Below are 55490 nucleotides of genomic sequence, written 5' to 3' on the forward strand. Positions count from 1 at the left end.
CTTCCTGGTGGCCGTCGGCAGGTGCACCGGGCCCGGCACCGGCCGCGGTTCGGCCCGGCCGTCCGGTGGCGGGTCCGGCGGGGCCGGGGGAGCGGTCGTCGTGGCGAGCTGGGCGACGAACACCGTGCGTCCGTCGATCGTCTCCTGGGTCTGGATGGAGAGGCGGATGGGAATCACCCGGCCGTCCCGGTGCAGCGCGGGGACCGGTATCGGACGGCCCAGGATGCGGGACTCGCCGGTGAGCAGCAGCGAGGTGAACGCCGTCACATGGCGCTGGCGCAGGTGCTCGGGCATGAGCACGGTCAGGCGCTGCCCGACGAGTTCGTGCGCCGGCCAGCCCAGCAGGCTCGACGCGGCGCTGTTCACCGCGACGATCCGGTTGCCGTCGTCGGCCGCGATGGTCGGCACCATGGCGGCGTCCACCTCCCGCGCGTCCCAGGGCGCCAGATCCGTCGGGTTGGTGCCCGGGGAGCCGGCGATCTGTGTCCACGCGGTGGGACGCCTGCCGGCCGGCTGGTCGGCGATCTGGTCGAGCAGCCAGTGCCGGAAGGCCCGGATCTGCGGAAGCGCCGGCAGGGTGAGCAGGCTTCCCTGCTGTGCCGCCGCGTCGGCCACGTCGAGGACCCGGCCCAGGGTCGCCATCCGGGACGCGGCGTCCACCGGGAACGCCACCCGCAGGGAGAGCGTCGGGCTGTCGAGCGTCTCGTGCTCCAGCGCCGCCGCCATGGAGGCGCTGACGAGGTTGCCCATGTCCTGGGCGACGGCCAGGTCCGCCGGGCGCACGCCGGTCCGGGAGGCGGCGGGCGGGAGGAGGGCCAGCTCGCGCAGCAGCCCCTCCCACTGCTGCTGGGCGGCCCGGTACAGGGCGTACGGTACGTCGTTCAGCGTCACGGAGAAGGTCCGGCCGGGCGGCGCCACGGGCTCCCACGCGGGCGCAGGTGCCGCCGGTGCCGCCGGTGTCCCGGGCCACAGCTCGAACCAGACGGTCTTGCGGCCCTCACCGCCGTACACGCCGTGGCGGGTGGCCAGCTCCTCGACCAGGACCAGGCCCCGGCCGGTACAGGCGTAGGGGTGGCCGGGATGCGGCACCAGCCCGAGATCCGGGCGGTGGTCGCCGACCCGCACCTGGACCCGGCCCCCGGCGGCCCAGGCCAGCACCTCGATCTCGGTGCGCGCGTGGAGGACCGCGTTGGTCACCAGCTCGCCCGTCAGCAGCTCGGCGGTGTCCGCCATGTCCGGCGCGACGCCGTCCAGCACGGACCGTACGAACCTCCGGGCCGGTGCGACGTTCTCCGGCACCGGAGACAGGCGCCGGGACGGCACTCCCGGCGGAAGAGGACTGCCCATACCGGCTGGGTGCCCAGAACGCTCGTAACCAAAAGGACGGAGATCGCCAAAAGCCGTGCCCGTTGCCGTCCCGCCCGAGGGCGTCCCCTAGAATCGAACGTATGAACGAGTATCGGCTGTCGACGAGTAGCGGGATGCCCGAATGACCGGCCCGGGTGCGCGCCCGGACGGTCCGGACGATGCTGGAGCCATGGCCGGGAAACGACCCATCATCGTGCACCTGCCGTCCCCGACCGGCGGTCGCCGCGTACGGGTCGACGGCGAGATCCTCGGCCTCGCGCACGGCGTGCGGGACCTGGTGGAGTTCCTGCGCCGGGCGGGGCTGGAGATCGAACCGGAAGAGGTGGCCGACTCGCCGCTGATCGACTGGCGGGGCGTGGGTCCCGACCGCTGGGAAGCGGAGACCCGCACCTGAACCGCGCCTCCGCCCGCGCGGGCGGGGACACGCGGGCGGCCGGTTCCGGGCACACTGGCGGCATGTCCTCCCGCCGCAGAACCTGTCCCGTGTGCCACCGCGACATCGCCGTCGTCGCGGGCCGCTTCGCGCGGCACGACCCGCCCGGCACGCGGGCGAGCGGCGAGCTGGTCTCCTGCGCCGGGTCCCGACAGCCGGCCCAACTGGGCGCGGTACAGCCCGCCCTGGACGGCTACGCCGTACCGGACTTCCCCGGACAGCTGCCTCTGTTCTGAGCGTTGACGGTCCGACAGCGGGCCGGTCCGACAGCAGACTGGTCCGACAGCGGACCGTTAGCGGCCCGACACGGTCCGGCGGCTGGAGGTCCGGCGGGCCGGCTCAGTTCCCGGCTACCGACTTCACCGCGACCGACACCGGCGTCGAACCGCTGATCAGCTCCAGCGTGAGCCCCGCCGTCGCCGGCGTGTCGACCAGCTCCGCGAGGACGGCCGCCACGTCCTCGCGGGGGATCGCGCCGCGCCCCGTGTGCGCCTCCATGCGGACCAGGCCGGTGCCCGCCTCGTCCGTCAGCGAACCCGGGCGCAGGATCGTCCAGTCCAGGGCTTCCTGGCGCGCGATGTACGCGTCGGCCTCACCCTTGGCGCGCAGGTACACGTCGAAGACGTCGTCGCCCTGGTGCGCCGGGTCCGCGCCCATCGAGGACACCACCAGGAAGCGCCGCACGCCCGCGCGTACGGCCGCGTCCGCGAACAACACCGCCGCGCCCTTGTCCACCGTGTCCTTGCGGGCCGCCCCGCTGCCCGGGCCCGCGCCGGCCGCGAAGACGGCCGCGCCCGCGCCCCGCAGACACTCCGCGACCTCCTCCGCCGACGCGGACTCCAGGTCGAGCACGACCGGTTCGGCGCCGGCCGCCCGCAGATCGTCGCCCTGTTCCGCCGTGCGGATGATGCCCGCGACCTCGTCCCCGCGCGCGGCGAGCAGACGCTCCAGCCGCAGCGCGATCCGACCATGACCACCAGCGATGACAATGCGCATGACTCCGACCGTACGCCCGAAGCGCCGTGACCGCCGCACGGGTTGGCCTGCGCGGCCGGACCGTCACCCGCCCCTCACGACAACTCCCCGCGCCCCTGCCGGGGCAGCCCGAGTTCCGCCGCCGCCGTCGAGGAGCCGCAGTACTCGCGCACCGCGCTGGTACGGGCCACCACGCGGCCCCGGTGCACCACGATCCGGCTGTAGCCCAGGGAGAGCGCCCCGGCCAGCCGGTCGCCGCGTACGGCGAGCAACTCGGCGGGAAAGCCCGCCTCGAGCCGTACCTCCGGCAGGCCCAGCACCGCGCGGGCCGACCCGGACACCGCGTCGTAGGCGTCCTCCGGGCGCAGGCCGTGGACGGACGCGAGGAGGTACGCCGCCTCCAGCGGGTCGCCGCGGCCCACGGGGTTCGCGATGTCGCGCAGGGCCCCGCTCCCGGCCGCCACCCGCACCCCGGCCGCGCGCAGCAGCCGTACCGGCGCCGCGCCCCGCCGGTCCGCACCGCCGCAGCCGCCCTGGGGCAGGCACACCACCGTCACGCCCGCCGCCGCGAGCTGGTCGGCGGCGCGCGCGGCGGCCTCGGCGGGCAGGCGCGCGAGACCGGCGCACGGCCCGATCGTCACGCCGGGGCGCAGGCCCCCGGCCATCGCCGCGAACCGGGACAGCCGGGCCGGGTCGGCCGCGTCCGTGTGCAGATCGACCGGAGAGCCGTACTCGGAGGCCAGCTCCAGCACCGCCTCCACGTAGCCGGCCGGATCCGGGTCCAGGTCCGGGCAGCCGCCCACCGCCGAGGCGCCCATCTTCAGCGCGTCCCGCAGCATCGCCAACCCGTCGGCGCCGGCCGCCCCGGTCAGCAGCCGCGGCATCGCCACCGCGGTCAGCTCCGCGAGCCCCCGCAGCGACCGCCGCGCCTGGAGCACCGCGCCGAGGGCGCCGAGCCCCTGGACGTCGCCCACGCGCACGTGCGCGCGCACCGCCGTCGCCCCGTGCCCGAGCTGGAGCAGGGCCGCCTCCGTCGCCCGGCGCTGGACGTCCTCGGGGGCGTACGACACCGGCCCGGGGTGCTCGGCGGACAGCGCGGTGTCACCGTGGGCGTGCGGTTCGGCCGGGGCCGGCAGGAGCAGGTAGCCGCTCAGGTCCACGCGCGTGACTCCCGCCCGGGCCGGACCCGGCGCGAGGCTGCCGGCCGTGCCCACCGCCTCGATGCGCCCCCCGCCCAGCCGCACGTCCACGGTCCGGCCGTCGGTGAGCCGCGCCCCGCAGAGCAGCACGGCGCCCTGATCGGCCGGCCCCGAAGACCCCGAGGGCCCCGAAGGTCCGGACGAGTCCGAAGACCCCGACGAGTGCGACGAGTTCGACGAGTTCGGCGGCGGTTGCGGCTGCGGCTGGCTGTCGGGCATCGCGCTCCAGGGGCGGGGCAGGGGCTCGGGCGGGCCGGCGTGAGGGTTCGGGGCGCGAATCGCCCCGAGATCACGCAGGGCGAGTCGAGCCTAGGGTCGGGAGCACCGGGAGCCGCGCAGGAGCGCAATAGTCGTACCGGCGTGGTCCGCGCCAGGGCAGCCCCGCCGCGCCCCAGCCCGCCGCGCCCCAGTGCCGCGGCGCCCTCGCGCACGGGCCCTTACGCCCGCCCCGCCGCCCTCGCCTGGCCCGCAGGGCCTGCGCCCGCCGCGCCGTGCACGCCGCGCGCGGGCCCCCTGCGCGGGCCCGCCCGGCTTGCGGGACCCGCGTCTGCCGCGCCGTGTTGCGCGCGCCGCGTAGGGGTCGCCTGCGTGGGACCTGCCCCGCGTACGGGCCCCTGCGCGGGTCCCGCCCGACGCATGGCCAGCTCGGCTGGCAGAGGCCGCGCCCCGCCGCACCCCGCCGCACCCCGCCGCGCACGCCGCGTGACGGCCCGCCCCGCGCGTGGCCCCCTACGTGCGCCCCGCCACTCGGGTCACGGACGAATCCTCTCCGCGTGCCTCGCCGGTCTCGCCCCGCTCGCGGGGGACCTGCGCCTGCCGCGCCGCGCACGCCCACGGGCCCGCTGCGGGCTCCGCGCTACGCGCCTCGCGCATGGCCCTCGCACGGGCGCCGCGCCGCTCGGGCTGCGGACCAATGCCCTACGCCCGTCCCGCCGCTCGCGCCGCGCACGGGCGTGCACCTCACCGCTCGGGCCGCAGGCCAACCCCTGCGTGTGCCCCGCCGGTTAGCGTCGCTCGCGAGCCCCTGGGCGCGCCCCGCCGCTCGCGCCGCCCATGGACCCCTACGCCCGTCCCGCCCCGCTCGCCGGACCCTGCGCCCGCCGCGCCGCGCGCGCCACGCATGGCCCCCGCACCCGCCCCGCGCACGGCCCTCCGCGCCTCCCCCCGCCACTCACCCCGGCGCGCGGTGCGGCCGTTCCGGATGGGGCTCGGGGGATTGCCGGGTGGCCTGGGTGGCGGTCCCGGTGGGGGGCGGGATACGGATTTGGGCGAACGGCGGCGGACCGTGTAATGTCTTCATCGCTCGCCCCAATAGCTCAGTCGGCAGAGCGTCTCCATGGTAAGGAGAAGGTCAACGGTTCGATTCCGTTTTGGGGCTCTGGTGTGAGAGGTTCCCGCCGCAAGGCGGGGGCCGATCTCATCAAAGCGGTGTAGCTCAGTCGGTAGAGCAAGCGGCTCATAATCGCTGTGTCACCGGTTCAAGTCCGGTCACCGCTACTGACAGTAGCCGATTGCGGGGTCGGTCCTTCGATCGGCTACTCTTTCTTGCGTTGAACCAGTCCATCCGTTCGTCTTAGGAGCACTCACGTGGCTGCCACCGACGTCCGCCCGAAGATCACGCTGGCCTGCGTGGAGTGCAAGGAGCGGAACTACATCACCAAGAAGAACCGGCGTAACAACCCGGACCGTCTTGAGATGAAGAAGCACTGCCCGCGTTGCAACGCGCACACCGCGCACCGCGAAACGCGATAAAACAGGCTCGTCCGTGAGGCCGTCCCCTTCCGAGGGGGCGGCCTCACGGCGTTTTCCGTGTCAGGGGTCCGCGAGCCTCCCTCGGCTCTCCGCCCCCTTCCCCGCTCGGTTTCCGGTTAATTTGGGCCCACCACAGCAGAGATCAGGAGGTGCCGGGCCATGGCGCTCGACCAGTCCTTCGTAGGACGGACGTACCCGCCCACCACGCCGTACGAGGTGGGCCGGGAGAAGATCCGCGAATTCGCCGAGGCGGTGGGCGAGACCAACCCGGTGTACACGGATCCCGAGGCCGCCAAGGCATTCGGTCACTCCGACGTGATCGCCCCGCCGACGTTCGTGTTCTCCATCACGTTCCGGGCCGCCGAGCAGGTCATCCACGACCCGCAGCTGGGGCTGGACTACAGCCGCGTCGTGCACGGCGACCAGAAGTTCGCCTACGCCCGCCCGGTGCGCGCCGGCGACCGGCTCACGGTCACCTCCACCATCGAGGCGATCAAGTCCCTCGCGGGCAACGACATCCTGGACATCCGCGGCGAGGTGCACGACGAGGCCGGCGAGCGCGTCGTGACCGCCTGGACCAAGCTGGTGGCCCGCGCGGCCGGGGAGGCGTGAGGAACCGATGACGGCGAAGATCGCGTACGACGACGTAGAGGTCGGCACCGAGCTGCCGGCCCAGAGTTTCCCCGTGAAACGCGACACCCTCGTGCGCTACGCGGGTGCCTCCGGGGACTTCAACCCGATCCACTGGAACGAGAAGTTCGCCAAGGAGGTGGGCCTGCCGGACGTCATCGCGCACGGCATGTTCACCATGGCCGAGGCGATCCGCGTGGTCACGGACTGGATCGGCGACCCGGGCGCGGTCGTGGAGTACGGCGTCCGCTTCACCAAGCCCGTCGTCGTCCCGAACGACGAGCAGGGCGCGCTGATCGAGGTCGCCGGCAAGGTCGCGGCCAAGCTGGACGACAACACCGTCCGCGTGGACCTCACGGCGACGAGCGGCGGCCAGAAGGTCCTGGGCATGTCCCGCGCGGTCGTACGGCTCGCCTGACGGCCGGACGGCACGCCGAAGCGGAGGTGTAGTCGTACGGCTCGCCTGAGGGTCGGACGGCATGCCGGAAGCAGAGGTACAGAGGTGAGGGGCGCTCGCAGCGGTCGGGCGCCCCTCACCCGTACCCGGGGCGCGCACTGCCGCCCAGTCCAGCCCGGCGTACGTGCCGCACACCCCGGCGTACGCCCGCCTGCGCCCCCGCTAATCTCCGCCCGGCAACCCGCATTGACCAAGTTAGTGATTGAGTACTAACTTAGCCGCATGCCCAGGATGAGCGCAGAGGAGCGGCGCGAGAGCGTCGTCCGCGCCGCGACCGCCGAGTTCGCGCGCGGCGGATACCACGGCACCACCACGGAGGCGATCGCCCAACGGGTCGGTGTCTCGCAGCCGTACCTCTTCCGGCTCTTCCCGGGCAAGAAGGCGATCTTCCTGGCGGCGGTCGAACGCTGCATGGAGGACACCGTCCGGACCTTCGTGGAGGCCTCGCAGGGGTTGCGGGGTGAAGAGGCGCTGCACGCCATGGCGAACGCGTACACCAAGGTCATCGCGGAACAGCCCGAGCGGCTGATGCTGCAGATGCAGATGTACGTCGCCGTGTCGGCGGCCGAGGAAGAGGGCGACCACGAGTTCGGCGAGAAGGTGCGCGCCGGCTGGATGCGGCTGTGGGACGCCGTCCATCTGCCGCTCGGTGCGAACGCCGAGGAGACGACCGTCTTCATGGCCTACGGGATGCTCATCAACTGCCTGGTGGCCATGGGTTTCCCGCCCGAACACCGGGTGTGGCAGACGATGTACCCGTCGGCCCGGCTGAAGGAACACCCGCCGGTCTGAGGCGGGACGGAGGGGCGCGGCCGCCTTTTTCCGGCCGCGAAAGTTAGTCATCCATTACTAACTTCATTCATCCCTTGGGGGGAAGAGATGTCGGATCGGACAGAGATACCCGGGCCCGGCGGCACCCGCGCACGCGCCGTGTGGGCCCTGGTCATCACCAGCGTGGCCGGGTTCATGGCGGCCCTGGACAACCTCGTCGTCACCACGGCCCTGCCCTCCATCCGCGAGGACCTCGGCGGCGCGCTGGACGACCTGGAGTGGACCGTGAGCGCCTACACGCTCACCTTCGCCGTCCTGCTGATGTTCGGCGCCGCGCTCGGCGACCGCTTCGGGCGCCGCCGGCTGTTCATCGCCGGCCTCGCCGTGTTCACCGGCGCCTCCGCCGCCGCGGCCCTGGCACCCGGCATCGGCTCCCTGGTCGCCGCCCGCGCGGTCCAGGGCGTCGGCGCGGCCGTGATGATGCCGCTCACACTGACCCTGCTGACCGCGGCCGTCCCCGCGGCCCGGCGGGGCACCGTGTACGGCATCTGGGGCGCCGTCAACGGGCTCGCCGTCGCCTCCGGGCCGCTGATCGGCGGCAGTCTCACGGAGCACGTCTCCTGGCACTGGATCTTCTGGCTGAACGTCCCGCTCGGCCTGGCCGCGCTGCCGCTCGCCCGGCTCCGCCTCACCGAGTCCCACGGCACCGGCGCCCGGCTCGACTTCCCCGGCACGCTGCTCGCCAGCGGCGGGCTCTTCGGGATCGTGTACGGCCTGGTCCGGGGGCCCGCCGACGGCTGGACCGACCCCGTGGTGCTGGCCTCGCTGAGCGCGGGCGGCGCGCTCCTCGCGGGCTTCGTCGGCTACAGCGCCCGCGCCGCCGCGCCCATGCTGCCGATGCGGCTGTTCCGCTCCCGCGCCTTCTCCGGCATCAACGCGGCCAGCCTGCTGATGTTCGTCGGGATGTTCGGCTCGATCTTCCTGCTCAGCCAGTACATGCAGGGCGTCCTCGGCTACTCGCCCACCGAGGCGGGGCTCAGGCTGCTGCCGTGGACCGGCATGCCGATGCTCGTCGCACCCGTCGCCGGGTTCCTCTCCGACCGGGTCGGCGGCCGGCCGGTCGTCGCCGCGGGCCTGTTCCTCCAGGCCGTCGGCCTCGGCTACCTGGCCGTAGTCGCCACCAAGGACGCCTCCTACGCCGCCCAGCTGCCCGCCCTGATCGTCAACGGCATCGGCATGGCCCTGTTCTTCGCGCCGGCCGCCAGTCTGGTCATGTCCAGCGTCCGGCCGCAGGAGCAGGGCATCGCCTCCGGGGCGAACAACGCGCTGCGCGAGGTGGGCGGTGCGCTCGGCATCGCCGTCATGTCGTCGATCTTCTCGGCCCAGGGCGGTTACGCGTCCGCGCAGAGCTTCGTGGACGGGCTGCGGCCCGCCCTCGTCACCGGCTCGGCGGTGGTCGCCCTCGCCGCGGTCGCCGCGCTGATGATCCCGGGCCGGGGCGCCGGGCACGGAGGCATCGGCAAGCCCGCCGCGGCGGGCACAGCGCAGACACCGGAACCGGCCCTGGAGCGGGCCGCCCGCTGACCGACCGCCCCGCGCCCCGCGCCCCGCGCCCCGCGCCGCGCGGGGCGTGGGGCGCGGCCCAGTCGACGGGCCCGCCGCGCCGCCGGCACCGTGCACGCGCCAGGACTCCCGGCCGTACCCACCGGGGTTTCGCCGGCGGCCGACACCGCGCACGCGCGCGGGGATGCCGTTGAACGGCGCGCCCCGCGGGGGGCGCGGGCCCACCGGGCCGGGCTGGCGCGCCCTCGACACCGCACGTGCGCCAGGAGTCCCGGCCGTACCCGTGCCGGGGTGTCGCCGTCGACCGGCATCGCGCACACCCGCGAGGACTCCGCTGTACGGCGCGCCCCGCGAGCCCGCAAGACCGCAAGACCGCGACGCGGCCCCAGTAAGCCGGGGCCATCGTTCCACCGGGACCACGCCCGCGCGCGAGGAGCCCCGGCCGCACCCGCGCCAGGGTCCCGTCGCCGGCCGGCATCGCGCACGCGCGCGTGGGCCGCCGGGGCCTAGGCATTCACCCGGAGGAATCTTCGGCGTCGCGCACGCGCGCGTGGGCCGTCGTACAGCGAGCGGGGTCCGCGCGCGTGCCCCCCGCGGCGGTCCCGGTGGGTGATCTGCCCTCCGTGCCCGGGGCTGTCCGTGGTGTCTCGTAGTCTTGGGGCCGTGCAGGTACTCCACGACGCCCCCCTTGCCCCGCTGACCACCTTCCGGCTGGGCGGTCCCGCGACGCGGCTGGTGACCGCCGTGACCGACGCCGAGGTGATCGCCGCGGTCCGCGAGGCCGATGACAGCGGCACCCCGCTGCTGGTCATCGGCGGCGGCTCGAACCTGGTCATCGGCGACAAGGGCTTCGACGGCACCGCCCTGCGCATCGCCACCCGCGGCGTCGAACTGCGCGGCACCACCCTGGAGCTGGCGGCCGGCGAGGTGTGGACCGACGCCGTCGCCCGCACCGTGGAGGCCGGGCTCGCCGGTATCGAGTGCCTGGCCGGCATCCCCGGCTCCGCGGGCGCCACGCCGATCCAGAACGTGGGCGCGTACGGCCAGGAGGTCTCCGCGACGATCACGGAGGTCACCGCCTACGACCGGCGGGCCGGCGAGACCGTCACGCTGACGAACGAGGAGTGCGCCTTCTCGTACCGCCACAGCCGCTTCAAGGCCGACCCCGGCCGGTATGTCGTGCTCCGGGTCCGCTTCGGCCTGGAGGACGCGGACGGTCTGTCCGCGCCGGTCAAGTACGCCGAGGCCGCCCGCGCGCTCGGTGTGGAGCCCGGCGACCGGGTGCCGCTGGCCGCCGCCCGCGAGACCGTGCTGAAGCTGCGCGCCGGCAAGGGCATGGTGCTGGACACCGAGGACCACGACACCTGGTCCGCCGGTTCCTTCTTCACCAACCCGATCCTCACCGACGAGCAGTTCGCCGCCTTCCACGCGCGCGTGCGTGAACGGCTCGGCGACGGCATCGAGCCGCCCGCCTACCCGGCGGGGGAGGGCCGTACGAAGACGTCCGCGGCCTGGCTGATCGACAAGGCCGGCTTCACCAAGGGCTACGGCACCGGCCCCGCCCGGATCTCCACCAAGCACACCCTCGCCCTCACCAACCGGGGCGGCGCCACCACGGAGGACCTGCTCGCGCTCGCCCGCGAGGTGGTCGACGGGGTCCACGCGGCCTTCGGCGTCACCCTGGTCAACGAGCCGGTCACCGTGGGCGTCGACCTCTAGCAGCCCGAGAGGCCCGAGAGGCCCGAGAGGCCCGAGAGGCCCGAGAGGCCCGAGCAGCCCAAGTGGCCCCAGCGGCCGGAGTGGCCCCAGCGGCCCGAGCCAGTCCATCGGCCCCGCAGCCCCAGCAGTCCGACCAGCCCACCGGCCCCCGCAACCCCGCAGTCCGAGCACCGGCCCCCGCAGCGCCGCAGCTCACCCGGCCCCGCACCCCCCAGCGCTCAGTACGCCACCCCCACCCCCTGCCCCACCGCCTCCCGGGCGTCGATCAGGGACAGCATCGCGTGGGCGACGTCCGCGCGGCCGATGAAGCGGCCCTTGGGCGGGAAGCCGCCGACCACCGTGCGGTACCGGCCGGTGAGCGGCTTGTCCTGGAGCCGGGGCGGCCGGACGGACGTCCAGTCCGTGTCGCTGCGGGCCAGCGCGGCCTCCATCGCGCGCAGGTCGGTGTAGACGTCCTTCAGGACCGCCGAGACCAGCGCCCGCATCCCGCGGTCCAGGGCGCCGTCGTGCTCCGGGGCCGGGCCGACCGGGCCGGCGCTGACCACCAGCAGCCGGCGCACGCCCTCCGCCTCCATGGCACCCAGCACCGTCCCGGTCAGCCGGGCCGCCACCCCGGCGTCCGCGCGGCTGCGCGCGCCCAGGCCGGACAGCACCGCGTCCCGGCCGCGCACGGCGGCACGCAGCTCCTGCGAGCCGGCCAGGCCGCTGCGGACGACCTCCAGACGCTCGCCGGCCAGGCCGAGCCGGGCCGGGTCCCGGACGACCGCGGTGACCTCGTGCCCGGCGTCCAGCGCCTGACGGACCAGCTCACGGCCGATCCCTCCGGTGGCACCGAAAACGGTGAGCTTCATGGCGGCTCCCCCTGACTTCCTCTGCTCGCGCTGGTGGGTGAGTACTTACTCACCTTGTCGTCTCCTAGAGTGGGCAACCGCTCACCCACCCGTCAAGACCGACAGGAGCCCAGGAGCCCCATGGAGACGCAACCGGCGCGGGTCCGCCTCCTGGACGCCGCGCACGAGCTGATGCTCACCGTCGGACTCGCCCGCGCCACCACCAAGGAGATCGCCCGCGCGGCCGGCTGCTCCGAAGCGGCCCTCTACAAGTACTTCGACAGCAAGGAGGAGCTGTTCGTACGGGTCCTCACCGAGCGCCTGCCCCGGCTCACCCCGCTGCTCGACCGCCTCGCCGCCGCACCGGGCCAGGGCACCCTGGAGGAGAACCTCACCGAGATCGCCCGCCAAGCGGCCCTCTTCTACGAGCAGAGTTTCCCGATCGCCGCCTCCCTGTACGCCGAGACCCAGCTCAAGCGGCGGCACGACGACACCCTGCGCGCCCTCGGCTCCGGACCGCACCTGCCCATCCAGGGACTGGACGCCTACCTGCGCGCCGAACAGGCCGCCGGCCGGGTCCGGGCCTGCGCCGACACCTACGCCGCCGCCTCACTCCTGCTGGGCGCCTGCGCGCAGCGCGCCTTCGCCTACGACGCCACCGACAGCGGCCTGCGGCCGGCGGTGGACGAGTTCGCCGCCCGGCTCGTGACGACCCTGCTGGGCGGCATCGGCGCCCCGGAGTCCGCCGGCTGACCTCAGGCCGCCGGCCGGGTCAGCCAGTCGTCCACGCTCGCCAGCAGCCGCGCCTTGACCTCCGGCGGCGCCGCCGAGCCCCGCACCGACTGCCGGGCCAGCTCCGCGAGTTCGGCGTCGGTGAAGCCGTGGGAGTGGCGGGCGATCTCATACTGGGCGGCCAGCCGGGAGCCGAACAGCAGCGGGTCGTCGGCGCCGAGCGCCAGCGGGACGCCCGCCTCGAAGAGGGTGCGCAGCGGCACGTCCTCCGGTTTCTCGTACACACCGAGCGCCACGTTCGAGGCCGGGCACACCTCGCAGGTCACGCCCCGGTCGGCCAGCCGCTTCAGCAGCCGCGGGTCCTCGGCGGCCCGCACCCCGTGCCCGATCCGGGTGGCGTGCAGGTCGTCCAGGCAGTCCCGGACCGATGCCGGGCCGGCCAGCTCGCCACCGTGCGGCGCCGACAGCAGACCGCCCTCGCTCGCGATGTGGAAGGCCCGGTCGAAGTCCCGCGCCAGGCCCCGCCGCTCGTCGTTGGAGAGCCCGAACCCGACCACGCCCCGGTCCGCGTACCGCACCGCCAGCCGGGCCAGCGTGCGCGCGTCCAGCGGGTGCTTCATCCGGTTCGCGGCGACCACGACGCGCATGCCGAGCCCGGTCTCCCGGGACGTCGTCTCGACCGCGTCCAGGATGACTTCCAGGGCCGGGATCAGACCGCCGAGCCGGGGCGCGTACGACGTCGGGTCCACCTGGATCTCCAGCCAGCCCGAGCCGTCCCGCAGATCCTCCTGCGCGGCCTCCCGGACCAGGCGCTGGATGTCCTCCGGTGCGCGCAGGCAGGAACGCGCCGCGTCGTACAGCCGCTGGAAGCGGAACCAGCCCCGTTCGTCGGTGGCCCGCAACTGCGGTGGTTCCCCGCTGACCAGGGCTTCCGTCAGGGTGTCGGGCAGGCGTACGCCGTGCTTGTCGGCCAGTTCCAGGACGGTCGCCGGGCGCATCGACCCCGTGAAGTGCAGGTGGAGATGGGCCTTCGGCAGCTCAGAGAGATCACGTACACGCTCCATTCCCAGATCCTGCCGTACGTCACGGGCGTCCCGGTAGCCGTTTCCCCCTTCGAGGTCTTGCCCGCACACAGAAGCGGGCCGCCTCCCCGGAGGGAGACGGCCCGCGCGCGTGCGGTCCGGGACTAGTCCCGCGCCTCCGCCAGCAGCTTCTGGATCCGGCTCACGCCCTCGGCGAGGTCCTCGTCCCCGAGCGCGTAGGACAGCCGCAGATAGCCCGGCGTGCCGAACGCCTCGCCCGGGACGACCGCGACCTCGGCCTCCTCCAGGATCAGCGCGGCCAGCTCGACCGTGTCCTGCGGGCGCTTGCCGCGGATCTCCTTGCCGAGCAGCGCCTTGACCGACGGGTAGGCGTAGAACGCGCCCTCGGGCTCCGGGCACAGGACGCCGTCGATCTCGTTGAGCATCCGCACGATCGTCCGGCGGCGCCGGTCGAACGCCTCGCGCATCTCCGCCACGGCCTCCAGACCACCGGAGACGGCGGCCAGGGCGGCGGCCTGGGCGACGTTGGAGACGTTCGAGGTGGCGTGCGACTGGAGGTTGGTCGCGGCCTTGACGACGTCCTTCGGGCCGATGACCCAGCCCACGCGCCAGCCGGTCATGGCGTACGTCTTGGCCACGCCGTTGACCACGATGCACTTGTCGCGCAGCTCGGGCAGCAGGGCCGGCAGGGACACCGCGGCGGCGTCGCCGTAGACCAGGTGCTCGTAGATCTCGTCGGTGAGCACCCACAGGCCGTGCTCGACGGCCCAGCGGCCGATGGCCTCGGTCTCGGCCTCGGAGTACACCGCGCCGGTCGGGTTGGACGGGGAGACGAAGAGGACGACCTTCGTGCGCTCCGTGCGCGCCGCCTCCAACTGCTCCACCGAGACGCGGTAGCCGGTCGACTCGTCCGCGACGACCTCCACCGGGACACCGCCGGCCAGCCGGATCGACTCCGGGTACGTCGTCCAGTACGGCGCCGGGACGATGACCTCGTCGCCCGGGTCGAGGATCGCGGCGAACGCCTCGTAGATGGCCTGCTTGCCGCCGTTGGTGACCAGGATCTGCGAGACGTCGGGCTCCCAGCCGGAGTCGCGCAGCGTCTTCGCGGCGATCGCGGCCTTCAGCTCGGGCAGGCCGCCGGCCGGCGTGTAGCGGTGGTACTTGGGGTTCTTGCAGGCCTCGACGGCCGCCTCGACGATGTAGTCCGGGGTCGGGAAGTCGGGCTCACCGGCGCCGAAGCCGATCACCGGACGCCCGGCGGCCTTCAGGGCCTTGGCCTTGGCATCCACGGCGAGGGTGGCGGACTCGGAGATCGCGCCGACTCGGGCGGAGACCCGGCGCTCGGTGGGAGGGATTGCAGCGCTCATGCCGCCCATCGTTCCAGACCGGAAACGCCCCCGGCACACGGGTTTCACAGACTGAACAGCGGAGGGTCGAGGCGTGAACACGGGTCCGGTTCCGGCCCGTGGCCTGGACGATCTTCGGTCACCCGGTCCCAGCGGCCGCTTTCTGTTCGACGCCGGGCCGCGGAACACGTACACTCTCACCTCGTTGGCCTTCGGCAGCCGTCGCCATGCCGGTGCACACCGGGCACCGGGCTGGATGCGGTACGTTGGGGGACACGCAAAGGGTCGTAGCTCAATTGGTAGAGCACCGGTCTCCAAAACCGGCGGTTGGGGGTTCAAGTCCCTCCGGCCCTGCTACACACACCGCCAGGATGTGTGCGCTTGTACGTACAGCAATGCACCGCCGTGCGGCTCAGAAACCGGGCGCGGCACGGCCACGACCCGGGATCAGGTGAGGACTATGACGGACGCCGTGGGCTCCATCGACACGCCTGATGCCCAGGACGAGGTGCCGGAGTCCAAGAAGAGGGCCCGCAAGGGCGGCAAGCGCGCCAAGAAGGGCCCGCTCAAGCGCCTGGCCACCTTCTACCGCCAGATCATCGCGGAACTCCGCAAGGTCGTCTGGCCGACGCGCAATCAGCTGACCTCGTACACCACCGTGGTGATCTTCTTCGTCGTCATCATGATTGCCCTGGTGACCGTGATTGACTATGGGCTCAACCACGCGGCCAAGTACGTCTTCGGCTGAGCCAAGAGCGAAGGGCGCCGTGGCACCGGCGCCCGTTTTCGCATGTTCCACCCCTATGTATCCAGGAAGAAGCAGCCATCGTGTCTGACCCGAACCTGAACGACGACGCCACCGAGCCCCGCGGGCTGGCTGCCGAGACGGCGGATGACGAGCTCGACATCGTCGAGGGCGCGGACGAGCAGGACGAGTTCGAGGCTGCCGAGGCCGAGGCGGGTGAGCCGGCCGAGGAGGCCGCCCTGCACGCCGAGGCCGCCGAGACCGCCGAGGACGGGGACGACGAGGCAGGCGAGGCCGACGACGAGGTGTCCGGGGACGCCGACGACGCGGAGGCCGCCGACGCCGAGGAGGCCGAGGAGGAGCCGGCCGCTCCGGTCGACCCGGTCGAGGCCCTGCGCGAGGAACTGCGCACCCTGCCCGGCGAGTGGTACGTCATCCACACCTACGCCGGTTACGAGAACCGCGTGAAGACCAACCTGGAGCAGCGCGCCGTCTCGCTGAACGTCGAGGACTACATCTTCCAGGCCGAGGTGCCGCAGGAAGAGGTCGTCCAGATCAAGAACGGCGACCGCAAGACGATCAAGCAGAACAAGCTGCCGGGTTACGTCCTGGTCCGCATGGACCTGACCAACGAGTCCTGGGGCGTCGTCCGCAACACGCCGGGCGTCACCGGCTTCGTCGGCAACGCCTACGACCCGTACCCGCTGACCCTGGACGAGATCGTCAAGATGCTCGCCCCGGAGGCCGAGGAGAAGGCCGCCCGCGAGGCCGCCGAGGCCGAGGGCAAGCCCGCCCCGCAGCGCAAGGTCGAGGTCCAGGTGTTGGACTTCGAGGTCGGCGACTCGGTCACCGTCACGGACGGTCCGTTCGCCACGCTCCAGGCGACCATCAACGAGATCAACCCGGACTCGAAGAAGGTCAAGGGCCTGGTGGAGATCTTCGGCCGCGAGACGCCGGTCGAGCTGTCCTTCGACCAGATCCAGAAGAACTGACGGCACACGTCCCGCAAGCGCCCCCGCCCGTACACACCGGGCCGGGGCGCTTCCGTCGTACCGGGGCCGCCTGTGTCCGGCACGACACCGCCGTGAGGCGGTGGCGGCGCGCGTCCCGTCGTACGCCGTCCGCCTCCCGGCGGCCTGGCCGCGCACCGCGGAGCCGGTCGCGGCCGCCCCTGTACGAGCCCCCGTGCAGGCCGTCTGACCTGGACGATTTCTTGTCCCGAGGGGACAGCGGCTATCGTTGGGCGGTATGCCATCTGCTGGATCATGCATCGGCGTGTAATCCGGATGAAGCGGATGGCCATCAACCTCTCAGCAAGGACCCGGAGAGAGCATGCCTCCCAAGAAGAAGAAGGTCACGGGGCTTATCAAGCTCCAGATCCAGGCCGGCGCCGCCAACCCGGCTCCGCCGGTCGGCCCGGCGCTGGGTCAGCACGGCGTCAACATCATGGAGTTCTGCAAGGCCTACAACGCCGCGACCGAGTCGCAGCGCGGTTGGGTCATCCCGGTGGAGATCACGGTCTACGAAGACCGTTCCTTCACCTTCATCACCAAGACGCCGCCGGCCGCGAAGATGATTCTCAAGGCCGCGGGCATCGAGAAGGGCTCGGGCGAGCCGCACAAGACCAAGGTCGCCAAGATCACCGAGGCGCAGGTCCGCGAGATCGCCCAGACCAAGATGGCCGACCTGAACGCGAACGACCTGGACGCCGCGGCGAAGATCATCGCCGGTACCGCGCGTTCCATGGGCGTCACGGTCGAGGGCTGACCCCACCCCAGCAGTCATGCGGCCGTGAGCGGCCGCACGTGGCAGGGCCTGCTCGGCCCCAGGACCACGACTCCTTTCAGAACACACAGGAGCAAGTTGTGAGCAAGCGCAGCAAGGCTCTCCGCGCTGCGGACGCCAAGATCGACCGGGAGAAGCTGTACGCCCCGCTCGAAGCCGTCCGTCTCGCCAAGGAGACCTCCACGACCAAGTTCGACGCCACCGTCGAGGTCGCCTTCCGTCTGGGTGTCGACCCGCGCAAGGCCGACCAGATGGTCCGTGGCACCGTGAACCTTCCGCACGGCACCGGTAAGACCGCCCGGGTCCTGGTCTTCGCGACCGGCGACCGTGCCGAGGCCGCGCGTGCCGCGGGCGCCGACATCGTCGGTGCCGACGAGCTGATCGACGAGGTCGCGAAGGGCCGTCTGGACTTCGACGCCGTCGTCGCCACCCCGGACCTCATGGGCAAGGTCGGCCGCCTCGGCCGCGTCCTCGGCCCGCGTGGTCTGATGCCGAACCCGAAGACCGGCACCGTCACCCCCGACGTGACCAAGGCCGTCACGGACATCAAGGGCGGCAAGATCGAGTTCCGCGTCGACAAGCACTCGAACCTGCACTTCATCATCGGCAAGGCGTCCTTCGGGGACGACAAGCTGGTGGAGAACTACGGCGCCGCGCTGGACGAGATCCTCCGTCTGAAGCCGTCCGCCGCCAAGGGTCGCTACATCAAGAAGGCCGCCATCACCACCACGATGGGCCCCGGCATTCCGGTCGACCCGAACCGCACCCGCAACCTCCTCGTCGAGGAGGACCCGGCCGCCGTCTGAGCCCCGGCTCAGCCTGGTAGCCGCGTCAGGTACGCGTAAAGAGAAGGGCGGGCCCTGGAACCTCCGAGGTTCCGGGCCCGTCCTTTCTCTGTGCGACCTTTCGTACGACTGTCAGTGGCCTGGGTTACGGTGCAGGCACAGGACACGCAATAGGGGTGGGACAGATGAACAGCACGACCATGCGCCGGGCGGCCCTTTCCATCGCGGTGGCGGCCGCGCTGACCGGACTGGCCGCCTGCGGCACCGACTCCGGCAAGGACGGCGACAAGGCGGGCGGCAAGGCGATACACGTCAGCCCCATCGCGGCCCTGCGCTCTGTGGAGAAGTCCACCGACAAGGCCGACTCGGCGAAGGTGCGCTCCACCACCTCCGTCGGCGACCTGATGTCGATGAGCGCGGACGGCGCGCTCAGCTGGAGCGACGGACTCAAGGGCAACCTCACCATCACCTACACCGGCGGGCAGATGGCCGAGCTGATGAAGAAGGCCGGCACCCAGTCGATGGAGACCCGGTATCTGCCGGACGCCTACTACGCCCACATGAGCGACGCGTACGCCCGGCAGACGGGCGGCGGCACGCACTGGATCAGGTACGCGTACGAGGACCTCGCCAAGGTGGGCGGCGCGTCCGGTTCGTACATGAAGGACCAGCTCCAGACCGCCACCCCGAACCAGTCCGTGCGGATGCTGCTGGCCTCCGGTGACGTCAAGAAGGTCGGCGAGGAGACGCTGTCCGGCGTCCACGCCGTGCACTACTCGGGCACGGTGAACGTGGCCGACCTCGCCGGCAAGACCAGCAACCTCAGCGCCGACCAGCTCGCGGCCCTGAGGAAGCAGCTCAGCCAGGCCGGTGTCACCAAGGACACCATCGACATCTGGATCAACGACCAGGACCTGCTGGTCAAGAAGTCCGAGAAGGCCAAGACCGCCAACGGCGTCATGAGCAACACGACGTTCTACAGCGACTACGGCGTGAAGGTCACCGCTCAGGCGCCGCCGGCCGGCGACACCAAGGACTTCGCGGACATGCTGAAGTCCGGCGGCACGGCAACCGGCAGCGCCACGGGCACCCCTTCCTGACCCTTCCGGCCACCCGGGGCCCCACCGCACCGGTGCGGGCCCGCTGCCCCCGCTGCCCGCCAGGGGCCGCATAGCCCCCTGGCGGGGCCGTGACCTTCCGCATGGCTCGCAAGCCCGCACAACGGCCTCCACGGGGCGTGCTGCGGCAGCGGGGCCCGCGGCGGCGAGCGGCAGTGTCTTCCGCGCGGGCGGTTCCCGCCGACCGGACCGGACGCTCCGGCGGCTCTCGCCCGGAGCCCGCCGACCGAGCCGGACGTTCTGGCGGGCTTCCGCCCGGGACACGACGGCTGCGGGGCGCCCGCGCACGGCCGGAGGCTTCCGCCCACAGCGCGACGCCCCGGCGCGTCCCGCCCGGGGCACGATGACGCCGGGGCGGCCCGCGCACGGCCGGCGGTTCCCGCCCGGCGGGCGACGCCCCTGGCCCGCTCCGCGCGGGGCCGGCGGTTCCCGCCCGGCTGGACTAACGGGCCGGACGTTCCGGTGGCTTCCGTCTGGGGTCCGACGGCTCCGGGGCGCCCCGCGTACGGCTGGTGGTGCCCGGCCGGCCGGTGACGCCCCTGGCGCGCACCGCGCGGGGCCGGCGGTTCCCACCCGGCTGGACTAACGGGCCGGACGTTCCGGTGGCTTCCGTCCGTGGCCCGACGGCCGTGGGGCGCCCGGCGCGCGGCTTGCGCTTACAGTGCGACGCCCCCGGTGCGTCCCGCCTGGGGCACGATGACCCCGGGGCGCACGGCCTGCGCGGTCGGCGGTTCCCGCCCAGCTCGATTACTGGACCGGACGCCCGGGGTCCGACGACCGGGCCGGACGTTCGGCGGCTTCCGCCCGGGGCGTGACGGCTCGGGGGCGCCCCGCGTACGGCCGGCGGTTTCCGCTCACAGTGCGACGCCCCCCGTGGCGTCCCGTCCGGGGTACGACGACTCCGGGGTGCCCCCGCGTACGGCCGGCGGTTCCCGCGCGGGCCCGACGACCGGGTCCGACGCTCCGGCGGCTTCCGCCCGGGACGCGACGGCTCCGGGGCGCCCCGCGTGCGGCCGGCGGTTCCCGCCCGGGACCCGAGGACCGGGCCGGACGGTCCGGCGGCTTCCGCCCGGGGTCCGACGGGTGCGCCGCGCACGGCCGGCGGCTCCCGCCCGGCTCGACTACCCGACCGGACGTTCCGGTCGCTCCCGCCCGGGGCCCGACGGCCGAGCCGGACGTTCGGCGGCTTCCGCCCGGGGCCCGACGGCTCCGGGGTGCCCCCGCGTACGGCCGGCGGTTCCCGCCCACAGCGCGACCCCCCGACGCCTCCCGCCGGGGCCCGACGATCAGGCCCGACGCTTCGGCGGCTTCCGCCCGGGGCGCGACGACTCCGGGACGCCCCGCGTGTGGCCGGCGGCCGCCCACAGCGCGACGCCCCCCGACGCTTCCCGTCCGGGGCATGATGACTCCGGGGCGCTCCTCGCGCGGCCGGCGCGTCCCGTCCGGCACGCGACGTCCGGCGCGCCCCGCGCGCGGATGGCGGGTTCCGCCCGCGGTGCGACGACCCCGCCGCGTCCTGCCCGGGGTCCGGTGATCCCGCCGTGCCCCGCCCACGGCCGGCCCCCTACCGCTCGCGGTCCGGTCGATTTGCTCTGGTGTGCCGTGGTCGCGTAGTGTCCTTCTCGAAGCCAAAGACCGCTGGTCGTTGCCGTGCGCTCGTGTGAGGGTGCGGTGGCCGAAGGATCCGCTGAAAAGTGGGCGACCCGCGCAGGTGACGTGGAAGAACTCCCGGAGTGCGCTCGCCGAGCGTGTGCGTCCCGGTCGAGTCCGCCCCGTGCGCCTGCGCCGGGGCGTTTCGTTTTACCCAGTCCTCCTTCGGGTCCGCGCGGTCCGAATCACCCGGAAGGAGGCCGAGGCTCTATGGCGAGGCCCGACAAGGCTGCCGCGGTTGCGGAGCTGACGGACAAGTTCCGCAGCTCCAACGCCGCCGTGCTGACCGAGTACCGCGGTCTCACCGTGGCGCAGCTCAAGACGCTGCGCCGGTCGCTCGGTGAGAACGCCCAGTACGCCGTGGTGAAGAACACGCTGACCAAGATTGCGGCCAAGGAGGCCGGGATCACGCTGGAGGACCAGCTCTTCGCTGGCCCGACGGCCGTCGCCTTCGTCACCGGTGACCCGGTGGAGTCGGCGAAGGGTCTGCGTGACTTCGCCAAGGACAACCCCAATCTCATCATCAAGGGCGGTGTCCTTGATGGTAAGGCGCTGTCCGCCGACGAGATCAAGAAGCTCGCGGACCTCGAGTCCCGCGAGGTTCTGCTCAGCAAGCTGGCCGGTGCCTTCAAGGCGAAGCAGTCCCAGGCTGCCTCCGTCTTCCAGGCGCTGCCGTCGAAGCTCGTCCGCACCGTGGACGCGCTGCGCGCCAAGCAGGCCGAGCAGGGCGGTGCCGAGTAATTCGGCTCGCTTTCTGACCCGCGTCACAGGAGCGGGTCGCAGCGGGCCGACGTACGCCCGCCTTATCCAGTACATCCGGCACCTGCCGATTTGAGTGGAAGGACCGCCATCATGGCGAAGCTCACCCAGGACGAGCTGCTTGCCCAGTTCGAGGAGATGACCCTCATCGAGCTCTCCGAGTTCGTGAAGGCCTTCGAGGACAAGTTCGACGTCACCGCCGCCGCTGCCGCGCCGGTCGTCGTCGCCGGTGGTGCCGCTGGTGGCGCCGCCGCCGAGGCCGAGGAGGAGAAGGACGAGTTCGACGTCATCCTCACCGGCGCCGGCGAGAAGAAGATCCAGGTCATCAAGGTCGTGCGTGAGCTGACCTCGCTGGGTCTGAAGGAGGCCAAGGACCTCGTCGACGGCACCCCGAAGCCGGTCCTCGAGAAGGTCAACAAGGAGCAGGCCGAGAAGGCCGCCGAGTCCCTCAAGGCCGCCGGCGCCTCCGTCGAGGTCAAGTAAGACCTTCGCGACCGCACCAGCGGCTCCCGGGGCTGTACGGCCGTAGCGCCGTAGCACCGTAGGGCTGTAACGCGAACGCACCGCAGGGCGATCATCCATCCGGGTGGTCGCCCTGCGGCGTTCGCCGGGGCCCGGCCCCGGCTGCCTTGCACCTGTGTTCGTGAGAGGTAAGGTGATCTTCGTCGTGTCCCCGGATGCCCCGGTTCCGGCGAGGAGCCCTTGACGAACCGCACGCAGCGCGCAATTCTCAGGACGCGTCGTCACAAGGATCCGAATCCGAGGCATGGATCGACGGCGAAGAGGGCAGTATCAACGTGCGTTGAGGGCAGGATGCCGAGGGCTTTGACAAGGGCGTTGAGCACAACGAGGGTCTTCGAAAACCCGCACTGGACATCAGTGTGCCAAGTGGCTACACTGACCCTTTGCGCTGCCTGTTAGCTGCCCCCTGCCCGTCACCAGGGGTCTGCCCTCACTTGAGCACAGTCGACCGACCCTACTGACCTGGGGTTTCCGTCCCTGTGTAGCAGGAGAGGGACCGGTACGCGCGTAGTGAGTCCGAGCCCTCGGAAGGACCCCCTCTTGGCCGCCTCGCGCACTGCCTCGACCGCGAATACGAACAACGGCGCCAGCACCGCCCCGCTGCGCATTTCCTTTGCAAAGATCAAGGAGCCCCTCGAGGTTCCGAACCTGCTCGCGCTGCAGACCGAGAGCTTCGACTGGCTGCTCGGCAACACCGCCTGGCAGAGTCGGGTCGAGGAGGCTCTGGAGAACGGTCAGGACGTCCCCACCAAGTCCGGTCTGGAGGAGATCTTCGAGGAGATCTCGCCGATCGAGGACTTCTCCGGGTCGATGTCGCTGACGTTCCGGGACCACCGCTTCGAGCCGCCGAAGAACTCCATCGACGAGTGCAAGGAGCGCGACTTCACGTACGCCGCCCCGCTCTTCGTCACCGCCGAGTTCACCAACAACGAGACCGGCGAAATCAAGTCCCAGACCGTCTTCATGGGCGACTTCCCGCTCATGACGAACAAGGGCACCTTCGTCATCAACGGCACCGAGCGTGTCGTGGTGTCGCAGCTGGTCCGTTCCCCCGGTGTCTACTTCGACTCCTCCATCGACAAGACGTCCGACAAGGACATCTTCTCCGCCAAGATCATCCCGTCCCGGGGTGCCTGGCTGGAGATGGAGATCGACAAGCGCGACATGGTCGGTGTCCGCATCGACCGCAAGCGCAAGCAGTCGGTCACCGTGCTGCTGAAGGCGCTCGGCTGGACCACCGAGCAGATCCTCGAGGAGTTCGGCGACTACGAGTCGATGCGCGCCACCCTGGAGAAGGACCACACCCAGGGCCAGGACGACGCGCTCCTCGACATCTACCGCAAGCTGCGCCCGGGCGAGCCCCCCACGCGCGAGGCCGCGCAGACGCTGCTGGAGAACCTCTACTTCAACCCCAAGCGCTACGACCTCGCCAAGGTCGGCCGCTACAAGGTGAACAAGAAGCTGGGTACGGACACCCCGCTGGACGCGGGCATCCTGACCGTCGAGGACATCATCTCGACGATCAAGTACCTGGTGAAGCTGCACGCCGGCGAGACCGAGACCACCGGTGACAACGGCGACACGGTCGTCGTCGAGACCGATGACATCGACCACTTCGGCAACCGCCGCCTGCGCAGCGTCGGCGAGCTCATCCAGAACCAGGTCCGCACGGGTCTGGCCCGGATGGAGCGCGTCGTGCGCGAGCGCATGACCACCCAGGACGTCGAGGCGATCACGCCGCAGACCCTGATCAACATCCGGCCGGTCGTCGCCTCCATCAAGGAGTTCTTCGGCACCAGCCAGCTGTCGCAGTTCATGGACCAGAACAACCCGCTGTCTGGTCTGACGCACAAGCGCCGTCTGTCGGCGCTCGGCCCCGGTGGTCTGTCCCGTGAGCGGGCCGGCTTCGAGGTCCGTGACGTGCACCCCTCGCACTACGGCCGCATGTGCCCGATCGAGACGCCCGAAGGCCCGAACATCGGTCTGATCGGCTCGCTCGCCTCCTACGGCCGGGTCAACGCGTTCGGTTTCGTCGAGACCCCGTACCGCAAGGTCATCGACGGCCAGGTCACCGACGAGGTGGACTACCTGACCGCCGACGAAGAGGACCGCTTCGTCATCGCGCAGGCCAACGCGCCGCTGACCAACGAGCTCCGCTTCGAGGAGAGCCGCGTGCTCGTCCGCCGCCGTGGCGGCGAGGTCGACTACGTCGGCCCCGAGGACGTGGACTACATGGACGTCTCGCCGCGCCAGATGGTGTCGGTCGCGACCGCCATGATCCCCTTCCTCGAGCACGACGACGCCAACCGTGCCCTCATGGGCGCGAACATGATGCGCCAGGCCGTCCCGCTGATTAAGTCGGAGTCCCCGCTCGTCGGCACCGGCATGGAGTACCGCTCCGCCGTCGACGCCGGCGACGTCGTCAAGGCCGAGAAGGCCGGTGTGGTCCAGGAGGTCTCCGCGGACTACATCACCACGGCCAACGACGACGGCACGTACATCACGTACCGCCTGGCCAAGTTCGCCCGCTCCAACCAGGGCACCTCGGTCAACCAGAAGGTCATCGTCAACGAGGGCGACCGCATCGTCGAGGGCCAGGTCCTCGCCGACGGCCCGGCCACCCAGAACGGCGAGATGGCCCTCGGCAAGAACCTGCTCGTGGCGTTCATGCCGTGGGAGGGTCACAACTACGAGGACGCGATCATCCTGTCGCAGCGCCTCGTGCAGGACGACGTCCTCTCCTCGATCCACATCGAGGAGCACGAGGTCGACGCCCGTGACACCAAGCTGGGCCCCGAGGAGATCACCCGGGACATCCCGAACGTCTCCGAGGAGGTCCTCGCCGACCTCGACGAGCGCGGCATCATCCGCATCGGTGCCGACGTCGTCGCCGGCGACATCCTGGTCGGCAAGGTCACGCCCAAGGGCGAGACCGAGCTGACCCCGGAGGAGCGCCTGCTGCGCGCCATCTTCGGCGAGAAGGCCCGTGAGGTCCGCGACACCTCGCTGAAGGTCCCGCACGGCGAGATCGGCAAGGTCATCGGTGTGCGCGTCTTCGACCGCGAGGAGGGCGACGAGCTGCCGCCGGGCGTGAACCAGCTCGTCCGCGTCTACGTCGCGCAGAAGCGCAAGATCACCGACGGTGACAAGCTGGCCGGCCGGCACGGCAACAAGGGTGTCATCTCCAAGATCCTGCCGATCGAGGACATGCCGTTCCTGGAGGACGGCACCCCGGTCGACATCATCCTCAACCCGCTGGGTGTGCCGTCCCGAATGAACCCGGGACAGGTCCTGGAGATCCACCTCGGCTGGCTCGCCAGCCGCGGCTGGGACGTCTCCGGCCTCGCGGAGGAGTGGGCCCAGCGGCTCCAGGTGATCGGCGCCGACAAGGTCGAGCCCGGCACCAACGTCGCCACCCCCGTCTTCGACGGTGCCCGTGAGGACGAGCTGGCGGGTCTGCTCCAGCACACCATCCCGAACCGGGACGGCGAGCGCATGGTGCTCCCGACCGGCAAGGCGCGGCTGTTCGACGGCCGCAGCGGTGAGCCGTTCCCGGACCCGATCTCGGTCGGCTACATGTACATCCTGAAGCTGCACCACCTGGTCGACGACAAGCTGCACGCCCGCTCGACCGGCCCGTACTCGATGATCACGCAGCAGCCCCTGGGCGGTAAGGCCCAGTTCGGCGGCCAGCGGTTCGGCGAGATGGAGGTGTGGGCACTTGAGGCCTACGGAGCCGCGTACGCGCTCCAGGAGCTGCTGACCATCAAGTCCGACGACGTCACCGGCCGCGTGAAGGTCTACGAGGCCATCGTCAAGGGCGAGAACATCCCCGAGCCCGGCATCCCCGAGTCCTTCAAGGTGCTCATCAAGGAGATGCAGTCGCTCTGCCTGAACGTGGAGGTGCTGTCGAGTGACGGTATGTCCATCGAGATGCGCGACACCGACGAGGACGTCTTCCGCGCTGCGGAGGAGCTCGGTATCGACCTGTCCCGGCGCGAGCCGAGCAGCGTCGAAGAGGTCTGACGGGAGTCCGGCGGGGCTCTGACCCATCAGGGCCCCGCCGACCCCCAGGCCCCCGTTTCAGACCACAGACTTAACAAACCCTGAGAGGGATTGACGCATAGTGCTCGACGTCAACTTCTTCGACGAGCTCCGGATCGGTCTGGCTACCGCTGACGACATCCGTCAGTGGAGCCACGGCGAGGTCAAGAAGCCCGAGACCATCAACTACCGCACCCTCAAGCCCGAAAAGGACGGACTCTTCTGCGAGAAGATCTTCGGTCCGACCCGGGACTGGGAGTGCTACTGCGGCAAGTACAAGCGCGTCCGCTTCAAGGGCATCATCTGCGAGCGCTGTGGCGTCGAGGTCACGCGTGCCAAGGTGCGCCGTGAGCGGATGGGCCACATCGAACTGGCCGCGCCCGTCACCCACATCTGGTACTTCAAGGGTGTCCCCTCGCGCCTCGGCTACCTGCTGGACCTGGCGCCGAAGGACCTCGAGAAGGTCATCTACTTCGCGGCGTACATGATCACGTACGTCGACGAGGAGCGCCGCACCCGCGACCTGCCCTCCCTGGAGGCGCACGTCTCGGTCGAGCGCCAGCAGATCGAGAACCGCCGTGACGCCGACCTGGAGGCCCGGGCCAAGAAGCTGGAGGCCGACCTGGCCGAGCTGGAGGCCGAGGGTGCCAAGGCCGACGTGCGCCGCAAGGTGCGCGAGGGCGCCGAGCGTGAGATGAAGCAGCTCCGCGACCGCGCGCAGCGCGAGATCGACCGCCTCGACGAGGTGTGGAGCCGGTTCAAGAACCTCAAGGTCCAGGACCTGGAGGGCGACGAGCTGCTCTACCGCGAGCTGCGCGACCGCTTCGGCACGTACTTCGACGGTTCGATGGGTGCCGCGGCGCTGCAGAAGCGCCTGGAGTCCTTCGACCTGGAGGAGGAGGCCGAGCGCCTCCGCGAGATCATCCGCACCGGCAAGGGCCAGAAGAAGACCCGCGCCCTGAAGCGGCTGAAGGTCGTCTCCGCGTTCCTGCAGACCTCCAACAGCCCCAAGGGCATGGTCCTGGACTGCGTCCCGGTCATCCCGCCGGACCTGCGTCCGATGGTGCAGCTGGACGGTGGCCGCTTCGCGACCTCCGACCTGAACGACCTGTACCGCCGTGTCATCAACCGCAACAACCGCCTGAAGCGGCTTCTCGACCTCGGCGCGCCCGAGATCATCGTGAACAACGAGAAGCGCATGCTCCAGGAGGCCGTCGACGCGCTCTTCGACAACGGCCGCCGCGGCCGCCCGGTCACGGGCCCCGGCAACCGTCCGCTGAAGTCGCTGTCCGACATGCTCAAGGGCAAGCAGGGCCGTTTCCGGCAGAACCTGCTCGGCAAGCGAGTCGACTACTCGGCGCGTTCCGTCATCGTCGTCGGCCCGCAGCTGAAGCTGCACCAGTGCGGTCTGCCCAAGGCGATGGCGCTGGAGCTGTTCAAGCCGTTCGTGATGAAGCGCCTGGTCGACCTGAACCACGCGCAGAACATCAAGAGCGCCAAGCGCATGGTGGAGCGCGGCCGCACCGTCGTGTACGACGTCCTCGAAGAGGTCATCGCCGAGCACCCGGTGCTGCTGAACCGTGCTCCCACCCTGCACCGCCTCGGCATCCAGGCCTTCGAGCCGCAGCTGGTCGAGGGCAAGGCCATCCAGATCCACCCGCTCGTCTGCACCGCGTTCAACGCGGACTTCGACGGTGACCAGATGGCCGTGCACCTGCCGCTGTCCGCGGAGGCGCAGGCCGAGGCCCGCATCCTGATGCTGTCCTCGAACAACATCCTCAAGCCGGCCGACGGCCGTCCGGTGACGATGCCGACCCAGGACATGGTCCTCGGTCTGTTCTTCCTCACCACCGACGGCGAGCTGCGTGACACCAAGGGCGAGGGCCGCGCGTTCGGCTCCACGGCCGAGGCGATCATGGCGTTCGACGCCGGTGAGCTGGCGCTGCAGTCGCCGGTCGACATCCGCTTCCCGGTGGGCACCATCCCGCCGCGCGGCTGGACCCCGCCGGCCCGCGAAGAGGGCGAGCCCGAGTGGCAGCAGGGCGACTCGTTCCGCCTGCGCACCACGCTGGGCCGCGCGCTCTTCAACGAGCTGCTGCCCGAGGACTACCCGTTCGTCGACTACTCGGTGGGCAAGAAGCAGCTCTCCGAGATCGTCAACGACCTGGCCGAGCGCTACCCCAAGGTCATCGTGGCGGCGACGCTCGACAACCTGAAGGCGGCCGGCTTCTACTGGGCGACCCGTTCCGGTGTCACCGTGGCCATCTCCGACGTCGTCGTTCCCGAGGCGAAGAAGGAGATCGTCAAGGGCTACGAGGCGCAGGACGAGAAGGTCCAGAAGCAGTACGAGCGCGGTCTGATCACCAAGGAAGAGCGCACGCAGGAACTCATCGCGATCTGGACCAAGGCGACCAACGAGGTCGCCGAGGCGATGAACGCGAACTTCCCCAAGACGAACCCCATCTTCATGATGGTTGACTCGGGTGCCCGAGGAAACATGATGCAGATGCGGCAGATCGCCGGTATGCGTGGTCTGGTGTCGAACGCGAAGAACGAGACCATCCCGCGTCCGATCAAGGCCTCGTTCCGTGAGGGCCTGTCCGTGCTGGAGTACTTCATCTCCACGCACGGTGCGCGTAAGGGTCTGGCGGACACCGCTCTGCGTACGGCCGACTCGGGTTACCTCACCCGTCGTCTGGTCGACGTCTCGCAGGACGTCATCATCCGCGAGGAGGACTGCGGCACCGAGCGCGGTCTGCGGCTGCGGATCGCCGAGCGCGGCGCCGACGGCGTGCTGCGCAAGGCGGAGGACGTCGAGACGTCCGTGTACGCGCGCTGCCTCGCCGAGGACATCGTGGTCGAGGGCCAGGTGCTGGCCCCGGCCGGCACCGACCTGGGCGACGTCCTCATCGAGGAGCTGGTCGGCCGTGGCGTCGAGGAGGTCAAGACCCGCTCGGTCCTGACCTGCGAGTCCGCCGTCGGCACCTGCGCGATGTGCTACGGCCGTTCGCTCGCCACCGGCAAGCTGGTCGACATCGGTGAGGCGGTCGGCATCATCGCCGCCCAGTCCATCGGTGAGCCCGGTACCCAGCTGACGATGCGTACCTTCCACACCGGTGGTGTGGCCGGTGACGACATCACCCAGGGTCTGCCGCGTGTCGTCGAGCTGTTCGAGGCCCGTACGCCCAAGGGTGTCGCCCCGATCTCCGAGGCGAGCGGCCGCGTCCGCATCGAGGAGACCGAGAAGACCAAGAAGATCGTCGTCACGCCGGACGACGGCAGCGACGAGACGGCGTACCCGATCTCCAAGCGTGCCAAGGTCCTGGTCCGCGAGGGCGACCACGTCGAGGTGGGCCAGCAGCTCACCGTGGGTGCCACCAACCCGCACGACGTGCTGCGCATCCTGGGCCAGCGTGCCGTCCAGGTCCACCTGGTCGGCGAGGTCCAGAAGGTCTACAACTCGCAGGGTGTGTCGATCCACGACAAGCACATCGAGATCATCATCCGGCAGATGCTGCGCCGCGTGACGATCATCGAGTCCGGTGACGCCGAGCTGCTGCCCGGCGAGCTGGTCGAGCGCTCCCGCTTCGAGCAGGAGAACCGTCGTGTGGTCCAGGAGGGCGGTCACCCGGCCTCCGGTCGTCCGCAGCTGATGGGTATCACCAAGGCCTCGCTGGCGACGGAATCCTGGCTGTCGGCCGCCTCCTTCCAGGAGACGACCCGAGTCCTGACGGACGCGGCGATCAACGCCAAGTCCGACAGCCTCATCGGCCTCAAGGAGAACGTCATCATCGGTAAGCTCATCCCGGCCGGTACGGGTCTGTCCCGCTACCGCAACATCCGGGTCGAGCCGACCGAGGAGGCCAAGGCCGCGATGTACTCGGCCGTCGGCTACGACGACATCGACTACTCGCCGTTCGGCACCGGCTCCGGCCAGGCCGTCCCGCTGGAGGACTACGACTACGGTCCGTACAACCAGTAAGCGAGCAGTCTGAAGGGCGGCCACTCCGTGACGGGGTGGCCGCCCTTCGGCGTGTCCGGGCGCGCTCAGCGGCGCGGCGGCGCGGCGTGGGGCGGCGGTGCGAGGTACGGCGGCGGTGCGAGGTAGGGCCGGAGGCGGTGCAGCCGGGTGTGGTAGTCCGGGTGCGAGGTCAGCAGCTTGGCGAGCGGGCTCCGGGCGACCGGGACACCGCCGTTGCGGGCGGTGAGCGCGGCGCGGACCTGCTGTTCCTCGTGGTGCATCTTCTCCAGGACCGCCGCCAGCATGGGAGCGAAGCCGAGGGCCGCCGCGTGCTGGTCGGCGCGCAGCTCGGCCCGCCGGCCGACGGCGGCGAGGGCGTACGGCACCGCGAGGATCAGCAGCGGCAGGCCGTACAGGAAGCTGATCGTGGCGAACGCGAAGACGCCGACGATCGCGGTGAAGGAGACGACGCCCGCGCAGGAGAAGGCCCGGGACAGCTTGTACAGCACGGCGGTCACGGTCCGCAGCAGCCGCCAGGCGAGCCGGCCCGGCAGCGCGTACCAGTAGCCGAGCAGTCCGGCCCAGGCGTGGCCGCCGACGTGGTGGCCGAGTTCGTGCGCCAGGACGGCGGCGAGTTCCCCGTTGGGCAGCCGGTCCAGGGCGAACCGGGTGACGCCGACGATGTGTCCGGCCGCGGCGACCGCGTTCAGGTGGTCGCTGTCCTCGACCCACAACTCGTAGGAACGGCCGTCGACCCCGGCGCGGGCCGTCACCTCGTGCCAGACCGGTTCGAGTGTGGCGCGTTCCCGGGGAGTGGGGTAGCGCAGCCGGAGAACATGGCGCGCGAGGGCGCTTTCGGTGGGGCGGTGGAAGACGAGCGCGCCGCTGGCCAGCCAGACCAGGACCACCAGGAAGCCCAGGCGGCCGAAGAGGAGCGAGACCAGGGCGACGACGAGGAGGCTGCCCAGGAGGTTCGGCAGGTGCAGCAGGAGGCTCCCGACGGCGGTGGCGTCGGTACGGCGCTGCTGGGCGGCGATGTGCACCCGGCCGTGGTCGGTGCTGATGTGGTGCGGGTGCCGGGGATCGCCGGCACCGATGTCACCCGGCCCGCCACCCGGCGGCAGCGGTGGCACGGACGGCGGGTACGGCGGGGGAGCCGCGGGAGGAGCCGGGCGGGCCGGGGCCTGCGGGGGCGCCGGGGCGGCGGCGTGCGGCGGCCGGGGGTACGACGGGTACGAGGGCGGCGGGGAGGACGGGTACGACGCGGCGGCCGGGTACGGCGGGTACGCGGGCGCGGGATGGCTCGGGGATGCGGGCGGGTGGCGGGGCGGCTCGGGGTACTCCGGTGCGACGGGCGGGTGGGTCATGCTGGCGTTCCTTCGGTGGAGGGGGACGGCGGCCGCGGTCCGGTCAGCCGAGCAGCAGCGAGGCGGGCACCAGGGCCGTACCGGCGCAGAACGCGATCAGGCCGGAGCGGATCCACTGGTGCTTCCGGGCGGCGATCCCGCTGTTCTCGGCCAGCGAGGCGAGCAGACCGGCGGCGGGGTCGCGGAGGGTGTCGTCGACCGCCGTCTCCAGCCGGCCCGCGCGTGCGGCCTGCCGGATGTCGCCGAAGTACGACAGCGGCTGCCCCGGCGCCCAGGAACCCGGCCGGTAGCGCGGCAGGACGGCGAGCAGCAGGGCGAACAGCGAGAACAGCAGGCAGACGATCCCGGCCCACCACAAGGCGGCCCCGGCGGCGGAGAGCCGGCCCGGGGTCCAGTCCCGGCCGGCCAGCACCCCGCTGAGCAGTCCGGCGGTCATCCCGAGCGCGGCGACCAGCACGGCGGCCTTGCTGTCGGCCCGGGCTATCTCGGTGCGCAGGTCGGCGAGCAGGCGCTCGCACAGCCGCAGCCGGGCGAGCGCGGGGTCGGCGGTGCCGTCCGGGGGCGCGGGAGCCGTCATACGGCGGCCCCGCCCTCGGGGGCCGGCAGAGGCTGCTCCGGTGCCCCGGCCGCCGGCGGCTGCGGGGGAGCGGTCGGCACGGAGCCGTACCCGGGCGGCGGCTGCCAGCCGGCGGCCGGGGCCGGCGGCGAGGTGGGCATGGGCGGCGGGTACCAGCCGCCGGGCTGCGCCGGATACCCAGCCGGTGCCGCCTCGGCCTCCTGGGCGGGCTGAGCCGCCCGCGGCGCGTACGGCGCCTGCGGGGCCGCGTACGGAGGCTGGGGAGCCGCGTACGGAGGCTGAGGGGCCGCGTACGGGGTCTGGGCGGTCGCGTACGGAGGCTGCGGGGGAGAGTACGGGGCGTGCGGAGGAGCGTACGGAGGCTGCGGGGTCGCGTACGAGACCTGCGCGGGCGTGTACGGAGCCTGTCGGGGCGGGTACGGCGGCGTGTAGGGCGGGGTGTGCGGCGGCGTGTACGAGGGCTGCGGCGGGACCTGCGGCACCGCCTCCTGCCCGACCCCCTGTCCGGCTTCGGCGTCCTGCCCGGCGGCCGGCACTGGCGGGTTCTCCGCTGCCCCCGGCGACGGACTCTTTCCGGCCGGCGCCTCGTCGTCGTCCTGCGCATCGCCCGCCTCGTCGGAGGAGACCGCGGTGCCGTCGGTGATCGCGCCCGGCACCGGCCCGGCACCCGGCGCCGGGCCCGGCGGTACCAGCGGCGGGTTCTGGGCCACGCCGGGCAGGCGCTGGTTGAGGATGTCCGTGACCGTGCGCAGGGCCAGCTGCTTGGGGCCCTCCAGCTCGAACTTCTCCGCGTTGTCGCCGGCCAGCAGCTCCTTCACCAGGTCCATCTGGGCCTGGATCATGCGGAGCTGGTCCTCCCGCATGGCGGTCATGACCAGACCGGTGTCCTGCGGGTGCTCGGCGAGATGCAGGGCCCAGGCCTGTACTCCGCCCTGCTGGAGGTGCCACTGGTAGAAGGCCACCTTCTGGGCCTCGTACTGCTGCATCGCCAGGGCGTGCTGCGCCTGCTGCACGGCGAGCTGGTGCTGCTGCGCGCCGTGCAGCATGGCCTGTTCCTGCTGCCAGTGCTGCTGCTGCAGCGCGAGTTCCTGGTGCTGGCGGCCGTAGTCCATGGCGCGTTCCAGGTGCAGCCGGTCCTGTGCCCGGGCCCGGTGGTCCAGTTCGGTGTCGATCTCGGCGCCCCGCCGGGCCACGCGGATCTGCTCGACGGCGGAGTGGTCGATCGCCAGGAGCCGCTGCTGGTGCTCGATGGCGGCCTGGTCCCGCCGCAGCCGCAGGGTCCAGGTGACCTGGAGGCCCACCTCCGAGCCGAGCGGTTCGAGCGGGGTCAGGGCGGTCAGCAGCTCCCGTTCGGCCGCCCCGCTGTCGGCGATGGCGAACCGGCGGGACACCGGCCGGGCCGCCTGCTGGAGCGTGCCGGCGAGCAGCCCCGGCACGTCCCGGTGGCCGCTGCGCACGAACCGGGCCGGATCGAGCACCTGCCAGGAGAAGTCGACCTCGGCCGTGAACTCGAACGCGTCGTTGTCACTCGGCAGGGTGAACGTGCCGGTGAAGGGATGCACGCCCATGTCGACCTCGTACACGGCCGTGTAGCGGCGGGCGGCGATCTCGGCGCGGGTGGGGCGGTGCGGCGGGAGGAACGCGTCGTAGCCGCCCTTCGGGGTGGCGAACACCAGCGCGTGGTCGATGCGGACGACGTGCTTGAGCGAGAGTTCGAAGCGGGAGAGCTGCCGCACGGTGAGCACCGGGTCGGACAGCCGGCTGTGCCGGTCCGCCGGCTGCTGCCACTCGGGCGGGCGGGAGAAAGCGGGCATGGTGGGTCTCCTCGGGGACGTGCTCGGTCGTGCGCGCGGACGGTCCCGTGCGCGGAAGGGACCGTCAGCGGGGCGGGAGCGTGGTCAGCAGGCGGGTGGCGACCCGCGGGGGCGGCGCGCCGTCCCGGCCGGGCATGGTGCGCAGCAGATGGCCGAGCCGCCGGTGTTCGGTGGGCGTGGTGACGAGGTGCGGCAGCAGGGCGGCGAGCGCCCACTCGGTGGCGGGCGACCGCTCGGCGGTCAGCACCCAGTCGCCCAGGGTCTTGAGCGCGTCCCGGGTGGTGTGCCGGTCCGCGAGCGCCTCGCGCCACAGGAAAGCCAGGCCGCCGGCGGCGCCCGAGCCGTCGGCGGCCGCGCCGGCGTACCAGGCGAGGACGGCCGGCCGGTCGTCCTCGTCGCCGTCCTCCGCCGGGCGGCCGCAGGCGTTGACGAAGGCCGTGAGCGTGAGCGCGCGCACCGCGGGGTCGTCGTCGAGGTGCGTCAGCAGCTCCACGAGGACCTGGTCGTGCGCGGGGGAGAGCAGCAGCAGCGCGACCGCGTCGGACAGTTCGCGCACCATCTCCGCGTCGGACTCCTCGGGTCCGCCGGGACCGTCGTGCAGGCGGCGGGCGGCCTCGCGCAGCGCGGCGAGCGCCTGCCCGGGCAGCTCCGGGCCGATCAGTGCGTACGCCCGGGCCGCCACCCAGGTCAGGGCGCGGTCGTCGGCCCTGGACCAGTCGTCCAGGATGCGCGGGATGTTGGGCGTGCCGACGAGGTGGGCCAGGGCGAGGGAGTTGACCGCGACCAGCCGGTGCCGGAACAGGCGGGAGGTGGCCCAGGGCTCGATGACCAGGGCCATCGCGGAGGGCAGATCGGTGCGGGCGAGGACGGCGGCGGTGGCGGCGGCGCGGGTGCGGACCAGCGGGCGGCCGTCGCCGGCGAGCCGGCGGAGCCATTCGATCAGCGCGGGCCGGGCCGACGGATGACCGGTCCACACCAGGCGCAGCAGCACGAGGGAGACCCGCTCGTCGAGGAACTTCGCCTTGTACTGGGTCACCGGGCCCCACTCGGTGTGCTCGTCCTCCTCGTAGCCCTCCGCGCGGGCGAGCTGGAGCCGTTTGTCGATGTGGGTGCCGAAGACGGGGACCTCGGCGGGCTGGTGCGGGTGCTGGGTCTTGAGTAGCTGGCGGTAGAGCAGGTCGCTGAGTTCGGCGGTCAGCGCGTACGGGCCGCCGTCGAACGCGGCGAGGGCCACCAGGAACGCCTTGTCCCGCAGGTGGAGCGTGCTCTCGTCCTCCTCGAACCACTCCTGGATCTGGTTCTCCAGTGAGGCGCGGGAGAACGCCCCGACCGCGTCCTCGGTCACCTCGGCGGCGGCGTGGCGGGCCAGCAGCCGGGCGAAGCCGGCCGTCTCGCGCAGCCGGTGGCGGCGGGCCAGGAAGTCGCCGACCGCCGGGAGGCGGAGCAGGCCGGCGGCGGTGTCCGGGTCCACGAGCGTGCGCAGGTGCGCGGCCAGCACCTCGGCCCCGGCCGGCGGCTCCCAGCGGACGTCGTCGACGTCGTCCAGTACGGCGGTGTGGCTCACGGTGATCACCAGGTACGCGTCCTGCTCCGCGAGCCGGCCGCGTGCGGCCAGGAGGTGCGGTTCGCGCAGCGGGTTCCCGCGCCGGGTGGCCAGGTCGCCCAGCACATAGCCGCGCACCTGTCCGTCCGAGCCGGTGAGCCGGTCGGCGAGGGAGCCGGGGGCGGTGTCCCGGTCCAGGACGTGCACGGGTACGGCGCCGAGCCGGTGCAGCAGCACCAGCGCCGCCGTCCTGCGGCCGGAGAAGCGGGCGCCGGACAGCACCAGCACGCGGTCGCGGCGCAGCCGGTCCAGCAGCTCCCGGACGGTCTCCTCGGCGGCGGTGAACGACGCGTCCAGCCGCTCCAGCCGCTGCGGCGGCACCTCGCCGGAGACGGCGGCCGCCCCGGACAGGCCGGCGAGACTCCAGTGGATCTCCGTCTTGCCGCCGAGGAACACGTCGCCGGTGATCTGGTTGCCGGCCAGGTTGTTCTGGTCGCCGTGCACGGTGCCGCCGCCGAACCGGGTCCGGGCGCCGATGTTCATGGTCCGGGGGCTGTGGTCGGCCAGGTCGCGCCGGGCGGCCCACGGGTCCTGCGGCTGGTCGCGCTCCTCGTTCTCCTCGCCGGCGTCGGCGGCCGGGTGCTGCTCCGCGGGCGCCTCGCCGGGAGCGGGCTCGGCGGCGGGGCCGGCCGGGGAGCCGGGGTCCGGCTGGGCCTCGCTCACGCGTCCTCACCCCGGTCCCGGCCGCGGCCGCCCAGCCGGACGGTCCCGGTGATCTGGTTGCCGGTGACGTTGTTCTGGTCGCCGTGCACCGTGCCGCCGCCGATCGTCACGGGGCCGCGGAAGCAGGGGCCCGGTGCCGGGGCGGGCCACCGCGCCTCGGGCGCCGGGTGGTTCCCGGCGGCGGTGGCCCGGGGTGGCGCGGCCGGCGCCGGGCGGTCCCCCGATCCGCCCGGCGCCGGCTCCTCCCCCCGGTCACCGTGGTCCGTGCCGGTCCCCGGCGCGCGGCCGGCCGCCCCGCCCGTCGCGCCGCCGGGTACCGGTCCGTACAGCCAGGCCGTGAGCGGCCCGTTCTTGCTCGCCACGGTCGTCCGGTGGAAGCCGTCGGCCGGGACACCGGGGTGGTCGTGCCGGACGACTCCCGTGTACAGGGCGTCCGAGACGCACAGCGCGAAGTCGTCGGCGCGCTCGCGCAGCGCACGGCGCAGCACCTCGGCGTCCAGCAGCCGGACGGCGTGGTTCAGGTCCGAGCCGACCCAGCCGGCGTGTTCGTCGATGGCCACGAAGCCGCTGGCGACGACTCCGCGCAGCCGGATCTGCGCCGAGCTGGACGCCATGCGGTTGAGCGCCCGCAGCTGGACCGGCACCTCGGTGAGCAGGGCCCGCAGCAGCGCCGTGACGGAGGCGTTGGCGTCGATCAGCTCCATCACCGAGTCGCCGCGGTCGGCGCGCAGCCGCAGCGTCTCGTCGATGTCGGCGCTGCGCAGCGCGCGGTCGGTGATGTCGTAGAGCATCCGGCGCAGGTAGGCCTGCTCGACGTCGTCCCGGTGGCTGAACCTCTCGATGTCCAGCAGCAGGATCGTGCGGATCACGGGATCGGCGGTCATGGCGGCCTCTCGGACGGGGGCGGTGTGCAGGGCAGCAGCGTGGCCGCCGGAAGGCCGCGGTGGTGAGGGCGGATGACCCACACCGACTGTGACCGTGTGCACAGAACGACCCCCGGGACGCCTGGGGCTCCTGTGACGCCCGTGATGTCCGGGGAAAGCCCGCCGCCCGCGCCGTCACTCCTCGCGGGGACCCGGGAGCGGCGGGACAGACGGGTTGGACGGGTCGGACGGGACAAACGGGGCCGGTGGGGCCGGCGGGCCGGCCGGGGCCGTCGCGGTGATGCGGCGCAGGATGTCCGGGCGGCGGATGAGCAGGGTGCGCCGGCCGGTGACCACCGCCTCCTTGTCGCGCAGCTCCTTCAGCAGCCGCTGCACCATCTCCCGGGAGGCGCCGACGGAACCGGCGAGTTCCTGCTTGCTGAGCGGGACGGCCAGCTCGATGCCGTCCGGGACGCGCCGGCCGTGGGTGCGGGCGAGGTCGAGCAGCAGCACGGCGAGCCGTTCCCGCACGCTCAGCGACGCGAACTCCAGCCGGCGCCGGTCGGCCGCGCGGGTGCGGTCCGAGGTGAGCCCGAGCAGGGCGAAGGAGGCGGCCGGGGAGGCGCCCAGGAACTCCCGGAACCGCTCCCGTTCGACGGCCACCGCCCGGACCCGCTCCAGCGCGGTGACCGTCGCCGACCGCGGCCGTCCGGTCAGCGCGGCCGACTCGCCGATGATGTCGCCGGGGCCGCGCAGGGCGAGCAGCGCCTCGTAGCCGTTGGCGGCGGACGCGGTGACCTTGGTCCAGCCGTCGACCAGGAACAGCACGTGCGAGGAGGGCTCGTGCTGGTGCAGCAGGATCACGCGCGCGGTGAAGGTGAGCGCCGTGCCGAGCGCCAGCAGCGCCGAGCGGTCCTCGCTCTCCAGCCTGGCCAGGAACGGCACCCGGTCGTCCAGACCGCCGTCGTCCGGCGAGTACACCGGCGTCCTTGTCGTCATGGTTGTCATGCTCATCCCCCGGAAGTCCGCAGCGGGCGCATCAACGTACTGAACGCGCAAGAGCGCCGGTGGGTGAAGAGCGCGTTTCGGCCAGTCGGGAGGCCGCCGGACAAGCGCGGACGAATCGCGAGGAGCAGACTGGAGGGACCGGCGTGTCGGCGTGAGTCCCATTTGTTTTGACCGAAGTCCATGAGGTAGGTACGCTCAGACCTTGTGCCTGGGGTGTGCCCTGGCTCCTGTGCGTGCCTGTGAACCGTATGGCGAGCCACGAGCGGCCACCGTAATCTGCGCCCTTTTCGCCTTGCGGCGGGGAGTCTCACGGATTCGACACACCCGACCGCGTGGGTCGGCGACGTTCCAGGTTAGCTGTACATCGGCACACAGAAACCGGAGAAGTAGTGCCTACGATCCAGCAGCTGGTCCGGAAGGGCCGGCAGGACAAGGTCGAGAAGAACAAGACGCCCGCACTCGAGGGTTCGCCCCAGCGTCGCGGCGTCTGCACGCGTGTGTTCACGACCACCCCGAAGAAGCCGAACTCGGCCCTCCGCAAGGTCGCGCGTGTGCGTCTGACCAGCGGCATCGAGGTCACCGCTTACATTCCGGGTGAGGGACACAACCTGCAGGAGCACTCCATCGTGCTCGTGCGCGGCGGCCGTGTGAAGGACCTGCCGGGTGTTCGCTACAAGATCATCCGCGGCTCGCTCGACACCCAGGGTGTCAAGAACCGCAAGCAGGCTCGCAGCCGTTACGGCGCCAAGAAGGAGAAGTAAGAATGCCTCGTAAGGGCCCCGCCCCGAAGCGCCCGGTCATCATCGACCCGGTCTACGGTTCTCCTCTGGTGACCTCCCTGATCAACAAGGTGCTGCTGAACGGCAAGCGCTCCACCGCCGAGCGCATCGTGTACGGCGCCATGGAGGGCCTGCGCGAGAAGACCGGCAACGACCCGGTCATCACGCTGAAGCGCGCTCTTGAGAACATCAAGCCGACCCTCGAGGTCAAGTCCCGCCGTGTCGGTGGCGCCACCTACCAGGTGCCGGTCGAGGTCAAGCCCGGCCGTGCCAGCACCCTGGCGCTGCGCTGGCTGGTCGGTTACTCCCGCGCCCGTCGCGAGAAGACCATGACCGAGCGCCTGCTCAACGAGCTTCTCGACGCCTCGAACGGCCTCGGTGCGGCCGTGAAGAAGCGCGAGGACACCCACAAGATGGCCGAGTCCAACAAGGCCTTCGCGCACTACCGCTGGTAGTCGCTACCCACATCGAGACCGAGAGAAGACTGAAGCCTTATGGCTACCACTTCACTTGACCTGGCCAGGGTCCGGAACATCGGGATCATGGCCCACATCGACGCGGGCAAGACGACCACCACCGAGCGGATCCTGTTCTACACCGGTGTGTCGTACAAGATCGGTGAGGTCCACGACGGCGCTGCCACCATGGACTGGATGGAGCAGGAGCAGGAGCGTGGCATCACGATCACCTCTGCTGCCACCACCTGTCACTGGCCGCTGGAGAACGTCGACCACACCATCAACATCATCGACACGCCGGGTCACGTCGACTTCACCGTCGAGGTGGAGCGCTCCCTGCGTGTGCTCGACGGTGCCGTGACGGTGTTCGACGGTGTCGCCGGCGTCGAGCCGCAGTCCGAGACCGTGTGGCGTCAGGCGGACCGCTACGGCGTGCCGCGTATCTGCTTCGTCAACAAGCTGGACCGCACCGGTGCCGAGTTCCACCGCTGCGTCGACATGATCTCCGACCGCCTGGGCGCGCAGCCGCTGGTCATGCAGCTGCCGATCGGTGCCGAGGCGGACTTCAAGGGTGTCGTCGACCTGGTGACGATGAAGGCCTTCGTGTGGTCCGCCGAGGCCACCAAGGGCGAGATGTACGACATCGTCGACATCCCGGACACCCACACCGAGGCTGCCGAGGAGTGGCGCGGCAAGCTGCTCGAGGCCGTGGCCGAGAACGACGAAGAGATCATGGAGCTGTACCTGGAGGGCGAGGAGCCTTCCGTGGAGCAGCTGTACGCCGCGATCCGTCGTATCACCATCGCCTCCGGCAAGGGCACCGGCACCACGGTGACCCCGGTGTTCTGCGGTACCGCGTTCAAGAACAAGGGCGTCCAGCCCCTGCTCGACGCGGTCGTGCGCTACCTGCCGTCCCCGGTCGACATCGAGGCCATCGAGGGCCACGCGGTCAACAACGCGGACGAGGTCGTCAAGCGCAAGCCGTCCGACGATGAGCCGCTGTCGGCGCTGGCGTTCAAGATCATGAGCGACCCGCACCTCGGCAAGCTCACCTTCGTCCGCGTGTACTCCGGCCGTCTGGAGTCCGGCACCGCCGTGCTGAACTCCGTCAAGGGCCGCAAGGAGCGCATCGGCAAGATCTACCGCATGCACGCGAACAAGCGTGAGGAGATCGACTCGGTGGGCGCCGGCGACATCGTCGCCGTCATGGGCCTGAAGCAGACCACCACCGGTGAGACGCTCTGCGACGAGAAGAACCCGGTGATCCTGGAGTCCATGGACTTCCCGGCGCCGGTCATCGAGGTCGCGATCGAGCCCAAGTCCAAGGGTGACCAGGAGAAGCTGGGTGTCGCCATCCAGCGTCTCGCGGAGGAGGACCCCTCCTTCCAGGTGCACACCAACGAGGAGACCGGCCAGACCGTCATCGGCGGTATGGGCGAGCTTCACCTCGAGGTCCTCGTGGACCGCATGAAGCGCGAGTTCAAGGTCGAGGCCAACGTCGGCAAGCCGCAGGTGGCCTACCGTGAGACGATCCGCAAGGCCGTCGAGCGCGTCGACTACACCCACAAGAAGCAGACCGGTGGTACCGGTCAGTTCGCGAAGGTGCAGATCGGCATCGAGCCCCTCGAGGGCGGCGACACCTCGTACGAGTTCGTGAACAAGGTGACCGGTGGCCGTATCCCGAAGGAGTACATCCCTTCGGTGGACGCCGGTGCGCAGGAGGCCATGCAGTTCGGCATCCTCGCCGGCTACGAGATGACCGGTGTCCGGGTCATCCTCCACGACGGTGCCTACCACGAGGTCGACTCCTCCGAGCTCGCCTTCAAGATCGCCGGTTCGCAGGCCTTCAAGGAGGCCGCGCGCAAGGCCAGCCCCGTGCTGCTCGAGCCGATGATGGCCGTCGAGGTCACCACGCCCGAGGACTACATGGGTGAGGTCATCGGCGACATCAACTCCCGCCGTGGCCAGATCCAGGCCATGGAGGAGCGGGCCGGTGCCCGCGTCGTCAAGGGCCTGGTGCCCCTGTCGGAGATGTTCGGCTATGTCGGCGACCTCCGCAGCAAGACGTCGGGTCGCGCAAGCTACTCGATGCAGTTCGACTCCTACGCCGAGGTTCCGCGGAACGTCGCCGAGGAGATCATCGCGAAGGCCAAGGGCGAGTAACGCACCGCGTTAACACGCCGTAGGCTTGACTCCGGAGCCTCCAGGGGTATTCCGCCGTGAACGCGGAGGAATACCCCGGGTTCCGGGCCTTTACAGCAAAGATCACCTGGCGCCGATGAAGTAAGGCGTACAGAACCACTCCACAGGAGGACCCCAGTGGCGAAGGCGAAGTTCGAGCGGACTAAGCCGCACGTCAACATCGGCACCATCGGTCACATCGACCACGGTAAGACGACCCTCACGGCCGCCATTACCAAGGTGCTGCACGACGCGTACCCGGACCTGAACGAGGCCACCCCGTTCGACAACATCGACAAGGCGCCCGAGGAGCGCCAGCGCGGTATCACCATCTCCATCGCGCACGTCGAGTACCAGACCGAAGCGCGTCACTACGCCCACGTCGACTGCCCGGGTCACGCGGACTACATCAAGAACATGATCACCGGTGCCGCGCAGATGGACGGCGCGATCCTGGTGGTCGCCGCCACCGACGGCCCGATGCCGCAGACCAAGGAGCACGTGCTCCTGGCCCGCCAGGTCGGCGTCCCGTACATCGTCGTCGCGCTGAACAAGGCCGACATGGTGGACGACGAGGAGATCCTGGAGCTCGTCGAGCTCGAGGTCCGTGAGCTCCTCTCCGAGTACGAGTTCCCCGGCGACGACGTTCCGGTCGTCAAGGTCTCCGCGCTCAAGGCCCTCGAGGGCGAGCAGGAGTGGGTGGACTCCGTCCTCAACCTGATGAAGGCCGTCGACGAGTCGATCCCGCAGCCGGAGCGCGACGTCGACAAGCCGTTCCTCATGCCGATCGAGGACGTCTTCACCATCACCGGTCGCGGTACGGTCGTCACCGGCCGTATCGAGCGTGGTGTCCTGAAGGTCAACGAGACCGTGGACATCATCGGCATCAAGACCGAGAAGACCACCACCACGGTCACCGGCATCGAGATGTTCCGCAAGCTGCTCGACGAGGGCCAGGCCGGTGAGAACGTCGGTCTGCTCCTCCGTGGCATCAAGCGCGAGGACGTCGAGCGCGGCCAGGTCATCATCAAGCCGGGCTCGGTCACCCCGCACACCGAGTTCGAGGCGCAGGCCTACATCCTGTCCAAGGACGAGGGTGGCCGCCACACGCCGTTCTTCAACAACTACCGTCCGCAGTTCTACTTCCGCACGACGGACGTGACCGGCGTGGTGACCCTCCCCGAGGGCACCGAGATGGTCATGCCGGGTGACAACACCGAGATGACGGTGTCGCTCATCCAGCCTGTCGCCATGGAAGAGGGCCTGAAGTTCGCCATCCGTGAGGGTGGCCGCACCGTGGGCGCCGGCCAGGTCACCAAGATCGTGAAGTAAGCTCCGCTTGCTTCAGGTCGGTATCTGACCTAAGGGGAGGCCCGTACGACTCCGGTCGTACGGGCCTCTTCGGCGTTCCCGGACCCGCCCGGGCCGTCCCGGGGGCGGGCCGGCGGACGGTGCTCGAAAGTATTCGGTGGGTACGACCCGTTCCCCGCCGCCGTTGCCTCGCCCAGTATTTGTCATGCCGCTGAGCAAATAGAGGCGGGTGGGGAACGGGAGGAGTGGCGTATGTCGTCTGCGCACGTCAGCCGCAGGTCGGTCGTGGGCGGGGCGGTGCTGGGCGCCGGACTGGCCGCGGTGCCGGGACCGGCGTCCCAGGCCGCGTCCGGGTCCGGGTCCGGGGCCGGGCCCGGGACCGGGTCGGGGGAGGGGCTGCGGGTGACGGACCCGGGGTCGTACATCTCGTTCACGGGCGGGGTGTTCTCACTGGTGGGCGCACCCGTAGTGGTGAGCCCGGAGGATCACCCCGGGGTCGTACGGGTGGCGGGCGACCTGCGTGACGACCTCGCGCGCGTGACCGGGGTCCGGCCGGGCACGACGATCGGCCGCTTCCCGGTGCTGCTCGGCACGATCGGCCGCAGCCCGCTGATCGACGGCCTGATCCGCTCCGGGAAGCTGGACGTGACGGGGATCAGCGGCCGGTGGGAGACCTCGCTCCAGACGGTCGTGGAGCGGCCGTTGCCCGGGGTGGAGCGGGCCTTCGTCATCGCGGGCAGCGATCCGCGGGGCACGATCTTCGGGGCGTACGACGTCTCCTACGGCATCGGTGTCTCACCCTGGCACTGGTGGGACGACGTGCCGCCGGCGCGCCGGGAGGCGGTGTGGGTGAAGCCCGGCCGCTTCACCCAGGGCAGCCCGGCGGTGAAGTACCGGGGCGTCTTCGTCAACGACGAGAACCCGGCGCTCGGCACCTGGGCGCCGGCGTACTTCGGCCCGGGGAAGGCGCCCGGGTATCCCAACGGTTTCACCGCCGACTTCTACGCGAAGGTCTTCGAGGTCCTGCTGCGGCTGAAGGGCAACTACCTGTGGCCGGCGGTCTGGGGCCGGGCGTTCGCGGAGGACGACCCGGAGAACCACCGCACCGCGGCCCGGTACGGGATCGTCATGGGCACCTCGCACGAGGCGCCGATGATGCGGGGCATCGAGGAGTGGAACCGGCACGCGGGCTCCGGGTCGGACCCTTACGGGGGCACAGGGGAGTGGTCGTACCGGCGCAACGCGGAGGCGGTCCGCGCGTACTGGCGGGCCGGCATCCAGCGCATGGTGGACGAGGGCTTCGAGGGGGTGGTGACCCTCGGCATGCGCGGCAACGGCGACACGAGCCTGCCGGACGGCGACGGCATCGAGCTGATGCAGCAGATCATCGCCGACCAGCGCCGCATCATCGAGGAGGTGACCGGCCGGCCGGCGTCCGAGACGCCGCAGGTCTGGACGCTGTACAAGGAGGTGCAGCGCTACTGGGACCGGGGCCTGCGCGCACCCGACGACGTCACCGTGGTCCTCACCGACGACAACTGGGGCAACATCCGCAAGCACCCGGACGGCCCGCGCCCCGGCGGCTACGGCCTGTACTACCACTTCGACTACGTCGGCGCCGGCCGCAACTACAAGTGGGTCGACACCGCGAACCTGCGCAACGTCTGGGACCAGCTCCACCAGGCGCACGCCTACGGCAACCACGGCCTGTGGGTGGCCAACGTCGGCGATCTCAAGGGCAACGAACTGCCCACGGAGTTCTTCCTGACGTACGCCTGGAACCCGGACGCCTGGCCGCTGGAACGGCTCGGCGCCTGGGAGGAGCGGTATGCCCGGCAGAACTTCGGCGAGGCGCAGGCGGCGGAGATCGCCTCGCTGCTGGCGGCCTACGGCCGGCTCCAGGCCCGGCGCAAACCGGAGCTGCTGAACCGCCGGATCACCCTCTCGGGTGATCGGGTGGTCTACGACGACCGGCAGAGCCCGTACTACTTCGCGCACCGGGAACTGGAGCGGGTCACCGAGGAGTGGCGCGAGCTGGGCCGCCGCGCGGAACGCGTGGAGCGCAGGCTGCCGGAGAGGCTGCGGGACGCGTGGTTCGAACTGGCCGGGTACGCGATCACGGCGACCGCGAACCTGTACGAGCTGCGGGAGGCGGAGTTCACCAACCTGCTGTACGCGGCGCAGGGCCGGGCGGCGGCGAACGAGCGGGCGGCGCGCGCGGAAGCGGCCCTGGCCCGGGACTTCGCCCTGGCCGAGCGGTTCGGCACCCGGGTGGCGGACGGCAAATGGCAGGGGTTCCAGACCCAGCCGCACATCGACTACGGGGACGTCGACCGCTACGGGCCCAACGCGCCCTGGCAGCAGCCCGAGAAGGACAACGTGGCCCTGCCCGACGTCCTCTTCCCGGCGGTGCGGCGCGTGGACCTGCCGGCGGCGGCGGGGCTGGGCGTGTCGGTGGACGGGTCGGAGGACGCGGGCCACTGGTGGCCCGGGGGCGCCTCCGGGGCCGCGTTGCTGCCGCCGTTCAGCCCGTACCAGACCCGTCCGCAGCAGTACGTGGAGGTGTTCAACCGGGGCGCCGAGCCGTTCGCGTACGAGGTGCGGGTGTCGGAGCCGTGGCTGCGGGTGGACCGGCCCCGGGGCCGGGTGGAGCGGCAGGTCCGCCTGGAGGTGGAGGTGGACTGGTCCCGGGCCCCGGCCCGCCGCGCCGAGGCCACGCTGACGGTGACCGGCGCCGGGACCTCGGTGACGGTGGGCTGCGTGGCCGAGGGGACCCCGGTGCACGGCGCGCGGGGCTTCGTGGAGGCGGGCGGCTATGTGGCGGTCGACGCCGGGCACTACGACCGGGCGGTCGGCCGGTGGCGCCGCGTCGACGGCATCGGCCGCACGGGCGCGGGCATGACGCCCTGGCCGGTGACGTCCCCGTCCCGCACCCCGGGCGGCTCCTCGCCCCGCCTGGAGTACGAGGTGACCCTGCTGTCCGCGCCGGCCGAGGTGACCGTCTGGGCGTACCTCTCCCCGCGCAACCCGGCGCTGCCCGGCGTCCAGGGCCTGCTCTACGGCGTCTCCCTGGACGACGGTCCGGTCCGCACGGTGGACATCACGGCGGGCGCGGACGACGGCGCGCTGAACACGGTGTGGGCCCGCAACACATCGGACAACGTCAACCGCACGTCCACCCGCCACACGGTGACCGCACCGGGCGTCCACCGCCTGAAGTTCTGGATGGTCGACCCGACGGTGGTACTCCAGCGCCTCCTGATAGACACGGGCGGCCTGCCGGAGCTGTACCTGGGCCCACTGGAGAGCGGGAGGGCCTGAACTTCCTCCAGGTCGTCTTGTCGCGCCGAGCGCAGGCACGCCTCCCGGGCGGGAGGGGTGGGGCTTGGCCGGGTCCTTTCACCCTCGTCCTCCTCCTGGCGGGAAACCGCCCGTGGCACCGGAGCGCGGCGCGCCGGATCCCGGTGCGGGCAGGACGACCTCGGCCCAGACGGTCTTGCGCGGGCGCCGGCCCAGGGTGACGCCCCAGCGGTCGGAGAGGGCTTCGACGAGCAGCAGCCCGCGCCCCGACTCGCCGTCCTGCGCCGTGCACCGCAGCCGGGGGAGACGGTCGTCGCGGGTGTCGGTCACCTCGATGCGCAGCCGGTCGCCGACGACGTGGAGCAGCAGCTGGAAGTCGCGTCCGGGCACGCGGCCGTGGGTGGCGGCGTTGGCCGCCAGCTCGGCGATGATCTGCGTCGCCGTCTCCACGGGCAGCCCACAGGTGCGCAGGTGCTGTTCGGCGAGCAGCCGGGCCAGCCGGGCGCCGCGCGGCGTGGACGACAGCCGGACGTCGAAGGTGCGGAAGTGGACGCCGAGTTGGTTTTCAGGGGCAGCCATTTCATGGTTCACATCACTGAGCGTGGCCGGATCTGCTTCCGTGGGGGAGTGATAACGCCCGTACGTACGGTGACTGTCCTCGCTTTGTCTCGGCTGTCTCGGCTGTCCCGGCGTTGTACGAGTACGAGTGCGCGTTGGAGGAGGAGCGATGAGCGAGGGCGTGGACGAGGCGGGCTGGGACATCGAGCCGGGCGACGAGATGGAGCCACTGGTGCAGGCGGTGGGCCGCCTGATCAAGGTCTGCCGGGAGGCGGCGGGCCTGACCGTGCCCGAGCTGGCGGGGTCCCTGGGCTACGGCGAGGACATGATCCGCAAGATCGAGCGCGGCGCGCGTATCGCCCGCCCGGAGTTCCTGGACAGGGTGGACACGTTCCTGAAGGCACAGGGGCACGTGCGGTCCTTCATGGACGACATGAGCAAGGCCCGGTACCCGAAGAAGGTACGGGAGCTGGCGGAGCTGGAGAGGCGGGCGGTGGAGATGCTGTCGTATGGGAACCACAACATCCATGGCCTGCTTCAGACGCCGGAGTACGCGCGCGCGCTGTTCGAGATGAGGCAACCCGCCTACGGCCAGGACGTGGTGGAGCGAGAGACTGCCGCGCGCATGGCTCGTAAGGCCGTCTTCCAGCGGGAGCCCGCCCCCACACTCAGTTTCGTTCTGGAGCAGGTGACGCTCGAACGTCCCTACGGTGGGAAGATGGTGCTGCGCCGACAACTCGAACACCTCTTGGAGGTAGCGCAGTTGAGGAATGTCACGCTGCAGGTCATGCCGACCGACCGGGAGGAGAACGCCGGAGCGTCGGGCCTGGTCGAGGTGCTGAAGTTCGCCGACGGAACGGCGATCGGGCGCTCCGACGGCGCTTTCAACGGCCGTCCGGTCTCCAACCCCAAGGATCTTCGAATCCTGGAACTGCGCTATGGCATGATCCGGGCGCAGGCTCTCACGCCGAGGGAGTCGCAGGCTTTCATCGAGCGAGCGCTGGGGAGACTATGAGCACGGCGGACCTGCACTGGTTCAAGAGCAGCTACAGCAGCAGCAGCGAGGCTGGCGACTGCATTGAGGTCGCTCTGACCTCCGCCGCCATCCACGTCCGCGATTCGAAGAACACCGAGGGCCCCCGGCTGGCCGTCGCCCCGGGGGCCTGGGCCGGCTTCGTGGCGTACGCCGCGCGGAACGCCTAGGGGAGACCATGAGGACCGTCGACCTGCACTGGTTCAAGAGCAGCTACAGCAGCAGCAACGAACCCGGCGACTGCGTCGAAGTCGCCTCCACCCCTGCCACCATCCACGTCCGCGACTCCAAGAACGCCGAAGGCCCCCGGCTGGCCGTCGCCCCGGCGGCCTGGGCCGACTTTGTGACGTACGCCGCTCGGAACGCGTAGGCAACCCCGGATTCGGCCCGCGCCGGTTTGACCTACGTCACTCCCGGGGTAATCTCTTCGGCTCGATTGGCGGAGGGGCTGCTCTGTGTGGCAGACTGTCCGAGTTGCTCGGTCGAGTGTTGATGCTGCGCGCCTCCCGCCGGGAGGACCGGAAGCGAGTCCCACAGTACTCGTCGCCCTAACTGCCCTCGGGCAGCGCTGGGGCGGACGTACGGGAATCTTCCGGGAAGTGTGAGCGCGATACCGGCCAGGCGCCCGGTGGGCCCGAGGCTCCCGGTCCGCGGTTCCGGAAGGGCCGTGTCAATCCCGCAGGGATGATGTCCGGACAAGGGACATCTGTGTCAGCGGGAGAGCGACACGCCCGACCGCGTGGGTCGGAGGACCGAGAGTCACGCAAAAGAAACACCGGGTTCCAGAGCGTTAGAGAGACAGGACTACTGAGTAGCCATGGCGGGACAGAAGATCCGCATCCGGCTCAAGGCCTACGACCACGAGGTCATCGACTCTTCGGCGAAGAAGATCGTCGAGACGGTGACGCGCACTGGTGCGTCGGTCGCGGGCCCGGTGCCGCTGCCCACTGAGAAGAACGTGTACTGCGTCATCAAGTCGCCGCACAAGTACAAGGACTCGCGCGAGCACTTCGAGATGCGCACGCACAAGCGCCTGATCGACATCCTCGACCCGACCCCCAAGACCGTTGACTCTCTGATGCGACTCGACCTCCCGGCCGGTGTCGACATCGAGATCAAGCTCTGAGGCCGGTGATCTGAAAGATGGCTAAGCAGATCAAGGGCATCCTGGGCGAGAAGCTCGGCATGACGCAGGTGTGGGACGAGAACAACCGTGTTGTTCCGGTCACCGTCGTCAAGGCCGGCCCCAACGTCGTCACCCAGGTCCGCACGAACGACGTCGACGGCTACGAGTCCGTCCAGATCGCGTTCGGCGAGATCGACCCGCGCAAGGTGAACAAGCCCCTCAAGGGCCACTTCGCCAAGGCCGACGTCACTCCCCGCCGCCACCTCGTCGAGATCCGTACCGCTGACGCCAGCGAGTACACCCTCGGCCAGGAGATCACCGCCGAGGTGTTCGAGGCCGGCATCAAGGTCGACGTGACCGGCAAGAGCAAGGGCAAGGGCTTCGCCGGTGTCATGAAGCGTCACAACTTCAAGGGCCTCGGCGCCGGACACGGCACCCAGCGCAAGCACCGCTCGCCCGGTTCCATCGGTGGCTGCGCCACCCCGGGCCGCGTGTTCAAGGGCCTCCGCATGGCGGGTCGCATGGGCAACGAGCGGGTCACCACCCAGAACCTGACCGTCCACGCCGTTGACGCGGAGAAGGGTCTGCTGCTCATCAAGGGCGCGGTTCCCGGTCCGAACGGCGGCCTCGTCCTGGTCCGCACCGCGGCCAAGGGGGCCTGAGGTAACCGATGAGCACTGTTGACATCCTTTCGCCGGCGGGCGACAAGGCCGGTTCCGTCGAGCTCCCCGCGGAGATCTTCGACGCCAAGGTCAGCGTCCCGCTGATCCACCAGGTCGTCGTCGCGCAGCTGGCCGCTGCCCGCCAGGGCACGCACAAGACCAAGACCCGCGGTGAAGTCCGTGGTGGCGGCAAGAAGCCGTACCGCCAGAAGGGCACCGGTCGCGCCCGTCAGGGTTCGACCCGCGCGCCGCAGTTCGCCGGTGGTGGCGTCGTGCACGGTCCCGTGCCGCGCGACTACTCGCAGCGCACCCCGAAGAAGATGAAGGCCGCCGCCCTGCGCGGTGCCCTCACCGACCGGGCGCGTCACAACCGCATCCACGTCGTCTCCGGCGTGGTCGAGGGCGCGAACATCAGCACGAAGGCCGCCAAGAGCCTGTTCGGCAAGATCAGCGAGCGCAAGAACCTGCTCCTGGTCGTCGACCGCTCCGACGAGGCCGCGTGGCTGTCCGCCCGCAACCTGCCCCAGGTGCACATCCTGGAGCCGGGCCAGCTGAACACGTACGACGTTCTCGTCTCGGACGACGTGGTCTTCACCCAGGCCGCTTTCGAGTCCTTCGTCGCCGGCCCGAAGGCCAACGACACCGAAGGGAGCGAGGTCTGATGGCCATCCGTCACCCCGCTATCGCCTCGAAGGCCGCCAAGGCCGCCAAGGCCGCGCGCGTCGCCAAGGCGCGTCGCCACGCCACCGAGGGCAAGAACACCGTCGAGACCCCGCTGAGCAAGTCGTACACGGACCACCGTGACGTCCTGCTGAAGCCGGTCGTCTCGGAGAAGAGCTACGCGCTCCTCGACGAGAACAAGTACACGTTCATCGTCGACCCGAACGCCAACAAGACCCAGATCAAGCAGGCCGTCCAGGCGGTCTTCGACGTCAAGGTCACCGGGGTCAACACGATCAACCGCGCCGGCAAGCGCAAGCGCACGAAGACCGGCTTCGGTCAGCGTGCCGCCACCAAGCGCGCGATCGTGACCCTCGCCGAGGGCGACCGTATCGACATCTTCGGCGGTCCGACCGCGTAAGCGGTCAGGATCGTCCGATATCGGACGAGGACTGAGAAATGGGAATCCGCAAGTACAAGCCGACGACTCCTGGCCGTCGTGGCGCCAGCGTCGCCGACTTCGTCGAGGTCACGCGGTCCACGCCGGAGAAGTCGCTGGTTCGCCCGCTGCACAGCAAGGGCGGCCGTAACAACGCCGGTCGTGTGACCGTTCGCCACCAGGGTGGCGGACACAAGCGCGCCTACCGAGTGATCGACTTCCGTCGTCACGACAAGGACGGCGTGCCGGCGAAGGTCGCGCACATCGAGTACGACCCCAACCGCACCGCGCGCATCGCGCTGCTGCACTACGCGGACGGCGAGAAGCGCTACATCCTCGCCCCGCGCAACCTGCAGCAGGGCGACACCGTGGAGAACGGTCCCGGGGCCGACATCAAGCCGGGCAACAACCTGGCCCTCCGCAACATCCCGGTCGGTACCACGATCCACGCGATCGAGCTCCGTCCCGGTGGCGGTGCCAAGTTCGCCCGCTCCGCCGGTGCCTCCGTGCAGCTGCTCGCGAAGGAGGGCGCCTACGCCCACCTGCGCATGCCGTCCGGTGAGATCCGCCTGGTCGACGTCCGCTGCCGCGCCACCGTCGGCGAGGTCGGCAACGCTGAGCAGAGCAACATCAACTGGGGCAAGGCGGGCCGCAAGCGGTGGCTGGGCGTTCGCCCGACCGTCCGTGGTGTGGTCATGAACCCGGTGGACCACCCGCACGGTGGTGGTGAGGGCCGGACCTCCGGTGGCCGCCACCCCGTGTCCCCGTGGGGCAAGAAGGAAGGCCGTACTCGTTCGCCCAAGAAGGCGTCGAACAAGTACATCGTCCGCCGCCGCAAGACGAACAAGAAGCGCTAAGGACGGGTTGAGATGCCTCGTAGCTTGAAGAAGGGGCCCTTCGTCGACGACCACCTGATCAAGAAGGTGGACGCCCAGAACGAAGCCGGCACCAAGAACGTCATCAAGACCTGGTCCCGTCGCTCGATGATCGTCCCGGCCATGCTCGGTCACACGATCGCGGTGCACAACGGCAAGACCCACATCCCGGTGTTCGTCACCGAGTCGATGGTCGGCCACAAGCTCGGCGAGTTCTCGCCGACGCGCACCTTCCGGGGTCACGTCAAGGAAGACCGGAAGTCGAAGCGCCGCTAGTAGCGGATCGCATTCAGACACGTAAGTAACTGAAGGGACAACCATGGAAGCCAGGGCCCAGGCGCGGTACATCCGCGTCACGCCCATGAAGGCCCGCCGCGTGGTGGACCTCATCCGTGGCATGAACGCCACGGAGGCCCAGGCCGTCCTGCGATTCGCTCCGCAGGCCGCCTCGGTGCCGGTGGGCAAGGTGCTCGACAGCGCCATCGCCAACGCCGCGCACAACTACGACCACACCGACGCCGACAGCCTCGTCATTTCCGAGGCCTACGTCGACGAGGGCCCGACCCTGAAGCGGTTCCGGCCGCGTGCCCAGGGCCGTGCCTACCGGATCCGCAAGCGGACCAGCCACATCACCGTGGTCGTCAGCAGCAAGGAAGGAACCCGGTAATGGGCCAGAAGGTAAACCCGCACGGGTTCCGGCTCGGTGTCACGACCGACTTCAAGTCGCGGTGGTACGCCGACAAGCTGTACAAGGACTACGTCAAGGAAGACGTCGCCATCCGTCGGATGATGACGTCCGGCATGGAGCGCGCCGGCATCTCCAAGGTCGAGATCGAGCGCACCCGTGACCGCGTGCGGGTGGACATCCACACCGCCCGCCCGGGCATCGTCATCGGCCGCCGCGGCGCCGAGGCCGACCGCATCCGCGGTGACCTGGAGAAGCTGACCGGCAAGCAGGTCCAGCTGAACATCCTCGAGGTCAAGAACCCGGAGACGGACGCTCAGCTCGTGGCCCAGGCCGTCGCCGAGCAGCTCTCCTCCCGCGTCTCCTTCCGTCGGGCCATGCGCAAGAGCATGCAGTCCGCCATGAAGGCCGGCGCCAAGGGCATCAAGATCCAGTGCGGTGGCCGCCTCGGCGGCGCCGAGATGTCCCGCTCGGAGTTCTACCGCGAGGGCCGTGTGCCCCTGCACACGCTCCGTGCGAACGTGGACTACGGCTTCTTCGAGGCCAAGACGACCTTCGGCCGCATCGGTGTGAAGGTCTGGATCTACAAGGGCGACGTCAAGAACATCGCCGAGGTCCGCGCCGAGAACGCTGCGGCCCGTGCGGGTAACCGCCCGGCCCGTGGTGGCGCCGACCGCCCGGCCCGTGGTGGCCGTGGCGGCGAGCGTGGCGGGCGCGGTCGCAAGCCGCAGCAGGCTGCCGGCGCCGAGGCCCCCAAGGCCGAGGCTCCCGCCGCCGCTCCGGCTGAGAGCACCGGAACGGAGGCCTGACCGTCATGCTGATCCCCCGTAGGGTCAAGCACCGCAAGCAGCACCACCCGAAGCGCAACGGTATGTCCAAGGGTGGAACGCAGGTTGCGTTCGGCGAGTACGGCATCCAGGCGCTGACCCCGGCCTACGTCACGAACCGCCAGATCGAGGCGGCTCGTATCGCGATGACCCGTCACATCAAGCGTGGCGGCAAGGTCTGGATCAACATCTACCCGGACCGTCCCCTCACCAAGAAGCCGGCCGAGACCCGCATGGGTTCCGGTAAGGGTTCGCCGGAGTGGTGGATCGCCAACGTCAAGCCCGGACGTGTGATGTTCGAGCTGTCGTACCCCAACGAGAAGATCGCCCGTGAGGCGCTGACTCGTGCGGCCCACAAGCTGCCGATGAAGTGCCGGATCGTCAAGCGCGAGGCAGGTGAAGCGTGATGTCGGCCGGTACCAAGGCGTCCGAGCTGCGCGAGCTGGGCAACGAGGAGCTTCTGGCGAAGCTCCGCGAGGCCAAGGAAGAGCTGTTCAACCTCCGCTTCCAGGCGGCCACGGGTCAGCTCGAAAACCACGGTCGGCTGAAGGCCGTCCGTAAGGACATCGCGCGGATCTACACCCTGATGCGCGAGCGTGAGCTGGGCATCGAAACGGTGGAGAACGCATGAGCGAGAGCAACGTGACTGAGAACAAGGAAGCGCGCGGCTTCCGCAAGACCCGCGAGGGTCTGGTCGTCAGCGACAAGATGGACAAGACCGTCGTCGTCGCCGTCGAGGACCGTGTCAAGCACGCGCTGTACGGCAAGGTCATCCGCCGTACGAACAAGCTCAAGGCGCACGACGAGCAGAACGCCGCGGGTGTCGGCGACCGTGTCCTCCTCATGGAGACCCGGCCGCTGTCCTCGACGAAGCGCTGGCGCGTCGTAGAGATCCTCGAGAAGGCCAAGTAATTCCTGCGGGGCAGACCCCGCAGGTCAGTTCCGCCAGGCTCCGGGGGCCGCTGAGAGGCGGCCCCCGGGGAACCGGCAGACGATCAGGAGATAGACGTGATCCAGCAGGAGTCGCGACTGCGTGTCGCCGACAACACTGGTGCGAAGGAGATCCTTTGCATCCGTGTGCTCGGTGGCTCCGGTCGCCGCTACGCGGGCATCGGTGACGTCATCGTCGCCACCGTCAAGGACGCGATCCCCGGTGGCAACGTGAAGAAGGGTGACGTCGTCAAGGCGGTCATCGTTCGCACCGTCAAGGAGCGCCGCCGTCCGGACGGCTCGTACATCCGCTTCGACGAGAACGCCGCCGTCATTCTGAAGAACGACGGCGACCCTCGCGGCACCCGCATCTTCGGCCCGGTGGGCCGGGAGCTGCGCGAGAAGAAGTTCATGAAGATCATCTCGCTCGCGCCGGAGGTGCTGTAAGCATGAAGATCAAGAAGGGCGACCTGGTCCAGGTCATCACCGGCAAGGACAAGGGCAAGCAGGGCAAGGTCATTGCCGCTTACCCGCGCGAGGACCGTGTCCTGGTCGAGGGTGTCAACCGGGTCAAGAAGCACACGAAGGCCGGTCCGACGGCCGGCGGCTCCCAGGCCGGCGGCATCGTGACCACCGAGGCGCCGATCCACGTCTCCAACGTCCAGCTGGTCGTGGAGAAGGACGGCAACAAGGTCGTCACGCGTGTCGGCTACCGCTTCGACGAAGAGGGCAACAAGATCCGCGTTGCCAAGCGGACGGGTGAGGACATCTGATGGCTACCACCACCACTCCGCGCCTGAAGCAGAAGTACCGCGAGGAGATCGCGGGCAAGCTGCGTGACGAGTTCAAGTACGAGAACGTCATGCAGGTTCCCGGCCTCGTCAAGATCGTGGTCAACATGGGTGTCGGCGACGCCGCCCGTGACTCGAAGCTGATCGAGGGCGCGATCCGCGACCTGACCACCATCACCGGTCAGAAGCCGGCCGTCACCAAGGCCCGCAAGTCCATCGCGCAGTTCAAGCTGCGCGAGGGTCAGCCGATCGGTGCCCATGTCACGCTCCGTGGCGACCGCATGTGGGAGTTCCTGGACCGCACCCTGTCGCTGGCGCTCCCGCGCATCCGCGACTTCCGCGGCCTGTCCCCGAAGCAGTTCGACGGCCGTGGCAACTACACCTTCGGTCTCACGGAGCAGGTCATGTTCCACGAGATCGACCAGGACAAGATCGACCGCGTCCGGGGTATGGACATCACCGTGGTGACCACGGCGACCAACGACGAAGAGGGCCGTGCCCTTCTCCGTCACCTCGGCTTCCCGTTCAAGGAGGCGTGAGCGAGATGGCGAAGAAGGCTCTCATCGCGAAGGCTGCTCGCAAGCCCAAGTTCGGTGTGCGTGGCTACACCCGCTGCCAGCGCTGCGGTCGTCCGCACTCCGTCTACCGCAAGTTCGGCCTCTGCCGCGTGTGCCTTCGTGAGATGGCTCACCGCGGCGAGCTGCCGGGCGTGACCAAGAGCTCCTGGTAATCCCTGACCACAGGGATTCTGGGACCTCTCGGTAAGCAAACCGGACCGGCAGGGCCCGGC

General features: G+C 70.8%; 54 protein-coding genes and 3 tRNA genes (1 of these 57 only partly in view). 44 read left to right on the forward strand and 13 right to left on the reverse strand.

Annotated elements, in window-relative coordinates; all coding sequences use genetic code 11:
* Positions 1-1347, reverse strand: the 5' portion of a protein-coding gene (locus ACH4OA_RS19710) for a SpoIIE family protein phosphatase (protein WP_397969978.1). The gene continues 1278 nt to the left of window position 1, outside the view; only the first 1347 of its 2625 coding nucleotides appear in the window; its start codon is at positions 1345-1347; its stop codon lies off the left edge, out of view.
* 190 nt (positions 1348-1537) lie between these two features.
* Between ACH4OA_RS19710 and ACH4OA_RS19715 the strand changes: the two genes are divergently transcribed.
* Positions 1538-1762, forward strand: a complete 225-nt coding sequence (locus tag ACH4OA_RS19715; RefSeq protein ID WP_365874344.1) for a hypothetical protein — start codon at positions 1538-1540, stop codon at positions 1760-1762.
* 62 nt (positions 1763-1824) lie between these two features.
* Positions 1825-2037, forward strand: a complete 213-nt coding sequence (locus tag ACH4OA_RS19720) for a hypothetical protein (protein WP_365874342.1) — start codon at positions 1825-1827, stop codon at positions 2035-2037.
* Between the two features lie 103 nt (positions 2038-2140).
* Here ACH4OA_RS19720 and ACH4OA_RS19725 read toward each other — a convergent pair whose 3' ends face one another.
* Complete coding sequence (locus tag ACH4OA_RS19725; protein WP_397938333.1) at positions 2141-2797, reverse strand: SDR family oxidoreductase; 657 nt, start codon at positions 2795-2797, stop codon at positions 2141-2143.
* Between the two features lie 74 nt (positions 2798-2871).
* The gene (locus ACH4OA_RS19730; protein WP_397969980.1) at positions 2872-4194 is read right to left on the reverse strand and encodes a hydrolase; all 1323 of its coding nucleotides are present in this window, start codon (positions 4192-4194) and stop codon (positions 2872-2874) included.
* Positions 4195-5280: 1086 nt separating this feature from the next.
* On the opposite strand from ACH4OA_RS19730, the gene ACH4OA_RS19735 reads away from it, so the two are divergent.
* From ACH4OA_RS19735 to ACH4OA_RS19770, 8 genes are all read left to right on the forward strand, one after another.
* Positions 5281-5353: transfer RNA gene (locus ACH4OA_RS19735), tRNA-Thr, on the forward strand.
* Between the two features lie 46 nt (positions 5354-5399).
* Positions 5400-5472: transfer RNA gene (locus tag ACH4OA_RS19740), tRNA-Met, on the forward strand.
* Between the two features lie 90 nt (positions 5473-5562).
* Positions 5563-5727 (forward strand): 50S ribosomal protein L33, encoded by a 165-nt coding sequence (rpmG, locus tag ACH4OA_RS19745; protein WP_003948671.1) that lies wholly within the window; start codon positions 5563-5565, stop codon positions 5725-5727.
* A 159-nt stretch (positions 5728-5886) separates the two neighbouring features.
* Positions 5887-6339, forward strand: a complete 453-nt coding sequence (locus ACH4OA_RS19750; protein ID WP_365874337.1) for a MaoC family dehydratase N-terminal domain-containing protein — start codon at positions 5887-5889, stop codon at positions 6337-6339.
* Positions 6340-6346: 7 nt separating this feature from the next.
* Complete coding sequence (locus ACH4OA_RS19755) at positions 6347-6775, forward strand: MaoC family dehydratase (protein WP_397938328.1); 429 nt, start codon at positions 6347-6349, stop codon at positions 6773-6775.
* Between the two features lie 261 nt (positions 6776-7036).
* Complete coding sequence (locus ACH4OA_RS19760; RefSeq protein WP_397938326.1) at positions 7037-7606, forward strand: TetR/AcrR family transcriptional regulator; 570 nt, start codon at positions 7037-7039, stop codon at positions 7604-7606.
* Between the two features lie 174 nt (positions 7607-7780).
* Positions 7781-9169 (forward strand): DHA2 family efflux MFS transporter permease subunit, encoded by a 1389-nt coding sequence (locus tag ACH4OA_RS19765; RefSeq protein WP_397946807.1) that lies wholly within the window; start codon positions 7781-7783, stop codon positions 9167-9169.
* A 642-nt stretch (positions 9170-9811) separates the two neighbouring features.
* Positions 9812-10867 (forward strand): UDP-N-acetylmuramate dehydrogenase, encoded by a 1056-nt coding sequence (locus ACH4OA_RS19770; protein WP_397969982.1) that lies wholly within the window; start codon positions 9812-9814, stop codon positions 10865-10867.
* Between the two features lie 218 nt (positions 10868-11085).
* On the opposite strand, the gene ACH4OA_RS19775 is transcribed toward ACH4OA_RS19770, so the two are convergent.
* Positions 11086-11718, reverse strand: a complete 633-nt coding sequence (locus tag ACH4OA_RS19775; protein ID WP_397946712.1) for an NAD(P)-dependent oxidoreductase — start codon at positions 11716-11718, stop codon at positions 11086-11088.
* Between the two features lie 120 nt (positions 11719-11838).
* On the opposite strand from ACH4OA_RS19775, the gene ACH4OA_RS19780 reads away from it, so the two are divergent.
* The gene (locus tag ACH4OA_RS19780) at positions 11839-12450 is read left to right on the forward strand and encodes a TetR/AcrR family transcriptional regulator (protein ID WP_397946711.1); all 612 of its coding nucleotides are present in this window, start codon (positions 11839-11841) and stop codon (positions 12448-12450) included.
* A 2-nt stretch (positions 12451-12452) separates the two neighbouring features.
* Here ACH4OA_RS19780 and ACH4OA_RS19785 read toward each other — a convergent pair whose 3' ends face one another.
* Together ACH4OA_RS19785 and ACH4OA_RS19790 are read right to left on the reverse strand one after the other, a co-directional pair.
* Positions 12453-13493 (reverse strand): adenosine deaminase, encoded by a 1041-nt coding sequence (locus ACH4OA_RS19785; RefSeq protein ID WP_397969984.1) that lies wholly within the window; start codon positions 13491-13493, stop codon positions 12453-12455.
* 122 nt (positions 13494-13615) lie between these two features.
* Positions 13616-14842 carry a pyridoxal phosphate-dependent aminotransferase gene (locus tag ACH4OA_RS19790; protein WP_365875345.1) on the reverse strand — a complete coding sequence of 409 codons (1227 nt, stop codon included), beginning with the start codon at positions 14840-14842 and terminating at the stop codon, positions 13616-13618.
* Positions 14843-15102: 260 nt separating this feature from the next.
* On the opposite strand from ACH4OA_RS19790, the gene ACH4OA_RS19795 reads away from it, so the two are divergent.
* The 10 genes from ACH4OA_RS19795 to ACH4OA_RS19840 all read left to right on the forward strand — a co-directional run bounded on the left by ACH4OA_RS19795 (position 15103) and on the right by ACH4OA_RS19840 (position 30211).
* A tRNA-Trp gene (locus ACH4OA_RS19795) sits at positions 15103-15175 on the forward strand.
* Between the two features lie 106 nt (positions 15176-15281).
* Positions 15282-15569, forward strand: coding sequence for a preprotein translocase subunit SecE (gene secE / locus ACH4OA_RS19800; RefSeq protein ID WP_365875347.1), 288 nt, complete (start codon positions 15282-15284; stop codon positions 15567-15569).
* Between the two features lie 80 nt (positions 15570-15649).
* On the forward strand, positions 15650-16558 hold the full coding sequence (gene nusG / locus ACH4OA_RS19805) for a transcription termination/antitermination protein NusG (RefSeq protein ID WP_397938315.1): 909 nt from the start codon (positions 15650-15652) through the stop codon (positions 16556-16558).
* Positions 16559-16898: 340 nt separating this feature from the next.
* Positions 16899-17333, forward strand: a complete 435-nt coding sequence (gene rplK, locus ACH4OA_RS19810) for a 50S ribosomal protein L11 (RefSeq protein WP_014674351.1) — start codon at positions 16899-16901, stop codon at positions 17331-17333.
* Positions 17334-17431: 98 nt separating this feature from the next.
* Positions 17432-18157 carry a 50S ribosomal protein L1 gene (rplA, locus tag ACH4OA_RS19815; protein WP_365875351.1) on the forward strand — a complete coding sequence of 242 codons (726 nt, stop codon included), beginning with the start codon at positions 17432-17434 and terminating at the stop codon, positions 18155-18157.
* 164 nt (positions 18158-18321) lie between these two features.
* Positions 18322-19236 carry a hypothetical protein gene (locus ACH4OA_RS19820; RefSeq protein WP_397969986.1) on the forward strand — a complete coding sequence of 305 codons (915 nt, stop codon included), beginning with the start codon at positions 18322-18324 and terminating at the stop codon, positions 19234-19236.
* Positions 19237-21114: 1878 nt separating this feature from the next.
* Complete coding sequence (rplJ, locus tag ACH4OA_RS19825) at positions 21115-21645, forward strand: 50S ribosomal protein L10 (RefSeq protein WP_365875355.1); 531 nt, start codon at positions 21115-21117, stop codon at positions 21643-21645.
* Between the two features lie 111 nt (positions 21646-21756).
* Positions 21757-22146 (forward strand): 50S ribosomal protein L7/L12, encoded by a 390-nt coding sequence (gene rplL / locus ACH4OA_RS19830; RefSeq protein WP_365875356.1) that lies wholly within the window; start codon positions 21757-21759, stop codon positions 22144-22146.
* A gap of 579 nt (positions 22147-22725) precedes the next feature.
* A complete protein-coding gene (gene rpoB / locus ACH4OA_RS19835; RefSeq protein ID WP_365875358.1) occupies positions 22726-26211 on the forward strand; it encodes a DNA-directed RNA polymerase subunit beta in 3486 nt (1161 codons plus the stop codon).
* A gap of 100 nt (positions 26212-26311) precedes the next feature.
* Positions 26312-30211, forward strand: a complete 3900-nt coding sequence (locus ACH4OA_RS19840) for a DNA-directed RNA polymerase subunit beta' (RefSeq protein WP_365875360.1) — start codon at positions 26312-26314, stop codon at positions 30209-30211.
* A 65-nt stretch (positions 30212-30276) separates the two neighbouring features.
* Here ACH4OA_RS19840 and ACH4OA_RS19845 read toward each other — a convergent pair whose 3' ends face one another.
* The 6 genes from ACH4OA_RS19845 to ACH4OA_RS19870 all read right to left on the reverse strand — a co-directional run bounded on the left by ACH4OA_RS19845 (position 30277) and on the right by ACH4OA_RS19870 (position 38076).
* On the reverse strand, positions 30277-31557 hold the full coding sequence (locus tag ACH4OA_RS19845; protein WP_397938309.1) for a M48 family metalloprotease: 1281 nt from the start codon (positions 31555-31557) through the stop codon (positions 30277-30279).
* Between the two features lie 43 nt (positions 31558-31600).
* Positions 31601-32134 (reverse strand): Pycsar system effector family protein, encoded by a 534-nt coding sequence (locus tag ACH4OA_RS19850; RefSeq protein WP_397938307.1) that lies wholly within the window; start codon positions 32132-32134, stop codon positions 31601-31603.
* A complete protein-coding gene (locus ACH4OA_RS19855) occupies positions 32131-33948 on the reverse strand; it encodes a hypothetical protein (protein WP_397969988.1) in 1818 nt (605 codons plus the stop codon). The genes ACH4OA_RS19850 and ACH4OA_RS19855 overlap by 4 nt, the downstream gene beginning before the upstream one ends.
* 64 nt (positions 33949-34012) lie before the next feature.
* Positions 34013-36214 carry a hypothetical protein gene (locus ACH4OA_RS19860; protein ID WP_397969989.1) on the reverse strand — a complete coding sequence of 734 codons (2202 nt, stop codon included), beginning with the start codon at positions 36212-36214 and terminating at the stop codon, positions 34013-34015.
* Positions 36211-37098 carry a hypothetical protein gene (locus ACH4OA_RS19865; protein WP_397969991.1) on the reverse strand — a complete coding sequence of 296 codons (888 nt, stop codon included), beginning with the start codon at positions 37096-37098 and terminating at the stop codon, positions 36211-36213. Before ACH4OA_RS19865 ends, ACH4OA_RS19860 begins: the two co-directional genes overlap by 4 nt.
* 174 nt (positions 37099-37272) lie before the next feature.
* A complete protein-coding gene (locus tag ACH4OA_RS19870) occupies positions 37273-38076 on the reverse strand; it encodes a Crp/Fnr family transcriptional regulator (RefSeq protein ID WP_397938300.1) in 804 nt (267 codons plus the stop codon).
* 398 nt (positions 38077-38474) lie between these two features.
* On the opposite strand from ACH4OA_RS19870, the gene rpsL reads away from it, so the two are divergent.
* From rpsL to ACH4OA_RS19895, 5 genes are all read left to right on the forward strand, one after another.
* Entirely contained in the window at positions 38475-38846 is a 372-nt protein-coding gene (gene rpsL / locus ACH4OA_RS19875; protein ID WP_003948652.1) for a 30S ribosomal protein S12, read from the forward strand.
* Between the two features lie 2 nt (positions 38847-38848).
* A complete protein-coding gene (rpsG, locus tag ACH4OA_RS19880; RefSeq protein ID WP_030345396.1) occupies positions 38849-39319 on the forward strand; it encodes a 30S ribosomal protein S7 in 471 nt (156 codons plus the stop codon).
* Between the two features lie 39 nt (positions 39320-39358).
* Entirely contained in the window at positions 39359-41485 is a 2127-nt protein-coding gene (fusA, locus tag ACH4OA_RS19885) for an elongation factor G (RefSeq protein ID WP_397938298.1), read from the forward strand.
* A 156-nt stretch (positions 41486-41641) separates the two neighbouring features.
* Positions 41642-42835, forward strand: a complete 1194-nt coding sequence (tuf, locus tag ACH4OA_RS19890; protein ID WP_365875368.1) for an elongation factor Tu — start codon at positions 41642-41644, stop codon at positions 42833-42835.
* 231 nt (positions 42836-43066) lie between these two features.
* On the forward strand, positions 43067-46135 hold the full coding sequence (locus tag ACH4OA_RS19895; protein WP_397969993.1) for a glycosyl hydrolase 115 family protein: 3069 nt from the start codon (positions 43067-43069) through the stop codon (positions 46133-46135).
* 78 nt (positions 46136-46213) lie between these two features.
* Here ACH4OA_RS19895 and ACH4OA_RS19900 read toward each other — a convergent pair whose 3' ends face one another.
* Positions 46214-46693, reverse strand: a complete 480-nt coding sequence (locus ACH4OA_RS19900; protein ID WP_397969995.1) for an ATP-binding protein — start codon at positions 46691-46693, stop codon at positions 46214-46216.
* A gap of 148 nt (positions 46694-46841) precedes the next feature.
* On the opposite strand from ACH4OA_RS19900, the gene ACH4OA_RS19905 reads away from it, so the two are divergent.
* The 18 genes from ACH4OA_RS19905 (at position 46842) to ACH4OA_RS19990 (ending at position 55430) form a co-directional block, all read left to right on the forward strand.
* Positions 46842-47687, forward strand: coding sequence for a Scr1 family TA system antitoxin-like transcriptional regulator (locus ACH4OA_RS19905; RefSeq protein WP_397969997.1), 846 nt, complete (start codon positions 46842-46844; stop codon positions 47685-47687).
* Complete coding sequence (locus ACH4OA_RS19910; protein ID WP_397969999.1) at positions 47684-47875, forward strand: DUF397 domain-containing protein; 192 nt, start codon at positions 47684-47686, stop codon at positions 47873-47875. Before ACH4OA_RS19905 ends, ACH4OA_RS19910 begins: the two co-directional genes overlap by 4 nt.
* A gap of 8 nt (positions 47876-47883) precedes the next feature.
* Positions 47884-48075: a DUF397 domain-containing protein gene (locus ACH4OA_RS19915; RefSeq protein ID WP_397970001.1), complete on the forward strand. Its 192-nt coding sequence runs from the start codon at positions 47884-47886 to the stop codon at positions 48073-48075.
* Between the two features lie 447 nt (positions 48076-48522).
* A complete protein-coding gene (gene rpsJ, locus ACH4OA_RS19920) occupies positions 48523-48831 on the forward strand; it encodes a 30S ribosomal protein S10 (protein ID WP_003948644.1) in 309 nt (102 codons plus the stop codon).
* Between the two features lie 17 nt (positions 48832-48848).
* On the forward strand, positions 48849-49493 hold the full coding sequence (gene rplC / locus ACH4OA_RS19925; RefSeq protein WP_020135811.1) for a 50S ribosomal protein L3: 645 nt from the start codon (positions 48849-48851) through the stop codon (positions 49491-49493).
* An 8-nt stretch (positions 49494-49501) separates the two neighbouring features.
* Positions 49502-50155, forward strand: coding sequence for a 50S ribosomal protein L4 (rplD, locus tag ACH4OA_RS19930; RefSeq protein WP_365873958.1), 654 nt, complete (start codon positions 49502-49504; stop codon positions 50153-50155).
* Positions 50155-50574 carry a 50S ribosomal protein L23 gene (rplW, locus tag ACH4OA_RS19935; RefSeq protein ID WP_397938285.1) on the forward strand — a complete coding sequence of 140 codons (420 nt, stop codon included), beginning with the start codon at positions 50155-50157 and terminating at the stop codon, positions 50572-50574. The genes rplD and rplW overlap by 1 nt, the downstream gene beginning before the upstream one ends.
* Positions 50575-50612: 38 nt before the next feature.
* The gene (gene rplB / locus ACH4OA_RS19940; RefSeq protein ID WP_030601203.1) at positions 50613-51449 is read left to right on the forward strand and encodes a 50S ribosomal protein L2; all 837 of its coding nucleotides are present in this window, start codon (positions 50613-50615) and stop codon (positions 51447-51449) included.
* A gap of 12 nt (positions 51450-51461) precedes the next feature.
* Positions 51462-51743, forward strand: a complete 282-nt coding sequence (rpsS, locus tag ACH4OA_RS19945) for a 30S ribosomal protein S19 (protein ID WP_004984529.1) — start codon at positions 51462-51464, stop codon at positions 51741-51743.
* Positions 51744-51786: 43 nt separating this feature from the next.
* Positions 51787-52134, forward strand: a complete 348-nt coding sequence (gene rplV / locus ACH4OA_RS19950) for a 50S ribosomal protein L22 (RefSeq protein ID WP_044571671.1) — start codon at positions 51787-51789, stop codon at positions 52132-52134.
* A complete protein-coding gene (gene rpsC, locus ACH4OA_RS19955) occupies positions 52134-52961 on the forward strand; it encodes a 30S ribosomal protein S3 (RefSeq protein WP_030839666.1) in 828 nt (275 codons plus the stop codon). The genes rplV and rpsC overlap by 1 nt, the downstream gene beginning before the upstream one ends.
* Before the next feature lie 5 nt (positions 52962-52966).
* On the forward strand, positions 52967-53386 hold the full coding sequence (gene rplP, locus ACH4OA_RS19960) for a 50S ribosomal protein L16 (RefSeq protein ID WP_009190136.1): 420 nt from the start codon (positions 52967-52969) through the stop codon (positions 53384-53386).
* A complete protein-coding gene (gene rpmC, locus ACH4OA_RS19965; protein WP_007494763.1) occupies positions 53386-53610 on the forward strand; it encodes a 50S ribosomal protein L29 in 225 nt (74 codons plus the stop codon). The genes rplP and rpmC overlap by 1 nt, the downstream gene beginning before the upstream one ends.
* Positions 53607-53891 (forward strand): 30S ribosomal protein S17, encoded by a 285-nt coding sequence (rpsQ, locus tag ACH4OA_RS19970; protein ID WP_365873964.1) that lies wholly within the window; start codon positions 53607-53609, stop codon positions 53889-53891. Before rpmC ends, rpsQ begins: the two co-directional genes overlap by 4 nt.
* Before the next feature lie 96 nt (positions 53892-53987).
* Entirely contained in the window at positions 53988-54356 is a 369-nt protein-coding gene (gene rplN / locus ACH4OA_RS19975; protein ID WP_003998823.1) for a 50S ribosomal protein L14, read from the forward strand.
* 2 nt (positions 54357-54358) lie between these two features.
* Positions 54359-54682, forward strand: coding sequence for a 50S ribosomal protein L24 (rplX, locus tag ACH4OA_RS19980; RefSeq protein WP_365873966.1), 324 nt, complete (start codon positions 54359-54361; stop codon positions 54680-54682).
* On the forward strand, positions 54682-55239 hold the full coding sequence (gene rplE, locus ACH4OA_RS19985) for a 50S ribosomal protein L5 (protein WP_030345436.1): 558 nt from the start codon (positions 54682-54684) through the stop codon (positions 55237-55239). Before rplX ends, rplE begins: the two co-directional genes overlap by 1 nt.
* Before the next feature lie 5 nt (positions 55240-55244).
* Positions 55245-55430, forward strand: coding sequence for a type Z 30S ribosomal protein S14 (locus tag ACH4OA_RS19990; RefSeq protein ID WP_003948630.1), 186 nt, complete (start codon positions 55245-55247; stop codon positions 55428-55430).
* Positions 55431-55490: the final 60 nt, after the last annotated feature.

It is taken from the genome of Streptomyces sp. NPDC017095, assembly GCF_044332325.1.
Lineage (GTDB): Bacteria > Actinomycetota > Actinomycetes > Streptomycetales > Streptomycetaceae > Streptomyces.

Coding starts and splice junctions, on each gene's coding strand:
- ACH4OA_RS19715 (WP_365874344.1), top strand. CDS start 1,538: ATGGCCGGGAAACGACCCATCATCGTGCACCTGCCGTCCCCGACCGGC.
- ACH4OA_RS19720 (WP_365874342.1), top strand. CDS start 1,825: ATGTCCTCCCGCCGCAGAACCTGTCCCGTGTGCCACCGCGACATCGCC.
- ACH4OA_RS19725 (WP_397938333.1), bottom strand. CDS start 2,797: ATGCGCATTGTCATCGCTGGTGGTCATGGTCGGATCGCGCTGCGGCTG.
- ACH4OA_RS19730 (WP_397969980.1), bottom strand. CDS start 4,194: ATGCCCGACAGCCAGCCGCAGCCGCAACCGCCGCCGAACTCGTCGAAC.
- ACH4OA_RS19750 (WP_365874337.1), top strand. CDS start 5,887: ATGGCGCTCGACCAGTCCTTCGTAGGACGGACGTACCCGCCCACCACG.
- ACH4OA_RS19755 (WP_397938328.1), top strand. CDS start 6,347: ATGACGGCGAAGATCGCGTACGACGACGTAGAGGTCGGCACCGAGCTG.
- ACH4OA_RS19760 (WP_397938326.1), top strand. CDS start 7,037: ATGCCCAGGATGAGCGCAGAGGAGCGGCGCGAGAGCGTCGTCCGCGCC.
- ACH4OA_RS19765 (WP_397946807.1), top strand. CDS start 7,781: ATGGCGGCCCTGGACAACCTCGTCGTCACCACGGCCCTGCCCTCCATC.
- ACH4OA_RS19775 (WP_397946712.1), bottom strand. CDS start 11,718: ATGAAGCTCACCGTTTTCGGTGCCACCGGAGGGATCGGCCGTGAGCTG.
- ACH4OA_RS19780 (WP_397946711.1), top strand. CDS start 11,839: ATGGAGACGCAACCGGCGCGGGTCCGCCTCCTGGACGCCGCGCACGAG.
- ACH4OA_RS19785 (WP_397969984.1), bottom strand. CDS start 13,493: ATGGAGCGTGTACGTGATCTCTCTGAGCTGCCGAAGGCCCATCTCCAC.
- ACH4OA_RS19790 (WP_365875345.1), bottom strand. CDS start 14,842: ATGAGCGCTGCAATCCCTCCCACCGAGCGCCGGGTCTCCGCCCGAGTC.
- secE (WP_365875347.1), top strand. CDS start 15,282: ATGACGGACGCCGTGGGCTCCATCGACACGCCTGATGCCCAGGACGAG.
- rplK (WP_014674351.1), top strand. CDS start 16,899: ATGCCTCCCAAGAAGAAGAAGGTCACGGGGCTTATCAAGCTCCAGATC.
- ACH4OA_RS19820 (WP_397969986.1), top strand. CDS start 18,322: ATGAACAGCACGACCATGCGCCGGGCGGCCCTTTCCATCGCGGTGGCG.
- rplJ (WP_365875355.1), top strand. CDS start 21,115: ATGGCGAGGCCCGACAAGGCTGCCGCGGTTGCGGAGCTGACGGACAAG.
- rplL (WP_365875356.1), top strand. CDS start 21,757: ATGGCGAAGCTCACCCAGGACGAGCTGCTTGCCCAGTTCGAGGAGATG.
- ACH4OA_RS19845 (WP_397938309.1), bottom strand. CDS start 31,557: ATGACCCACCCGCCCGTCGCACCGGAGTACCCCGAGCCGCCCCGCCAC.
- ACH4OA_RS19850 (WP_397938307.1), bottom strand. CDS start 32,134: ATGACGGCTCCCGCGCCCCCGGACGGCACCGCCGACCCCGCGCTCGCC.
- ACH4OA_RS19855 (WP_397969988.1), bottom strand. CDS start 33,948: ATGCCCGCTTTCTCCCGCCCGCCCGAGTGGCAGCAGCCGGCGGACCGG.
- ACH4OA_RS19865 (WP_397969991.1), bottom strand. CDS start 37,098: ATGACCGCCGATCCCGTGATCCGCACGATCCTGCTGCTGGACATCGAG.
- ACH4OA_RS19870 (WP_397938300.1), bottom strand. CDS start 38,076: ATGACGACAAGGACGCCGGTGTACTCGCCGGACGACGGCGGTCTGGAC.
- rpsG (WP_030345396.1), top strand. CDS start 38,849: ATGCCTCGTAAGGGCCCCGCCCCGAAGCGCCCGGTCATCATCGACCCG.
- fusA (WP_397938298.1), top strand. CDS start 39,359: ATGGCTACCACTTCACTTGACCTGGCCAGGGTCCGGAACATCGGGATC.
- ACH4OA_RS19895 (WP_397969993.1), top strand. CDS start 43,067: ATGTCGTCTGCGCACGTCAGCCGCAGGTCGGTCGTGGGCGGGGCGGTG.
- ACH4OA_RS19900 (WP_397969995.1), bottom strand. CDS start 46,693: ATGGCTGCCCCTGAAAACCAACTCGGCGTCCACTTCCGCACCTTCGAC.
- ACH4OA_RS19905 (WP_397969997.1), top strand. CDS start 46,842: ATGAGCGAGGGCGTGGACGAGGCGGGCTGGGACATCGAGCCGGGCGAC.
- ACH4OA_RS19910 (WP_397969999.1), top strand. CDS start 47,684: ATGAGCACGGCGGACCTGCACTGGTTCAAGAGCAGCTACAGCAGCAGC.
- ACH4OA_RS19915 (WP_397970001.1), top strand. CDS start 47,884: ATGAGGACCGTCGACCTGCACTGGTTCAAGAGCAGCTACAGCAGCAGC.
- rpsJ (WP_003948644.1), top strand. CDS start 48,523: ATGGCGGGACAGAAGATCCGCATCCGGCTCAAGGCCTACGACCACGAG.
- rplC (WP_020135811.1), top strand. CDS start 48,849: ATGGCTAAGCAGATCAAGGGCATCCTGGGCGAGAAGCTCGGCATGACG.
- rplD (WP_365873958.1), top strand. CDS start 49,502: ATGAGCACTGTTGACATCCTTTCGCCGGCGGGCGACAAGGCCGGTTCC.
- rplW (WP_397938285.1), top strand. CDS start 50,155: ATGGCCATCCGTCACCCCGCTATCGCCTCGAAGGCCGCCAAGGCCGCC.
- rplB (WP_030601203.1), top strand. CDS start 50,613: ATGGGAATCCGCAAGTACAAGCCGACGACTCCTGGCCGTCGTGGCGCC.
- rpsS (WP_004984529.1), top strand. CDS start 51,462: ATGCCTCGTAGCTTGAAGAAGGGGCCCTTCGTCGACGACCACCTGATC.
- rplV (WP_044571671.1), top strand. CDS start 51,787: ATGGAAGCCAGGGCCCAGGCGCGGTACATCCGCGTCACGCCCATGAAG.
- rpsC (WP_030839666.1), top strand. CDS start 52,134: ATGGGCCAGAAGGTAAACCCGCACGGGTTCCGGCTCGGTGTCACGACC.
- rplP (WP_009190136.1), top strand. CDS start 52,967: ATGCTGATCCCCCGTAGGGTCAAGCACCGCAAGCAGCACCACCCGAAG.
- rpmC (WP_007494763.1), top strand. CDS start 53,386: ATGTCGGCCGGTACCAAGGCGTCCGAGCTGCGCGAGCTGGGCAACGAG.
- rpsQ (WP_365873964.1), top strand. CDS start 53,607: ATGAGCGAGAGCAACGTGACTGAGAACAAGGAAGCGCGCGGCTTCCGC.
- rplX (WP_365873966.1), top strand. CDS start 54,359: ATGAAGATCAAGAAGGGCGACCTGGTCCAGGTCATCACCGGCAAGGAC.
- rplE (WP_030345436.1), top strand. CDS start 54,682: ATGGCTACCACCACCACTCCGCGCCTGAAGCAGAAGTACCGCGAGGAG.
- ACH4OA_RS19990 (WP_003948630.1), top strand. CDS start 55,245: ATGGCGAAGAAGGCTCTCATCGCGAAGGCTGCTCGCAAGCCCAAGTTC.